The sequence below is a fragment of the Streptococcus sp. VTCC 12886 genome (assembly GCF_049893425.1).
GTDB lineage: Bacteria > Bacillota > Bacilli > Lactobacillales > Streptococcaceae > Streptococcus > Streptococcus suis_AA.
This window is the reverse complement of the sequence record NZ_JBMVJB010000001.1, coordinates 1-57,671: the sequence shown is the minus strand read 5'-3', so window position 1 is coordinate 57,671 and position 57,671 is coordinate 1. Positions and strand designations below refer to the sequence as shown.

The 57,671-nt window shown below is 40.1% G+C and carries 42 protein-coding genes, 4 pseudogenes and 1 riboswitch (1 of these 47 running past the window's edge); of the genes and pseudogenes, 19 read left to right on the top strand and 27 right to left on the bottom strand.

Annotated features, from left to right (window positions below):
• Positions 1-66, top strand: partial view of a formate/nitrite transporter family protein gene (locus ACPC57_RS00230; RefSeq protein ID WP_130554378.1) — the end only. Its footprint begins 735 nt before the window's first position; only the last 66 of its 801 coding nucleotides appear in the window; its start codon lies beyond the left edge, outside the window; the stop codon is at positions 64-66.
• Between the two features lie 34 nt (positions 67-100).
• Here ACPC57_RS00230 and ACPC57_RS00225 read toward each other — a convergent pair whose 3' ends face one another.
• Positions 101-796, bottom strand: a complete 696-nt coding sequence (locus tag ACPC57_RS00225; protein ID WP_172036830.1) for an LrgB family protein — start codon at positions 794-796, stop codon at positions 101-103.
• Positions 789-1,169 (bottom strand): CidA/LrgA family protein, encoded by a 381-nt coding sequence (locus ACPC57_RS00220; protein ID WP_434066059.1) that lies wholly within the window; start codon positions 1,167-1,169, stop codon positions 789-791. Before ACPC57_RS00220 ends, ACPC57_RS00225 begins: the two co-directional genes overlap by 8 nt.
• Before the next feature lie 341 nt (positions 1,170-1,510).
• Between ACPC57_RS00220 and ACPC57_RS00215 the strand changes: the two genes are divergently transcribed.
• From ACPC57_RS00215 to ACPC57_RS00200, 4 genes are all read left to right on the top strand, one after another.
• On the top strand, positions 1,511-1,837 hold the full coding sequence (locus ACPC57_RS00215; RefSeq protein ID WP_434066058.1) for a PadR family transcriptional regulator: 327 nt from the start codon (positions 1,511-1,513) through the stop codon (positions 1,835-1,837).
• The gene (locus ACPC57_RS00210; RefSeq protein WP_434066057.1) at positions 1,824-2,579 is read left to right on the top strand and encodes a DUF1700 domain-containing protein; all 756 of its coding nucleotides are present in this window, start codon (positions 1,824-1,826) and stop codon (positions 2,577-2,579) included. The genes ACPC57_RS00215 and ACPC57_RS00210 overlap by 14 nt, the downstream gene beginning before the upstream one ends.
• The gene (locus ACPC57_RS00205; protein WP_434066056.1) at positions 2,576-3,625 is read left to right on the top strand and encodes a hypothetical protein; all 1,050 of its coding nucleotides are present in this window, start codon (positions 2,576-2,578) and stop codon (positions 3,623-3,625) included. Before ACPC57_RS00210 ends, ACPC57_RS00205 begins: the two co-directional genes overlap by 4 nt.
• A gap of 100 nt (positions 3,626-3,725) precedes the next feature.
• Entirely contained in the window at positions 3,726-4,232 is a 507-nt protein-coding gene (locus tag ACPC57_RS00200; RefSeq protein ID WP_130554381.1) for a phosphatidylglycerophosphatase A family protein, read from the top strand.
• 43 nt (positions 4,233-4,275) lie between these two features.
• Here ACPC57_RS00200 and ACPC57_RS00195 read toward each other — a convergent pair whose 3' ends face one another.
• On the bottom strand, positions 4,276-6,735 hold the full coding sequence (locus ACPC57_RS00195) for a YhgE/Pip family protein (RefSeq protein ID WP_434066055.1): 2,460 nt from the start codon (positions 6,733-6,735) through the stop codon (positions 4,276-4,278).
• A gap of 129 nt (positions 6,736-6,864) precedes the next feature.
• Here ACPC57_RS00195 and ACPC57_RS00190 point away from each other — a divergent pair, with 129 nt between their 5' ends.
• The 4 genes from ACPC57_RS00190 to ACPC57_RS00175 all read left to right on the top strand — a co-directional run bounded on the left by ACPC57_RS00190 (position 6,865) and on the right by ACPC57_RS00175 (position 10,018).
• Positions 6,865-7,398, top strand: a complete 534-nt coding sequence (locus tag ACPC57_RS00190) for a TetR/AcrR family transcriptional regulator (protein WP_434065429.1) — start codon at positions 6,865-6,867, stop codon at positions 7,396-7,398.
• 80 nt (positions 7,399-7,478) lie between these two features.
• Positions 7,479-8,462: an ABC transporter ATP-binding protein gene (locus ACPC57_RS00185; RefSeq protein WP_172036837.1), complete on the top strand. Its 984-nt coding sequence runs from the start codon at positions 7,479-7,481 to the stop codon at positions 8,460-8,462.
• On the top strand, positions 8,455-9,234 hold the full coding sequence (locus ACPC57_RS00180) for an ABC transporter permease (RefSeq protein WP_172036838.1): 780 nt from the start codon (positions 8,455-8,457) through the stop codon (positions 9,232-9,234). The genes ACPC57_RS00185 and ACPC57_RS00180 overlap by 8 nt, the downstream gene beginning before the upstream one ends.
• 1 nt (position 9,235) lies before the next feature.
• Positions 9,236-10,018, top strand: a complete 783-nt coding sequence (locus ACPC57_RS00175; protein WP_217374265.1) for an ABC transporter permease — start codon at positions 9,236-9,238, stop codon at positions 10,016-10,018.
• A 385-nt stretch (positions 10,019-10,403) separates the two neighbouring features.
• Here the strand turns inward: ACPC57_RS00175 and ACPC57_RS00170 are convergent, their stop codons facing one another.
• From ACPC57_RS00170 to ACPC57_RS00160, 3 genes are read right to left on the bottom strand one after another with little or no spacing between them, the layout of a single operon-like run.
• Positions 10,404-11,210: a Cof-type HAD-IIB family hydrolase gene (locus ACPC57_RS00170; RefSeq protein ID WP_277837490.1), complete on the bottom strand. Its 807-nt coding sequence runs from the start codon at positions 11,208-11,210 to the stop codon at positions 10,404-10,406.
• Position 11,211: 1 nt separating this feature from the next.
• Positions 11,212-12,048, bottom strand: a complete 837-nt coding sequence (locus ACPC57_RS00165) for a Cof-type HAD-IIB family hydrolase (RefSeq protein ID WP_289647180.1) — start codon at positions 12,046-12,048, stop codon at positions 11,212-11,214.
• 9 nt (positions 12,049-12,057) lie between these two features.
• Positions 12,058-13,329 carry a CapA family protein gene (locus tag ACPC57_RS00160; RefSeq protein WP_277837492.1) on the bottom strand — a complete coding sequence of 424 codons (1,272 nt, stop codon included), beginning with the start codon at positions 13,327-13,329 and terminating at the stop codon, positions 12,058-12,060.
• Between the two features lie 270 nt (positions 13,330-13,599).
• Here ACPC57_RS00160 and ACPC57_RS00155 point away from each other — a divergent pair, with 270 nt between their 5' ends.
• Complete coding sequence (locus tag ACPC57_RS00155) at positions 13,600-14,790, top strand: chromate transporter (protein WP_172036844.1); 1,191 nt, start codon at positions 13,600-13,602, stop codon at positions 14,788-14,790.
• Between the two features lie 114 nt (positions 14,791-14,904).
• On the opposite strand, the gene ACPC57_RS00150 is transcribed toward ACPC57_RS00155, so the two are convergent.
• The gene (locus ACPC57_RS00150; RefSeq protein WP_171989573.1) at positions 14,905-15,843 is read right to left on the bottom strand and encodes a dihydroorotate oxidase; all 939 of its coding nucleotides are present in this window, start codon (positions 15,841-15,843) and stop codon (positions 14,905-14,907) included.
• A 219-nt stretch (positions 15,844-16,062) separates the two neighbouring features.
• Here ACPC57_RS00150 and gdhA point away from each other — a divergent pair, with 219 nt between their 5' ends.
• Entirely contained in the window at positions 16,063-17,409 is a 1,347-nt protein-coding gene (gdhA, locus tag ACPC57_RS00145; protein ID WP_274504291.1) for an NADP-specific glutamate dehydrogenase, read from the top strand.
• A gap of 88 nt (positions 17,410-17,497) precedes the next feature.
• On the opposite strand, the gene ACPC57_RS00140 is transcribed toward gdhA, so the two are convergent.
• From ACPC57_RS00140 to treR, 11 genes and pseudogenes are all read right to left on the bottom strand, one after another.
• Complete coding sequence (locus ACPC57_RS00140) at positions 17,498-18,073, bottom strand: DUF4352 domain-containing protein (protein ID WP_434066054.1); 576 nt, start codon at positions 18,071-18,073, stop codon at positions 17,498-17,500.
• A gap of 34 nt (positions 18,074-18,107) precedes the next feature.
• Positions 18,108-18,932, bottom strand: a complete 825-nt coding sequence (locus ACPC57_RS00135) for a mechanosensitive ion channel family protein (protein WP_434066053.1) — start codon at positions 18,930-18,932, stop codon at positions 18,108-18,110.
• A 363-nt stretch (positions 18,933-19,295) separates the two neighbouring features.
• Complete coding sequence (locus ACPC57_RS00130; protein WP_337999537.1) at positions 19,296-20,687, bottom strand: alanine/glycine:cation symporter family protein; 1,392 nt, start codon at positions 20,685-20,687, stop codon at positions 19,296-19,298.
• Positions 20,688-20,793: 106 nt separating this feature from the next.
• A riboswitch (glycine riboswitch) is annotated at positions 20,794-20,901 on the bottom strand.
• A 109-nt stretch (positions 20,902-21,010) separates the two neighbouring features.
• A complete protein-coding gene (gene msrB / locus ACPC57_RS00125; protein ID WP_171989545.1) occupies positions 21,011-21,949 on the bottom strand; it encodes a peptide-methionine (R)-S-oxide reductase MsrB in 939 nt (312 codons plus the stop codon).
• Positions 21,950-21,988: 39 nt separating this feature from the next.
• Positions 21,989-23,299, bottom strand: a pseudogene (locus ACPC57_RS00120) (AMP-binding protein).
• Positions 23,300-23,350: 51 nt separating this feature from the next.
• Positions 23,351-23,509: a hypothetical protein gene (locus ACPC57_RS00115; protein ID WP_434066052.1), complete on the bottom strand. Its 159-nt coding sequence runs from the start codon at positions 23,507-23,509 to the stop codon at positions 23,351-23,353.
• A gap of 117 nt (positions 23,510-23,626) precedes the next feature.
• Positions 23,627-23,941 carry a thioredoxin gene (trxA, locus tag ACPC57_RS00110; protein WP_130554392.1) on the bottom strand — a complete coding sequence of 105 codons (315 nt, stop codon included), beginning with the start codon at positions 23,939-23,941 and terminating at the stop codon, positions 23,627-23,629.
• A gap of 260 nt (positions 23,942-24,201) precedes the next feature.
• Positions 24,202-26,535 (bottom strand): endonuclease MutS2, encoded by a 2,334-nt coding sequence (locus ACPC57_RS00105; RefSeq protein ID WP_434066051.1) that lies wholly within the window; start codon positions 26,533-26,535, stop codon positions 24,202-24,204.
• Positions 26,536-26,974: 439 nt separating this feature from the next.
• Positions 26,975-27,523, bottom strand: coding sequence for a CvpA family protein (locus ACPC57_RS00100; RefSeq protein WP_130554394.1), 549 nt, complete (start codon positions 27,521-27,523; stop codon positions 26,975-26,977).
• Positions 27,520-27,837 carry a hypothetical protein gene (locus ACPC57_RS00095; RefSeq protein WP_130554395.1) on the bottom strand — a complete coding sequence of 106 codons (318 nt, stop codon included), beginning with the start codon at positions 27,835-27,837 and terminating at the stop codon, positions 27,520-27,522. Before ACPC57_RS00095 ends, ACPC57_RS00100 begins: the two co-directional genes overlap by 4 nt.
• A gap of 57 nt (positions 27,838-27,894) precedes the next feature.
• Positions 27,895-28,608, bottom strand: coding sequence for a trehalose operon repressor (gene treR / locus ACPC57_RS00090; protein WP_024391755.1), 714 nt, complete (start codon positions 28,606-28,608; stop codon positions 27,895-27,897).
• A 230-nt stretch (positions 28,609-28,838) separates the two neighbouring features.
• On the opposite strand from treR, the pseudogene treP reads away from it, so the two are divergent.
• From treP to ACPC57_RS00075, 3 genes and pseudogenes are all read left to right on the top strand, one after another.
• Positions 28,839-30,839: pseudogene (gene treP, locus ACPC57_RS00085) on the top strand (PTS system trehalose-specific EIIBC component).
• Between the two features lie 78 nt (positions 30,840-30,917).
• Positions 30,918-32,540 (top strand): alpha,alpha-phosphotrehalase, encoded by a 1,623-nt coding sequence (gene treC / locus ACPC57_RS00080; RefSeq protein WP_434066050.1) that lies wholly within the window; start codon positions 30,918-30,920, stop codon positions 32,538-32,540.
• Positions 32,541-32,609: 69 nt separating this feature from the next.
• Entirely contained in the window at positions 32,610-32,885 is a 276-nt protein-coding gene (locus ACPC57_RS00075) for an iron chaperone (protein WP_434066049.1), read from the top strand.
• Positions 32,886-33,082: 197 nt separating this feature from the next.
• Here ACPC57_RS00075 and ACPC57_RS00070 read toward each other — a convergent pair whose 3' ends face one another.
• From ACPC57_RS00070 to ACPC57_RS00060, 3 genes are all read right to left on the bottom strand, one after another.
• Entirely contained in the window at positions 33,083-34,321 is a 1,239-nt protein-coding gene (locus ACPC57_RS00070) for a LysM peptidoglycan-binding domain-containing protein (RefSeq protein ID WP_434066087.1), read from the bottom strand.
• A gap of 434 nt (positions 34,322-34,755) precedes the next feature.
• Positions 34,756-36,474 carry an alkaline phosphatase gene (locus ACPC57_RS00065; protein ID WP_217374280.1) on the bottom strand — a complete coding sequence of 573 codons (1,719 nt, stop codon included), beginning with the start codon at positions 36,472-36,474 and terminating at the stop codon, positions 34,756-34,758.
• A gap of 382 nt (positions 36,475-36,856) precedes the next feature.
• Complete coding sequence (locus ACPC57_RS00060) at positions 36,857-37,840, bottom strand: Gfo/Idh/MocA family protein (protein ID WP_277844529.1); 984 nt, start codon at positions 37,838-37,840, stop codon at positions 36,857-36,859.
• 85 nt (positions 37,841-37,925) lie between these two features.
• Here ACPC57_RS00060 and rnhC point away from each other — a divergent pair, with 85 nt between their 5' ends.
• The 3 genes from rnhC (at position 37,926) to recD2 (ending at position 42,012) form a co-directional block, all read left to right on the top strand.
• On the top strand, positions 37,926-38,816 hold the full coding sequence (gene rnhC, locus ACPC57_RS00055) for a ribonuclease HIII (RefSeq protein WP_434066048.1): 891 nt from the start codon (positions 37,926-37,928) through the stop codon (positions 38,814-38,816).
• Between the two features lie 13 nt (positions 38,817-38,829).
• Positions 38,830-39,459, top strand: coding sequence for a signal peptidase I (gene lepB / locus ACPC57_RS00050; protein ID WP_434066047.1), 630 nt, complete (start codon positions 38,830-38,832; stop codon positions 39,457-39,459).
• Positions 39,460-39,522: 63 nt separating this feature from the next.
• On the top strand, positions 39,523-42,012 hold the full coding sequence (recD2, locus tag ACPC57_RS00045) for an SF1B family DNA helicase RecD2 (protein WP_434066046.1): 2,490 nt from the start codon (positions 39,523-39,525) through the stop codon (positions 42,010-42,012).
• A 154-nt stretch (positions 42,013-42,166) separates the two neighbouring features.
• Here recD2 and dinB read toward each other — a convergent pair whose 3' ends face one another.
• Positions 42,167-43,234, bottom strand: coding sequence for a DNA polymerase IV (gene dinB / locus ACPC57_RS00040; RefSeq protein ID WP_434066045.1), 1,068 nt, complete (start codon positions 43,232-43,234; stop codon positions 42,167-42,169).
• A 237-nt stretch (positions 43,235-43,471) separates the two neighbouring features.
• On the opposite strand from dinB, the gene pflB reads away from it, so the two are divergent.
• Positions 43,472-45,817, top strand: coding sequence for a formate C-acetyltransferase (gene pflB, locus ACPC57_RS00035; protein ID WP_434066044.1), 2,346 nt, complete (start codon positions 43,472-43,474; stop codon positions 45,815-45,817).
• A gap of 167 nt (positions 45,818-45,984) precedes the next feature.
• On the opposite strand, the gene ACPC57_RS00030 is transcribed toward pflB, so the two are convergent.
• Together ACPC57_RS00030 and ACPC57_RS00025 are read right to left on the bottom strand one after the other, a co-directional pair.
• The gene (locus tag ACPC57_RS00030; protein ID WP_434066043.1) at positions 45,985-48,954 is read right to left on the bottom strand and encodes a type I restriction endonuclease subunit R; all 2,970 of its coding nucleotides are present in this window, start codon (positions 48,952-48,954) and stop codon (positions 45,985-45,987) included.
• A gap of 25 nt (positions 48,955-48,979) precedes the next feature.
• A pseudogene (locus ACPC57_RS00025) lies at positions 48,980-49,213 on the bottom strand (cell filamentation protein Fic); the annotation flags it as partial.
• Between the two features lie 306 nt (positions 49,214-49,519).
• On the opposite strand from ACPC57_RS00025, the pseudogene ACPC57_RS00020 reads away from it, so the two are divergent.
• Positions 49,520-49,639 (top strand): annotated as a pseudogene (locus ACPC57_RS00020) (putative holin-like toxin); the annotation flags it as partial.
• 250 nt (positions 49,640-49,889) lie between these two features.
• On the opposite strand, the gene ACPC57_RS00015 reads toward ACPC57_RS00020, so the two are convergent.
• From ACPC57_RS00015 to ACPC57_RS00005, 3 genes are read right to left on the bottom strand one after another with little or no spacing between them, the layout of a single operon-like run.
• Entirely contained in the window at positions 49,890-54,086 is a 4,197-nt protein-coding gene (locus ACPC57_RS00015; protein ID WP_434066042.1) for an NACHT domain-containing protein, read from the bottom strand.
• A gap of 4 nt (positions 54,087-54,090) precedes the next feature.
• Positions 54,091-55,323 carry a restriction endonuclease subunit S gene (locus tag ACPC57_RS00010; protein ID WP_434066041.1) on the bottom strand — a complete coding sequence of 411 codons (1,233 nt, stop codon included), beginning with the start codon at positions 55,321-55,323 and terminating at the stop codon, positions 54,091-54,093.
• Complete coding sequence (locus tag ACPC57_RS00005) at positions 55,316-57,421, bottom strand: type I restriction-modification system subunit M (RefSeq protein ID WP_434066040.1); 2,106 nt, start codon at positions 57,419-57,421, stop codon at positions 55,316-55,318. The genes ACPC57_RS00010 and ACPC57_RS00005 overlap by 8 nt, the downstream gene beginning before the upstream one ends.
• Positions 57,422-57,671 lie beyond the last annotated feature (250 nt).

Genomic DNA, 57,671 nt, shown 5'->3' with positions numbered 1-57,671 from the left:
GGCGGTCTCTTTATCGGACTTCTTTATAGTTGGTTGAATAATCAATCCAAACTTTATGTAGACTAAAAAAACTACGGTTGGAATTCCAATCGTAGTTTTTTTATTGTAAGATAATCTGCGCAACTATAGGACTAATCACCACATACATGATGCCTGTAATCCCAATAGCTAAGCCAGCCATCGCCCCTTGCGTATGCCCATATTTTATCGCTGTACCCGTTCCAATGGCATGTCCTGTTCCTCCCAAAGCAAGACCAACAGCTACCGGGTCTTCAATTTTTAGTAGCTTTAAAAAGACCGGACCAAGAACACTTGTCAGAATCCCTGTTGCAACAACGACTACAAGAGTAACTGTTGCTATTCCTTGCATTTTATCAGTAATACCAACAGCCATAGCAGTGGTGACAGATTTTGGAAAAAGAGAGATTGCTAGAAAAAAATCCATCCCAAACCATTTGGCAATCAGGGCAGTAAAGACAGTATTGACAATACAAGCAGCAAAAATTCCCAATAAAATACTTCGAATGTGATGTTTCATTAGATGGAAAGAACGATATAAAGGAATTCCTAGAGCTACCGTTGAAGGCACAATAAGCATATTTAGATAGGAACCTCCTGCATAATATTCCTTATAGGAAATACCTGTCATTTTTAAAAAGACAATAATCAATCCTGTAGCTACCAACAGTGGGGTAGTGATTGGATGAGGAAATCTCCGATAGATCAGCATTCCAATTAAATATGCTGCAATTGATAACATAATACCAAAAATAGGATTGGAAAAAAGTTCAGTCATGAATTCCCTCCGCATCAATGTAGTCGCCCTCAAACTTCTGCTTCACAAATTGGACAACAAAACCAATTACTAAGATATTTAAAAAAATGGCGCCTAAGATGACGATGATAATAGGAAGTAAATAATCTTTAATTGCATCAAATCTCTCCATAATCCCAACCGCTGCAGGCAAAAAAAGAATGGTCATGTTAGCCAGCAAAAAATTTCCAACCGTATGAATGTGGCGAAGACGAATTAATTTGAACTCTAGGGCTAAGAATAGGAGGATTAAACCAATGATACTTCCCGGAATAGGAAGATGAAAAATAATCGAAATAGCTTCCCCTAAAAATGAAAATACCAGAATAATCATAAACTGAACATATAATTTCATTCCATTCCTCCATTCAACTCCTATGGCCGTTTGTAATACACGAATTATGTCCCCAACATTAACAATTCCTTCATTTCAGATAACCCTCACAGTATGAAATCATAAAAATTGCTATTCCATACATTAAGTTTACTACTCTGAAATTATTTTTCAAGGTGATAAAACGTTTACACCTGAAATCCCTTGAAAATAGTTTGCGGATATTTTTTACATATAAACGCTTGACAAGATTGGTTTACGGGTGTATATTTTATATATATTGAAATTTGATATATAAAAGATAAAAGCATATATCAAAATAATACCCAAGATTGCCAAAATAAGTGAAAGGAGTGACAGACATGCATTTTCCCGTTCCTGCTGTGCTGACAGAATTTCTCATCCTGGCCATTTTAGAGTCAAATGATTCTTATGGTTATGAAATTTGTCAGACCATTAAGCTGATTGCCAACATCAAGGAGTCCGCCCTCTATCCCATCCTAAAGCGATTGGAGCAAAATGACTTTTTAACGACCTACTCCCGTGAATACCAGGGAAGAGTGAGGAAATATTATAGTTTGACCCAATTGGGGCACGAAGAATTGGTCCGATTAAAAGATGACTGGGATACATATACTAACACGATAAACGGCATTATAGAAGGGAGCGTCCGCCATGACAAGAACTGAATACATGGCTCAATTGGAAAAATATTTGAAAAAATTGCCTCATAAAGAATTCCAAGAAGCCATTACTTTTTTCAATGAATATTTTGACGAAGCTGGTCCAGAAAAAGAAACCGCTATCATGGAGGAATTAGGTTCCCCGAAAGAAGCAGCCAGTGAGTTGATTACTAACATATTAAACCGCCATATTCAAGTTGAAGATGTTCAAGAAGTGAATGATGAACCAATCAACTATAGACCACTATACATGGTAGCCGGTCTTGTCCTTGCCCTCTTACTATCTGTATTTTTCCTCTTTATCGAACCCCTCCTTGGCATCGCTGGGATTTTTATCACTTCGATTGCAGGAGCCTTTTACTTAGGAAAAAACTTTCAAGAAGTTAGAAAAGCGAAAAAAGTTATCTGGTTAGCCATGCTGGCCATCGTTACACTTCCAATTGCCATACCCGTTCTCCTTATCTTACTTGGTGCCTTAGTAGCTCTCGTCTTGCTAATAATTGGTTTCATCATGGGAGGATTCGTTCTCGGTGTCGGACTATTTGTCAGTGGAGGCTATCTTATCTGGGAAGGATTTAGTCTACTTTCACATGGCATCGGTGTATTCCTACTAGGATTCGGTAGTGGCTTAACCATGTTAGGCGGAGCGTTATTAGTCTGTCTAGTGACTCTTATTTTTGCCTATTGGTCTTGGAAACTAGTTAAAGCTTTTTTCCAATGGATATTGAAAAGAGGTAAACGAGCATGAAAAAGAAATTACTCATTGCTAGCATTACTGGTTTTGTCTGCTTGATACTCGGTTTGATTATGACAGGGATTGGCTTCTTCTCTGGAGGGGTTGATCAATTAAGTAATGTCGTGAAACCAACCTACAAAGAGCAATCCTACAAGCAATTAGACTCTGTTCTAATCAACGGTGGATGGGAACGATCCATTCGTATCATCGAATCTGAAGACAGTGACTATCACGTTCGGTACCATGATTTTGAAAAAGGATTCCAACTTCCCTTCCAAGTTACAGAAAATGATGGCGAATTGATTCTTGATTCTATTGTTTCTGATTTCAAAATCAGCGGTATCATGCAGTTTCTTGCAGAGAACGTTGCTACTCGCAACTACGAGAATCTAGAGGTTACCATCGAAATCCCAAAAGGGAAAATACTGAAAAAATTAGAATCCGGTACGAATGGTGAACTTTCTATAGAAGGTATCCATATCGAACAAGTTTCACTTTATGGCAGTCCGTCCATTATCCGATCTACTATCGAGAACGGAAGTATTAATACGGACTATGGAAATGTCTACATTGAGGATTCAACCCTTAAAAATCTGACCGCTACTGGTTATGCTAGTAGTTTCCATATCTCAGATAGCCAGCTGGAAAATACAACCTGGGGACAATACGATAGTATAGACACTTCCAATATCACTGTAATTGGTGAAAATAGTTTTACGGGTAATGGGGAATATCCACACACAAATTCACGTATCAATTTATCTGAGAAAAGCCAAAAGGAGGCTCTACTTACTGCAGAACTCTCAATCGATAAACGAAAACTTTTCTATTATGCAGAAAGCGACCTGACGGATGAAGAAATTGAGAGTATAATACAAGAAGATGCCAATTTACAGGAACAATTAAAAGAGATTGGAATCTTCCCTGAGGGCGTTTATAAGGAACAAACAGTTACCATTGGAGACAATAAACAAACTTTTACAAGTGGAAAAAAAGATAGCAAGAATAAATTGACTATCACTTCCACAAATGGAGTCATTCAGCTTGGTAAAGAATAGTCGCCCTAAACACTGGCAGATATCGTCGAGATACATTACTGAATAATATCTGCATTTTTTTACCAAAAAGACTCAATCACACACTAAGGAGGACTCATTTATGTCTACTAAACCTCTTCAGATTTACTCCTATGATCTCTTGAAAGAACGAGGTGTTCAACTTGAGGATATTGCTGACCTAGTCATGCATCTACAAAATAAGTATATCCCACATTTGACACAATCAGAATGCTTAGAAAACGTTGAGGCAGTATTAACGAAGCGAGAGGTACAAAACGCAATTATTACTGGAATCGAATTGGATAAATTAGCTGAACAAGGAGCACTTTCTCAACCCCTTCAGTCTATTCTGATGACAGATGAGGGGTTGTATGGAATTGATGAAATTATGGGATTGTCAATCGTCAATCTTTACGGTACGATTGGCTTTACCAACTATGGATATTTAGACAAATCAAAACCAGGAATCATCGCCAAACTCAATAGCAAGGATGGGGTGCATTGTCATACTTTTCTAGACGATATCGTTTGCGCAATTGCAGCCGCTGCTGCTAGTCGAATCGCACATAACGACCCCGATAAAAGTGCAATTACCAACCAAAATTAACTGAAAAACCAACTGTCCACATTGTGAGCAGTTGGTTTTCTAATTATTCATTATTCTGATTATAAATCAAGAGACCTAATCCCATGAAGCCTACTAAGAAGAGGCTCAGCATCCAAACTTGATGACTACTATTTCCAGCCATAGAAATGGTTTGACGAAGACCTGAAACAGAATACGTCATTGGAAGATAGGGCTGAATGACTTGGAAGAAGCGTGGGCTAAGTTCGATCGGATAGGTACCTGCGCTTGAACCCAGTTGCAATAACAAGATAATTAAACTTGCAAAGGAACCGAACCGATTATTCCAGCCCACCAAGGCTGTAACGAGGACCATAAAGGTCCATGAGGCCAAAAGAATTAATCCCAAGGTTGCCATTGGATGAGCCGGATCAACCCCAATTAACAGAAGAACTCCATATAAAATCAGTGCTGCCAGACTGGCAATTGCGCCATTCAATAACAGTTTCCCTTTAGCCCAATCCCAACGATTTTTGTAGGAACGATTATCAATGTGTTTGACAAAAATAACATTCGTAGATAAGGCTGCAACCATTAGTGCGACAGATACCATATAAGGAGCCATTCCGACACCGTTGGTCTTCACATCATCTTGGTCACTGTGTTCCAAGGTGACTGGTTGAGAAACTGCTTGTGCATTTTTGTCTTCTACAGAGATGACTGATAGTTGTTGACTGGCTGAACTGAGTGAATTTGTTAGGGTTTCACTGCCGACAAGTAGGGTCGAAATACCACTTGTCAAGGTTTGCCCACCACTAGCTAATTGATCCGCACCAGCAATTAATTGCTGACTACCAGAAGCCAGTTGCCCTGAACCACTGACAAGTTGACTAGAGTTAGCAGCTAAGGTTGCCAATCCTGATGTTAACTGGCTACCTCCAGATTGGATACTACTATTGTTAGCAACCAACTGAGCTCCACCCTCTGCTAGTTGGGCAACACCTGCTGTATATGCTGTCACCCCTGACATGAGTTGACTAGCTCCACTTGACAGTTGCGTTTGAAGTTGACTCACACCACTCGTCAAGGCTTGAGTTCCTGGTAGAACTTGCTTGTTCAAAGCTGTGTTGACCTGACTTAAGCCACTTGATAGGTTTTTAATGGCTGTTGTAGCACCTGGTAATGCCTGATTGGCAGCCGTGTTGATCTGACCGACAGCTGATTGCAATTGACCTAACTGCGTTCCAAGACCAGAAAGACTTTGTAGACTAGATAAGGCTTGACTCAGTTGAGATAATTGGCCCAAAATCGTTTGGGCTGCTGCCACTGTTGTAGAAGGCGAATTTTGGAGGGCTCCAACCAATTCAGCTTGCTGATCAGCTGTCAAGCTTTGATAGGTAGCCGTTGCTTGTAAGGCTGCAATGCTGGCTGTTTTATCGGCTTGTGCTGCAGTTAACAATCCTTGAGCTTGAGCACCCATCTCCGTCAAGAGACTAGATAGAGTAGTGGTATTCACTGCAACTCCTCCGATACTTGATAGGCTATCATTTAATTGGTTGATGGCCACTTGCAACTGAGGAAGCCCTGTCAATAAGGACTGTATCTGACTAGACTGTTCGGCAGACAAACTAGTTGAACTAGCGAGTTGCTCCAAGCCTGCCTGCAATTGATTGGCTCCTGTTACCAGTTGTTCAACCTGACTTGCTCCTGATTGCAATTGTCCCACCCCAGCGATGAGCTGAGAGGAATTGGCATTTATTTGTTCCGCACCTGAAGCAAGACTCGCTACCCCATTTGTGTAGGTGGTTAAGCCACTGGAAAGTGTTTGACTTCCTGAAGCAGCCTGATTGACTCCATCTGTATAAGACACAACTCCGGTGGCCAATTGGTTTGCTCCTGTCACGAGTGATTGGCCTGATGAAGATAAGGTAGATAGGCCTGATGATAGAGTCTGACTTCCGGTTTCTAATTGACTAGCTCCATCTGTCAATTGTTGACTTCCATCTGCCGCCTCAACCATACCAGATTGAATCTCTCCCATGCTGTCAAAAACAGCCGAGGTGTATGTTTCAGTAATCGTCTCTGAAACAGATGCTTTCAATTTTTCCATAGCTGATTCACTCATCTTTGAGGCGACAAAGCTGTGACCTTTAGATGTTTGATAGGAAATTGTTAGATGCTCTGGCTGGTCCGTTAAGAGACTAGATGCTTTTTCTGACAAATCTTCTGGTAGGGTAATGACCATATAATAGTCCCCTTCTTCCAAACCTTTTTCTGCATCTTTTTCTGATACAAAGTGGAAATCCAGACTCTTGCTTTCTTTCATATCATCCACCATATCATCACCAATGGTTAAGGTTTTATCTTGAAAGGTTGCAGACTGATCTTGGTTTACAACTGCTACAGGTAGCTGATCCAATCGTCCATAAGGATCCCACATAGAGGTTAGGAAACTAAGATTGTATAAGGCCGGGACACAAGCTATACCAATAATGGTAATCAAGGTCATTGGTCTAGTGAAAAAATTTTTTACTTTTTCTGACATAAAAACTCCTCCTCTTTAGACACCCTGTCTAAAAACTGATAAAATACATTATACAAGTATCATTTTCAAAATCAAGTAGGAAGAATTGTTTTTAGACAATGTGTCTAAAAATGTTCAAAAGGAGAGAATATGGAAACAGATAATCGAAAAGAACGAACTCGTCAAGCCATTTTAGAAGCAATGGTGACTTGCTTAGAAACTCAAGGATTTAATGAGATTACAACCACCCATCTCGCTCAGACAGCAGGAATTAGTCGCTCAAGTTTTTATACCCATTATAAGGATAAGTATGAATTGATTGACTCCTACCAACAAGGCTTATTTCACAAGTTAGAGGCCATATTTGATCGCTATGATGGAAATCGACAGTCCTCTTTCTTAGAAATTTTTGAACTACTCTACCGTGAAAAACTATTATCATCCTTACTGACCCATAATGGTACCCAAGAAATCCAAAATTTCCTCATCAACAAAGTACGATTGCTCATTTCAAATGATTTGGCTGAACGTTTGGGTAAAGAGGATCTATCCTCACTCGAAAAAGAATATCGGAGTATCTACTTTTCCCACGCCTTCTTTGGAATTGTACAAGCATGGATAAAAAACGGGAAGCAAGAATCTCCTCAATATATGACCGATTTCCTTATTAAAATGTTGCCGTAATGCTTCATTTTTCGTTCCAAATCTCCTTAATTGTGTTATACTAAATGTTGCGCAAACGTTTTCAGTGAGGAGATTCAGATATGATTCAAGCAGAGCATCTATCAAAAACTTATTCAGTTATAGATAAAGAAGTCGGTTTAAAAGGATCAATTAAAGCCTTTTTCAAACCAAAGAAAAAATTAATTCCAGCAGTTCAAGACATTTCCTTGCAAGTTGAGAAAGGAGAAATTATTGGATATATTGGCTCAAATGGTTCTGGTAAGTCAACCACAATCAAAATGTTAACTGGAGTCTTATTTCCTGACCAAGGACAAGTCCGCATCAACGGGTTGAACCCACAAGAGCAGCGTAAGGAAGTGAATAAGCAAATTGGCGTCCTCTTTGGGCAAAAATCGCATCTTGATTGGAATTTACCCGTACAGGAATCTTTTATTCTACACGCCAAAATTTATGATGTTCCAGATCAGCTATTTAAAGAGAGATTAACTGTATTGATTGACTTATTGGATTTGTCAGACATCATGAAGCAACCTATCCGTAATCTCTCTTTAGGACAACGAGTTCGCTGTGAATTTGCAGCTATCTTTATTCACCAACCTGCCGTTGTCTTTTTGGACGAACCGACCATCGGCTTGGATGCCAGCGTAAAGGAGACTATTCGCTCCTTTATTCGCTACATGAATCAGCAATATCAAACCACCTTTTTGATTACTTCCCACGATATGAAGGACATTGAGAGTCTCTGTGAGCGGATTTTCATCATTGATAAAGGCAAAAAAGTTTACGATGGTTCTCTGACCATTCTAAAAGAACGGTTTTCCACTATCAAAACCATCCTTTTTTCCACAGAAAAACCAATTGAACAGGACTTACAATTGGAAGGCTTGGAATTTGTTCGTAAAGATGATTTTCACTTTGAAATTCACTACCAAAGTAAATTTTGGACCAGTGCTCAGGTGATTGAGCAAGTCTTCAATCACTTTACTGTGGAAGATGTTACCATGAAAGAATTGGAAATTGAAACCATGGTCCGCCAAATTTATGAGGAGGGTATTCATGCGTAAATATTTCTATATGACCCGCCTGACTATGATGACTGCCATGCAATACAAGGCTTTCTTTCTAGCAACCTTCGTTTCACTGGCAGTGAAGATCTTGGTGGCTCTCTATGTCTGGAAAACTATTTTCTTTACTCAATCTGAAGTCAACGGTTTTACCTTGCAGACTTTTACCACTTATATTATTTTCGCGAATTTACTAGCCAGTTTGAATTCTTTCTCACTGGGTGAAGATTTATCTTATAGTATTTTGAAAGGGAGCATTGCTGGAGAATTTCTCAGACCCTACTCCTTTATCCTAGCCCTCTTTTTCAAAGATTTAGGAAATAAACTGTTGGAACTCTTTAAATTTGGACTAGTATTTATCGGAATCTTGCTTGTTCATCAAGATTTCTATTTGCCTGATGGGAAAACACTACTCCTTTTTCTCGTCAGCTCCATCCTCGGCATGTTTATCGTCCAGCTACTTGATATGGCTTTTGGATTTTTGGCTTTTTTTACAGTCAACGCTTGGGGCGTTATGCTCTTAAGAACCGGTCTCTTCAATCTAGCCTCTGGAGCACTCTTGCCACTCAGCTTTTATCCAAAGGCCGTGGAAAACTTTTTAAAGCTATTGCCCTATAATTATGCTGTTAATGTCCCTATCTCCATTTTACTTGGGCAAGAAAGCGATCTAAGGGCTTTGGGCTTGCAAGTTCTTTGGATACCTTTTCTCGCTATTTTTATTGTAGGCCTTTGGTCTCAAGCCAAACGACGCATTGTCATTTTTGGAGGTTAACATGAAAAAATATATCAGCCTCTACTTGTATAATATCAAAGTCTTCATGATGGCTCAGATGTCATTTCGCGTGGACTTCTTTATCGGGCTCTTCTCCTCTTTGATTGAACAAATTGTCTATCTCATTTTCCTCAACATTCTCTTTGGAAACATTAAGGAAATTGCCGGTTTCAATTACGGCCAAATGCTTTTCATCTATGGAATTGCAACAGTCGGTCGATCTATTCACTTAATTTTCTTTGATAATCTTTGGGTATTTGGTAGTCGCTATATCCGACAGGGAGAATTTGAACGACTCATATTGATGCCTGTCAATCCACTCTTTCAACTCATTTGTGAACGAATTCAGCCACAAGGAATTGGAACGACGCTTATCGGTTCCATTGCCCTCTTTCAAGCTTCCAAAGAACTTGGCCTGGAATGGAGTCTTGGCAAACTAATCTTACTCATTTTTATTACAATTTGTATTGGCCTACTCTATGCAGCAATACAGCTTGGACCTACTGCTCTAGCTTTTTGGATTGTAGAGTCTTTTCCATTAACTATGGGTATTTTTTCCCTCAATCAGATGGCCCAATATCCTCTAAATATCTATCCAAAAATCATTCAAATTCTTCTGATATTTGTCTTTCCTTACGCCTTTACAGCTTATTTCCCAGCACTCTATTTTTTAGATTTATCTATGTGGGGACTGGCCTTGCCACTTGTCCTTATCGTCATATTTAGCATCAATTACAAAATCTTCCGCTACGGCATGACCAAATTCACCAGTGTAGGTGGTTAAAGAAGTCCGGGGGACTTCTTTAAGTTGGAAATAAAAGACAGCGGAGCTGGATGTCTGTAGCTGAAGTCCGGGGGACTTCTTTAAGTTGGAAATAAAGTCAGTGACCGTTGCTTTTTGAGTGTTTTAGTTTGGTTTTAGTCCTAGGCGACAAGCTACAGACAGTACGGCCTTCACCTCAGTTCCTTATCAGACTAGGCGACGCTGATGCAGATAGAGCCCTGTTACTATTTTATTTCAAGGTAACAGGCTGAAAGGCTCCACTGGAGCCTTTCACTCATCAAATCAAGTCAACAACATCTGCTTTTGATTTTTGAAGAGTATAATCTAAATGACGATATCATTACCTACTAAAACAGCTTGACCGCCTTTAAGCAGTCAAGCTGTTTTAGTTTGAGGTCAGCAGTACTTGTTCAACCACTTCTAATACTCCTGATTGATTATTTGAAGGAGCGACAAATTTTGCTGCTCTAATCACTTCCTCTGGACTACCTTCCATCGCATAGGAATATTTAGCATATTCAAGCATTTCTAAATCGTTACCACTATCACCAAAGACCATTACTTCATCAGGAGAAATCCCCCATCGACGGGCAAGAAAGTCTAAAGCGACACCCTTATTCACTCCAGGAGGAATAATATCAATAAAACCAAATCCACTTGACACAGCACGAGCTTGTCCGTGAGTAGCCTGATTCAGTTCCTCCAATAATGCTGAAACTGTCTCTTTAGGTAGATTAAGAGTAATCAGCGTAATCTCATCATCTGGTAACTGCAAGAGGCTTTCCACCTCCTCACAGACAAAATTATGACCTTGAATTAATTGTTTAAAATCATCCTTCACATCTTTTGCATAATAAAGTGCTTTAAAACCACTAACGGAACAAGATTTAAGTAAATCTTTTTGATGTAATATTTCCAGTACTCGCTCAACAACAGGCTTCTCAAAATGTGTATCAAAAATTCTAACACCATTTTCCACAATAACGGCACCCACTTCAGAAACAATAGTCATATGATTTGCCTCTTCCGTAAAAAAAGAACGAATCTGTTGGTATTGGTTTCCAGAAATGGCCGCTACTCTAATCCCCTGTTCTTGTAGTTGTTTAAATATTCTCTTGAATCTTGAACGATCATAATCGTTTTGTGAGTTTAGAAAAGTTCCATCCATATCAAAAGCAACTAAGCGAATCATATTATTCTTCCTTTCCAATATAATTTTCTATTACACGAAAAACACCAGCTTGACTATGGTGGGGAGCCAAGTATTTTGCAACAGCTTTAACATTGTCAGTCGCATTTTCCATAGCATAGGAGTACCCTACGTAGGACAATAATTCGATATCATTGTCTGAATCACCAAATGCCATCACGTGTTCAGGATCAATCCCTAAACTGTTCAAAACTTGCTCCAAGCCCCAAGCCTTATGAATACCATGTGGTAAGATATCAATTGAGCCATAACCGCTTGTTACTGCAACTAATCGACCTTGAAAAGCCTGATTAAACCGCTCAGTTAGTTGATCTACGCGATTTTCAGTCACCCATAGACCGACCTTATAAATCGGATCAGTGGTGGGATAAGTATTGAGATTTTCTAAGTATTTCACTCGATTTTGGAAAGCAGCCATTTGTGCAGGCTCGATTGGTAAATCAGTTCCTGCAAAAGGCATATTTGCTCCTACCTGCATATAAATATTTTCTTCATTTGATAACATCAGACACACGTCAGCCCATTGACCACTGAAAAAATCTAAAATAGCCTTCGTTTCCTCTTGCAGAATAGTACGACGAATAAGTGTTTTACCATTCTGATAGACATGAGCCCCATTATCTGCTACAAAGATTAGTCGGTCTTCAAATCCTTTACAAAGTTGCAGTAATCTAACCATTCCATTGCCGCTAGCAATCACAAAAGGAATATTTTTTTGATTTAACTGATTCAAAATGATAGAAAAACGTTCTTTATCAAAACTTCCCTGACCATCTAAAAATGTTCCATCCATATCTGTTGCGATTAATTCAACCGTCATTTTTTCTCCTTACCAGTTTAAGTTAACAAAATCTTTCATTTCCTGATAGGCTGTATCCACACGCGCCTGTGTCTCAGGGTCCAATTGTCCATAATACTGCCCACCAGCAATCCAATCTTCTAATATATAGGTTTGATAAGTGAATTGTTCATAGCCTTCTGTTGAATAAGTACCCTTTGAAACACGACTAACCCAGGTGGGATGAGCTTGAGCTGCTTGAATACTTGTCTGACCATCCTTTTTCTGAATGGTCACATCCATTAGAACACCTCTCTCAGTCCACTGGGCATTAGGGGTATCTCCCATGGTTTCTATACGCTGATTAGACAGAAAATTTCCCATAGAATAGATAATCAATTTTTTCTGGCCGTCTTTCTCAATAATTTCAGCTGGTTCAACCACATGAGGATGTCCTCCAAAAATGATGTCTGCTCCCCAGTCTACCATTTCCCGATATAGACTCGTCTGTTCTTCCGTTGGTTGCAACTGGTATTCCACACCCGTCTGGGGCATGACAATGGTAATGTCCGCCTCTTTTTCAGCCTGTTCAATCTCTTTTTGCATCTTTTCTTGATTGAAATCTGATAAATATGCATCATATTCCTCTTGACTCAGCAAAGCCTCCATCCCATTGAAACCATATGCATAGGCTAATACTGCAATTCGAATACCATTTACCTCACGAATATAGACTGGAGCAGTTGACCGATTTCCGTCGGAAAAGACTCCAACCGTGTCCACCCCAGCTTGCTGGAAAGCATTAACTGTGGAAATCAGACCTGAAAGATGAGAATCTAGGATATGATTGTGAGCCAAGTCCACCAAGTCATAGCCTGCATCATGAATATTGGTGGCAACGATGCTGGGGGCATTAAAAAGTGGATACCCCGCCAAATCAAAATCTGGCGAAATAGTCCCTTCAAAATCTGCAATAGCAAAATCTGCCTGGTCTATCCAGGGCTTGACATAGGTAAAATTCTCCGAAAAATCATAACTCCCATCAAATTGCTCTGACCCTCGAAGAATTGGTAAATGATACAGTAAATCCCCATGGGCCATAATCCGAACAGTATCTACTGTTGAAGCATGACTTGATGGCGTGACCTTACTAGACTCAGTTTGTTGTTTTTCTGCCGGCTGACTTTTTCCTGATGTGAAATATTCATTTAAAAGTATGATAGACAACAATACTCCGGCTAATGCACAAATGAAGAAAAAGTGTCCTCTTGTCCGTGATACTGCTCGTCTATTTCTGCGACCATAGCTAGTTCTTCTTCCCATATCAATCCTCCTCATATTAAGTCCTTTACTTACTTATTATACGACTTTTTCAACGAAAAATCTAAAACAATAGTGTTCACAGACGATAAAAAAACAACCAATAGAAACATAGCATATCCTATCTATCTCTTAAAAAGGATATAAAAGGAGCAACATAAGTGTTTCAGTAAGTTCTGGACTGTATTCAGTTGTTGCTCCAATCAAATTGTTTCGAATTTTGTGAATAAGTATGATAGACTGAAAGAATAGGAACTGTTACAGGAGAATGATATGAAACAAGCTATTGAGACACGTGAGTTCATAAAAACCGTCGTTATCTGTACTCTTGCATCTTACGGGGGACCAGAAGCCCATTATGGCGTTTTCAGTAAAGAAATGGTTGAAAAAAAGAAGTACATTAGCCAGGAAGAATTGACTGAACTGATTGGCATATTTTCATTGCTCCCAGGACCTTCTAGTACTCAAACGATTACTGCGATAGGATACCGTGTAGGTGGTCCAATAATAGCTCTCACAACACTTGGCATATGGATAATGCCAGCCCTCTTTACGATGAGCCTTTTAGGAATTATTTTAGATTGGTTGACATATCATCAACAATGGCAGTCGTTACTGACCTTTCTTCCTGCAACAGCGATTGCCTTTATTACTTACGCTGCTATTCAACTAACCCGCAAGGTTATTCACTCCAAAAATGATGGGCTTGAGTATCTTCTCTTTTGTTGCTTGGCTTTTCTTTTTATTCCCTGGTCTGTCTGGATGGTACTTGCATTGTTGCTATTCGGTGGTTTCTTAGGAATCCTTCCAAATCTTTTCAAGGTCCGAGATGAAATGAAGCAAGTAACAACGCATAGCAAGCCCAAGTGGTTTTTAGTTGGAATCATCCTTTTACTAGCTGTTTCTTTTGAGTCTGCAACTTTTTTCTGGGGTGGAAATATCTCCTTATTTTCTTCCATATACCGTTATGGTTATTCCGTCATTGGTGGTGGTCAGGTCATGATTCCTCTAATGATCCAAGATTTAGTTAATGGACAACATTTCCTAAACCAAGTTGACTTCTTAGCAGGTTATACATTAGATCAAGCTGTTCCCGGACCCCTTTTTAGTTTTGCTGCATTTGTTACTTCACGCTCATTAACAGGCTCACCTTTTCTTATTCTATTGCTAGGTATGGTTGGAGGAGCACTGATCTTTCTGCCCGGGACATTATTGGTCTTTTTCGCAACTCCACTATGGCAAGAATACCGCAACTTGCACTATGTACGACATTTTCTAAAAGGTGTCTCAATTGTCGTTGCTGCGATCATTACATGGACTGCCTTCAAACAAATGCCACTACTCAATGATTCGCTTAGTATGTGGTTGGTCTTCCTCGCCTCACTGGCTTTTCTTCTTTATAAAAAAATACCTGCTCCACTCATTGTGATGGCAAGCCTATTATTAGGCCTCTTATGGGGATAATTGGTTTCCAACAATAGAAAACAAAAACTGGCAGTATGCTTACTAAGATCAGTTATTGAAACTGTCTACAAGAGTATACTTCCAGTTCTTTTCGTTCTCAATTATGTCATTATGTTAATCATCTAAATGCTGTAACTTCCCTCGGAAGTCTTCAATACTGTGATAGCCTTTTTCAAGCATGATGGCTTGCAATTCAGCTGTGATTCGTTCAAAAGCAACAGGACCTTCTTTATGAAGAGTAGTCCCAATTTGAACCATACTAGCACCACATAAAATATGCTCAAAAGCATCACGTCCCGTCAGAACACCACCTGTTCCAACAATCTGAATTTCAGGTTTCAACCGTTGGTAAAAGGCATGGACATTGGCAAGGGCAGTTGGTTTGATATATTCTCCTCCAATACCCCCAAAACCATTTTTGGGTTTGATAACAACTGATTCATCTTCAATGTAGAGACCGTTACCAATTGAATTGACACAATTGACAAAGGCTAGTGGAAACTGATTAAAGATTGTTGCTGCTTGATCAAAATGAACAATATCAAAGTAAGGTGGCAACTTTATACCAAGCGGTTTTGTAAAATACGTGAATACTTCGCGCAAAATGGCTTCCGTCGTTTCAAAATCATATGCAATTTGTGGTTTTCCGGGAACATTGGGACAAGAGAGGTTTAGTTCTGTTAATCCTTTAAAGTCACTAGCCTCTACTGTTTTTAAAATCTGATGAGTTTCATCTGGCGACATTCCAACTAAGGATAAAACAAATGTGCGTTCTGGTTCCGTTTCCTGCAATTCCAACAAATAATCCAAATAATAATCCAAGCCTTGATTCGGCAAGCCCATCGAATTAATTGAACCAAGTGGCACATTCTGGTACCGAGGTTCTGGATTTCCCGAACGATATTCTAAGGTTGCTGTTTTTGTAACAAACGTTCCTGCTGCAGACTGTTTCACTTCATTCAGCTCTTCCTTGGTCATACACCAAACACCAGCTGCATTCATCAAGCAATTATCAAACTGAAATCCACCTAAACTTGTTGCTGTTGAAACCATATTATCCTCCATATAGGTCATTCTCTCTTGATTATATCATAAGAAAGAAATGGATTTTCTTCATTTACAACTAACGTTCGGATTTTTAAAAATTTATTAAATTTTTTTAAAATTCTTACATTTTTTCTTTACAATTAAAAATCATAATGCTATAATAATTTTCAGATAAATTAAATTGTCAGACAATTTAATAAATAATAAAGAAATTAGGTGATCCACATGACAAATGCAAAAGCATACATCCAAGCGTCATTCGAAGCTGTTAAAGCTCGTAATCCACACGAGACAGAATTCCTTCAAGCTGTAGAAGAGCTCTTCTCTACCCTTGAGCCTGTCTTTGAAGCACATCCGGAATATATTGAAGAAAACATTCTTGCTCGTATCGTTGAGCCAGAACGTGTTATCAGCTTCCGTGTTCCATGGACTGATAAAGATGGAAATGTTCAAGTTAACCGTGGCTACCGTGTACAGTTTAACTCATCTGTAGGCCCATACAAAGGTGGTCTTCGTTTCCACCCAACTGTTACACAATCTATCTTGAAATTCCTTGGTTTTGAACAAATCTTTAAAAACGTTTTGACTGGTCTTCCAATCGGTGGTGGTAAAGGTGGTTCAGACTTTGATCCTAAAGGAAAAACTGACGCTGAAATCATGCGTTTCTGCCAAAGCTTCATGACTGAATTGCAAAAACACATCGGTCCTTCACTTGATGTACCTGCTGGTGATATCGGTGTTGGTGGACGTGAAATTGGTTACTTGTTTGGTCAATACAAACGCCTACGTCAATTTGATGCCGGTGTCTTGACTGGTAAATCTCTTGGCTTTGGTGGTTCATTGATCCGTCCAGAAGCAACTGGTTATGGTTTAGTTTACTTCACTGACAATATGTTGGCAGCAAACGGCAAATCATTCAAAGATCAAACCGTTCTTATCTCAGGTTCTGGTAACGTTGCTCAATACGCAGTTCAAAAAGCTGCTGAACTTGGTGCAAAAGTCATCTCAGTTTCTGATTCAAATGGTTACATCATTGACGAAACTGGTATCGACTTCGACCTCTTGGTAGACATTAAAGAAAAACGCCGCGCTCGTTTGACTGAATATGCTGCTGAAAAACCAACTGCAAAATACTTTGAAGGTTCTGTATGGAACTACGATGGCAAAGCAGACATTGCTCTTCCATGTGCAACTCAAAATGAAATCAACGGCGAGCAAGCTGCTGCCCTTGTGAAAAATGGCGTTTACTGTGTAGCTGAAGGTGCTAACATGCCATCTGACCTAGATGCAATCAAAGTTTACAAAGAAAACGGTGTTCTTTACGGGCTTGCTAAAGCTGCGAACGCTGGTGGTGTTGCCGTATCAGCACTTGAAATGAGCCAAAACAGCCTTCGCTTGTCATGGACTCGTGAAGAAGTTGATGGTCGTCTTAAAGACATCATGGCAAACATCTTCAACACAGCTAAAGAAACTGCAGAAAAATACGACCTTGGTAAAGACTACCTTGCTGGTGCTAACATTGCTGCGTTTGAACAAATTGCAGATGCAATGATTGCTCAAGGTTTGGTATAATCTCCAGCTTATTTGTGATAGCCTCCAACCAATTAAATAACTATAAGCAAAATCCCGAATTGCAAAAATCAATTCGGGATTTTTTCTATTAGATTCCTTCAGAAATCAAATCTGTCCACATAGCCTCTTCATAAACGAGACCAAAACTTGACTCATCATCTACACCATAAATGAGTTTTACATTTATTTTCTCACCTGGTTCTAACTTTTCAACCAAATTGACATCATATGTACTTAAGTCTAATGTATAAGGTATTTGAGTCGTTGGATCGATAAGGTTAAAATAATATTCGTCAAAATACACTCTTTCATCTGTTGCATTCTCAACCTCCACCTCAACAACGTATGCTGAACTATAATAATCATCCACTAAGCTTACGCTGTCATCTTTTTCCATCGATGTCACTGTTACATCCAGACCATCTGAAAAATTAACTTTATCACCTATCTGGTACTCTTTATATGCCAAAGTCTCGTCTAAATAATCTGGATAGGTTGTCCCTTGATTTTGTGATACATTGAGACCTAAAGTCAAAACAACACATATAAACCCTAGTACAAATGTTAGTACCAACCCAACAATTGTTGTCCAAAAAAGTGGTTGCCGGTATAAAGGTTTCTTTCGATAGTACATTTGTCCATCTTCAATAACAAAGTCTTTCAATCTTCTCCTCCTCTTCAGCTTACGCTTGGTTCTCTTATGGCAATTCGATACCTGCTTGCCTTAGTGCATCTTGGTATAAACCCAAAAATTGATGATAGGCTACTGTTTGTTGACCATTTGTTACAAATAAGTTGACACGAAAAACAAATTGTCCTGTTTCCGTCGTTTTCGGCCCTAAAATGCTGACATTGGTAATCTGTTCAAACTTGCTTAACTCACGATTATTGACTTCCTCTATAATACGGTAAACTTGTTCTAGATCTGTATTAAATTTCAATGGGATATCAATTTGTGCACGCATTTCCCCGCGCGATTGATTGCTGACAACTAAAATATTACGATTTGGAATAAAATGTAGGGTTCCATCTGCATCACGCACTTTCGTTGTCCGAATCCCCATGCTAACAATCGTACCAGAAATAGTAATTGGTCCATTTGTCAACTTGACAACATCCCCTACATCAAACTGTCGTTCAATCAAGATGAAGAATCCATTGACTAAGTCTGACAAAAATCCTTGTGCTCCCAGTCCAACAGCAACCCCTGCAATCCCAGCACCTGCCAACAAGCTTGAGACAGGTAAGCCTAGAATACTGAGTACACAGTAAAGCAGAATAAAATAAAGGAGATAGTTTAAACTGCTTTCCACTAATCGACTGATTGTCTTTTGTCGTCCTTGCTCACGGTTTGAAATCTTTAGAGACGGTACAAGCACTTTTTTAACTGAAGCTTTAGCGATTTTCTTCAGAATATAAAATGTAATGAACAGTAAAATAAGAGAAAAAATCTTGTTCAGGCTAGCGGTCACAATCGCCTCAACATTAAACTGAGACAAGTACTTTGTAATAAAATCATTCATGAGATAATTATAGCAGAAAACACCCTAAAAGAACAAAAAGATAGCCGAGTGGCTGACTTAATACGTCAAAAATATTTGAGAATGGGCCTAACAGAATCCATCAAACCTTGGTTGAAATCATTGTGATATCCGTCTCAACACCATGCGGTACTCTGTACGTTCTGCACCTAGATTAACTATCTTTTTGACATCATCAAATCGGAAGCCCACTTTTTCATAGAAGGAAATGGCACGCGCATTCCCCTCCTACCACGATTTCCAAAGAATACTAGCCTTTCCTAGTATCTCACTTTCCGTTTCCAGAGGTCTAATCATCATTCTAACATACGTATATATGTTTTTGAATAATTAAAAAAACGAGACTTAGCTCGATTTTTTAATTAATTTAATAAGTAACTCACTGAAAATAAATGACGGTTTTCGATGAGTAGCTTGGAAATACAAACGTGTCTCCTTGATAATAACTGGTGATAAGGCTAGTAAAGCTATTAAGTTTGGTAGGGCCATGAGACCATTCACAATATCTGCAATCGTCCAAATCAAGTCCAACTTCAGGAAACCACCGAGAGCTACCATTAGTATGAAGACCAACCGATAGGGTAAAATTGATTTTGTTCCGAAAAGAAATTCAATACAGCGCTCACCATAATATGACCAGCCCAGAATCGTTGTAAATGCAAAGAGAACCAAGCTAACAGTCAAGGCAATTGTCCCTGGATTACCAAAAACAGTTGCAAATGCTGCCTGAGTCAGCGGAGCACCCTCAAGTCCTTCCACCGTCCACTGACCAGTCACCAAAATAGATAAACCTGTTAAACTACAGATAATAATGGTATCAATGAAAGTACCGGTCATAGAAATCAAACCTTGCTCAACGGCATTGTCTGATTTGGCTGCAGCAGCGGCAATGGGAGCAGAACCTAAACCAGATTCATTAGAAAATACACCACGAGCAATTCCTCTCTGGATTGCTTCTTTTACTGTTGCCCCAGCAAAACCACCAACAGCTGCAGAAGGAGTCAGTGCTGAACTAACTACTAACTTCAACGCAGGAATCAACTGATCTGCATTTGTTATTAAAATCACAATTGTTGCTAAAATGTAGAGAATGGCCATGAACGGAACAACCTTGGTTGATACTTTGGAAATTGTTTCGATACCACCAAAGATGATGACAGCCACTAGAATGGCCAAGAGGATACTAATCAACTGCGGCGATAAACCAAGGCTTACTTCTAATGAAGAAGTAATTGAATTGACCTGTGAAAATGTCCCAATCCCCAAAAGAGCCACCAGAACTCCAGAAATGGCAAAGAAGATTGCTAGGGGTTTCCATTTCTGTCCCATACCAATGGTGATATAATGCATTGGTCCACCTGCCGCATGACCATCTGCATCCCTAGTTCTGTACTTGATTGCTAAAAATCCTTCCGCATACTTCGTTGCCATACCAAAGAATGCAGCAACCCACATCCAGAAAAGGGCTCCAGGACCACCTGTAGTAATAGCAGTTGCCACCCCGACAATATTTCCTGTCCCGACAGTCGCTGCAAGGGCCGTACACAATGCCGCAAAACTCGACACATCCCCTTGACCAGACTGATCACTTGAGAAAATCAAACGAAAAGCTGTGGGTAGTTTACTTAGTTGAAACAATCCTAAACGAATGGTGAAATAAACACCTGTACCTACTAAAAGCAATAGAAGTGGCGGTCCCCAAACAAAGTTGTTGGTGGCCTTAAATAGTTCTAACATAATTCCTCCGAAAAAATAGGTCTAGATAAAGCTTTTGGAAAAACTAAAAAGAGGCTGAACAATTCAACCTCTAGATGTAATGCGAAAAATATAGGAAAACCCTATATTAATACGCTCTGTCCTTTTACCTGAGAGTTTGAGTAGGATTACTTTTCCATTCAGCAACCCCACCTTGCCCCTTCGGTGCCATGATGGTCTCTCCAGAGTTCCGTCCTGTGAACAGTCAGCAACCCTTCCTATTCACTATCAACCGGTTATTCAGTTTTATCTTGCCTATATTTTAATCCTATTTCAAGAAAAAATCAAGTGAATTTTCAGAAAAATCAAGAAAGAATATCTAAAAATAGTCCATATCCTGCTTCTTCCATTTCCTCTCTCGGTATGAAACGAAGGGCTGCTGAGTTGATACAGTAACGGAGACCGCCTTTATCACGCGGTCCGTCATCAAAGACATGACCTAAATGAGCATGACCAGCCCGACTACGGACTTCAATACGGTTCATGCCATGGGACTTATCTTGGAAATAAGTCGCAACTTCTTTGCTGATTGGTTTGGTAAAGGAGGGCCAGCCGCAACCTGAATCGAATTTGTCCGTCGAGAGAAAGAGCGGTTCGCCAGTCGTAATATCGACGTAGATGCCAGCTTGTTCACTATTCCAAAACTCATTTTCGAAGGGTCTTTCCGTCGCAGCTTCTTGAGTGACTTGATACTGGAGGTCGGTCAAGCTGTCTTTTAAGACTTGCTGGTCTGGCTTTTGGTAGTCTGCAACATCAATCAGAGGGATTTTTGCCTGCCCAAGATCGATATGACAGTACCCTTGGGGATTTTTCTTGAGATAATCCTGATGGTAGTCTTCGGCGGGGATGTAATGCGCGAGTGGCTCCACTTCAACGGCTAGGGGGCGTCCACCAAAGAGCTGGGACTGCTCCGTCATGACCTGCTCGATGGTCGGCAAATCAACCTCATCTGTATAATAGATACCAGTCCGATACTGGCGCCCCTTGTCAGGTCCCTGCTGATTGACAGAGAAGGGATCAATGACACGGAAATAGTAGAGGAGAATTTCCCGCAAATTGATACGAGTCTCATCATAGGCTAGATAGAGCGTCTCTGCGTGGTCTGTTTGTTTGAGGAGTTGATAATTGGTCGTCTCCACCTGTCCATTGGCATAGCCAACGCTGGTGTCAAGAATACCATCGATCTGGGAAAAGTAGCCTTCCATTCCCCAGAAACAACCGCCTGCTAGATAAATTTCTTTCATGTAAACTCCTTCTTATCTGCAAGCGTGGTTTCGTCACTCTTACAGATTTTTTTCTTTCATTTCTGCTTCCATTTTGAGGCATTGAACCTTCATAGTCGCAGTACTTGGAATGACGTCATAAGCCATCAAGATGGGTTCTTTCAATAGTGGTAGGTCTGCAACCATGGCCCACCAAGCTTCCCAGTTCTTCTCAGCATCGTCTGCCAGAGCGATAATCGGCTGCGGTGCACCATTGACATCGCGGATAATCACGACTTCTGATAAAAAGTCCAATTTATCCAGCAATACATCTTCCAAGGCAAGGTTGCTGTCGATATGCTCAATGAGGTCAACCTGACGGTCTTTTAGAAGAAGTGTACCCTCTGGAGTCATGCAGCCGTAGTCACCACTATCCCACCAAGCACCGTACACATTATCTTGGAAGCGGGCATATCCTTTATAGTAGGTCACAGCACTGCCTTTTGACAGGAACTGGATATGGCCGTTTTCTCTAGCTGGGTGAGGATTCCCTTGGGCATCTGTGATGCGTGCTTCTGTGTAACCTTCCAGACCAATCCCCATATCTCGTCCACTAACTGTTCCTAGATTTTCCAAGCGATGGTAACGTAAAATCATTGGACCACATTCACTTTGACCATAAACCTGCATAAAGACTGGATATTGCTCTTTAGAAGCCTCCAAGAAGGTGCGAAGCGTACCAATATTGATAGCATCAAAGGTTGAATGATAATAACGAATGCTACTAAAGACCTCTGGTTTTTCCTTGGCCAATCTTGCCCATTGGACAAAGTTATTAGGATGGGTTTCCAGAGCACTTGGACGATGAAGAGCAAGCGCCCCTTTTCTTGCAGAAGAAAGCGGATAGAGGGGGAATCCAAGCCCAATCGCCGAAGACACGCCGATATTATAGCGTGAATGTACAGGGGAGATATGGAAGGCCAGCAAGCCTCTCTCCGTCATCTTTTCAAAAATAGTTTGTTGTCAAGCTACTCGCCAGCCCATGGTCTGTGCTGTGTGGCAGATTAATTTTGGAACACCTGTCGTTCCCGAAGTATGGGTCATGTATTGAATGACATCTTCTGGCAGGAGATTTTCTTCAAAAGCAACTGTTTCTTGCACTAGGACTTGGGGTAAAAATACCTTTGTGACCAGGTCAGTTCGAGTCATTCCTGGTACACGTTCTTCCGTTTCTTGGTTGTAGACAATGAAAGACTTTTCCAATCGCTCCGCAAACACATCTAAATTCGAAGATGGCAAATGATAGGAAATCATAACAGGAACAGCACCCAATGCCGTTACCGCTACTGCTAACAAATAGGTGTCGAAAGCTGGGCTCTTATACAGAACCACCTTGTCTCCATAGCCAACAATACCTGCCTCTGCAAATTGGGCAGCTCTTTTTTAAATGGCCTCAAAAACGGTTTGATAGGTATTTTCCAATCCTAATTCAGAGAAGGATGCGCAGGGTTGGTCAAAATAAATGGTAACATTTGGAAACTCTTGAGCTGCTGATTTAAACTGACGATAGAGATCTAATGGTTTGTAACTAATAGTTGACAAAGATAAGGTTATTATAATATCTTATGTCAACCTTCACAATCCGTTTTTTTGAACATGCTTTCAGTTGTGAAAAAAACAAGCAGCGAATCTGAGCCCACTACTTGCTTTCATTTTCAATTAGCCAATTTCAGCTAAAATCGCTTTGATTTGCTCCTTCGTATGAACACCAGCAACTTGTTTTACAACTTTTCCATCTTTTTTGAACAGAAGTGTTGGGATAGACATGATACCAAACTGACGAGCTGTGTTTGGATTTTCATCTACATTCATTTTATAAATGCGTAATTCGTCTTCGTCCACTTCACCATCTAATTGTTCCAAGATTGGTGCTTGCATACGACAAGGACCACACCATGGTGCCCAAAAGTCAACAAGGACTACGCCTTCTTGTGTTTCAACTTCAAAGTTTGCATCTGTAACAACTTGAACCATACAATTCTCCGTTTCTTTTTTTGTACTATTATTCTACACCAAATGAAGAGAGAATGCGAATTTTTGCTACGGAGGATAATGTGAGTCATATTTATAGAAAAATAAGTTGTTTAGCTTTATAGTCAACTTGAGCATGACCGCAGTTGCATAAAGAATTAAATGGAATCCACTATTTATCAGTTCCAGTTGAAGTACTGAGATATCCCAATTACTTGGGCAATACTATATCACCTGATATTATTCATCTATACCTTATTTTTTTACTTAAACGTCACAATAGTACAGCCTGATCCACCTGCATTTTGTGGGGCATAGCCGAACTCCTTGACTTGCTTGTTTCGACGAAGGTACTTAGTCACTCCCTCTCGGATAACTCCAGTACCAATACCGTGAACAATATCGACTTGTGCCAGATTGTTGAGAAGGGCTTGGTCGATAAATTCATCCAGCTCCATCATAGCCTCTTCGTAGCGTTTGCCACGGAGATCTAAGCGGGCTTTTGGTCCTCGTACATTGGCACGTTTAACTGTATGAACCTGGCGTTTCTTAGGTTGATCTGCCTTTTCCGCCTTGACTAACTCAAACTCATCTTTGGCCAAGATCATCTTAATCAAGCCAACCTGAGCTTCCCAACGTCCATCTTTAAGCTGATTGGTCAGGGTCCCACGTTGTCCATAAGCTGTAACGATAATGTCATCGCCCACCTTGGCCTCCCGCTGAATTTTAGCTTTCTTCAGAACCTTGTTTTTAGATAGATCCACCACTTCAGGCACCAACTTTTTCAGCTCTGCCTTGGCTTCGATAATCTGGTGGGGCTTAAGACTGGCTGCAGCATGAAGATTTTTAAGAATCTCCTCGCTTTCTGCCAATGCCTTATCCACAATTTCCTTGGCTTCCAAGCGTGCCTTGTTGAGCTCATTTTCCCGCTCACGATTGAGTTCGTCATAGAGCTTGCGAAGGGCTCGGTTCATCTTGTAGTTTTCTTGCTCAACATCACGAATCTTGTCTAGGCGACGACGGCTTTCAACCGTTTGGCTTTCCAATTTTTCAATAATTCGGTTCACATCACTATCTGTATCCGTCCAAGACTGAGCCGACTGGATAATAATATCAGACAGACCTAGACGGCGAGCAATTTCAAAGGCATTGGACCGCCCAGGAACACCCTGCATAAACTTATAAGTTGGCCGTAGGCTATTGGTATCAAATTCCATGCTGGCATTTTCAATACCAGAGGTTTCTATCCCATAGGCCTTGAGCTCAGGATAGTGGGTGGTTGCCATGGTCTTGATCCCCCGCAAACGAAGGTCATCTAAGATTGCCATAGCCAAAGACGCACCCTCTTGCGGATCTGTCCCAGCTCCCAACTCGTCAAATAGAATGAGAGAATCTTTATCAGCTGCTCTTAGAATCTCCACCGTGTGGGTCATGTGACTGGAGAAGGTTGATAAACTCTGCTCAATCGACTGTTCATCCCCAATATCCGCAAAAATTTCTTTGAAGATAGCTACCCGACTACCCTTATCAGCCAAAATAGGCAAACCAGACTGAGCCATCAAATGGGTCAATCCCAAGGTCTTGAGCATGATGGTCTTACCACCTGTGTTGGGACCTGTTATCACGATAGCCGTCAACTGACTACCGAAATACAGGTCATTTGGTACAGGATCAGCAATGAGCGGATGTCGAACATTCAGTAATGCTATGTCTTGTTTTTCTGACAAGATTGGTACAATCGCTTGATGATCACGCGCAAAGACATGTTTAGCACGGACAAAATCAAGATGACCGATGATCCAAGCATTATTTCGGAGAATACCACTATGAGGTCGAAGCATATCTGACATTTCCTGCAAAATTCGATTGAGCTCATGGCGTTCTTCTGCATGCAGATGACTGATTTCTTCGTTCAGGGTCACCACTGCCCGCGGCTCAATATAAACGGTCGAACCCGAAGCAGAAATATCATGGACAACCCCTGCAATTTTATTGCGATAGGTATTTTTGACAGGAAGTACATTGCGTCCATTACGGCTTGCCAAAATGCTATCAGACAGCATGTCCCCCTTAGTCTTCAAAATATCCTGCATGACCTGACGAACCTGGTCTTCGGTTTCACGGATTTTTCTACGAATACGACCCAGCTTTTCTGAAGCAAAATCCTCTACAAACCCCGCATCATTGATGGATTGGAGGGAGCCTTGTAAGTGTGGAAAAAGCTCAATCTTTTCAAAGAGTTTATCCAGCTGGGTAAGACTGACATTTTCTAGATTTTCATAAAAATCCAAGAGAGACTTAGAAACTTCCAATATTTTTTTCACTGCTAGTAACTCAGTGATATTAAGATCGGCATCTAGCTCCAAACGACGCATAGCTGGACCGATGTCACTAGTAGCAGCCAGACTGAAATAGGGATTTTCTACAAAAATCTGCGCTATGTCTGTCAACTCGTTAAAGGCCTGCTGGATACGGTGAACTTCCACCATGGGTTCCAACTGTCGCAATTCTTCAAAGCCCTGTTCCGTCAAGAGATAGGGCTCAATTTTTTGTCTTACCTTGTGAAATTCAAGGGTTTCTATAATCTTATTATTCATATGTTCCTACTTAGTCTTCTCCTTAATTTTATCTCATTATCAAAACAATATAAGATAAAATAGCTGATTATATGGTCTTTTCCACTCTAACATCAAAGTTTTCACAGTCAACTAATACTCAATTACTCAATTAAAATCAAAATCAAAATCAGACTAGCTCCAAAGGCTTGGGGAATATTTGGAGCTATGCGGGGGCGGGAGTTTAAAAGGTCTGGGAGACCTTTTAAAGTGGGAAATATAAGCTGACGGCAGTCAGCTCACATAAATTGAAGTCTGGGGATAGACTGTTTCAGCTCAACAACTAGAAATAAAGACTTGTTGACAAACTCTTTTTAGACTGGTCGAGTTCTTTCCCACTCTCACTCATCAAATCAAGTCAACAACGTCTGCTTTTGATTTTCGAAGAGTATAAATGATGATAAAAAGGATAAGGTCTCCCTTACCCTGTAATATTACTCAACCAGAGAGATTTAAAAAAACTACTAGTGAATGGTGTGTATTGAATCATGAAATTGGCAAAAAAACTACTATGAAGCTTCTCTTGCACCACTGCAAGTGGAATACTAGACAATAGAACCATCACGATCTGCAGGGAAATAAAGGTTACCATAACCGCTACAATGCCACTGATGAGATTGCTCAACTGAGTATCTGGATTAAAACCTTCTAAAAGATGGACAAAAATTCCTATAAAACGTACCAAGGCATAAACAGCTACATAGAGTAGCAAAAATGATAACCCCGCATAAAAAACCTTATCTAAGTCAAAAAGATACTTCTCATCAAAGAAATAGTTATAACTTCCTTGAGTTGCATTTGCAAACGGAACCCAGAGGTATAAAAATTGTGCCAACTTCATGAAATGTGCAGATGCAACCATTAATGAAACAATAGTTCCTAAACCATAGAAAGTTTGTAACACTATACCTCTGCTATATCCGATATAAAAACTCCATACTAGAATGAAAATGATTGCTAGTGTAATCATACTTTTTCCTCAAGTTCATCCAAATCAACCAAGGTCACATTTTCTTTTGAAACTTTATCCTTGGCTTTCAGGCTTGCCAACTCAGCCTCGGTCTTTTCAAAATCTATTTCGCGTGTCAGCTGTACAGATAGTGCGTTAATTGCCAATAAAAGGGCTAGAGTTTCAGAATCCGCAGTAGGCATTTTTTCTTTTAATGCTTGATATTTTTCTTGAACAACTCGTTCAATTTCTTCCATAAAAAGATTATCATGCTCTGTCGTTAAAGTCAGTTGCTTTTCGCCAAAAGTAAATTTATATCGATTTAAATTTGCCATATTTCCCCTCATCTTCCATCTATTATAACGTAAAAACCTATTTTTGGCTAATTCTTACTATAGTGAATGCTTTCTACGAGCAAAATCCACAAAGCGGAATTTATCAATTTTATGCTTGCTTTCAGTATATTGAAATTGTTGTGTATCGCCTAGAAAAACTCTTGATTTTATCAACACCAAGTAATCGTCTTGAGTCTTCATCAATTCACGTTCTTCCCAACTGGTTGGTTCAACCGTAATTTCTTTTTGAGCATAGGATATATCCAATTTTAGTTCTTTTTCTAAATATTGATAGATTGAACCTTTTGCGATTTCTTTATCCATCTTCGGAACAATATCTGAAGAGAGATAATCCGTATCAACTACTGAAACCTTTCCATCTATGGACCTTGTACGTACAATTTTCCATACTTTACTAAATGGTTCAAATCCTGTTAATTGAGATAAATTACTATTTACTGTAATGAGCTCCAAATCAACAACCGCTGTATCTGACTGCAACTGCAAAGCATCCGTCAATTCTTGATACGAAGTTAAGCCAGAAATAGGAAAATTCAATAGTTCCTGTTTTAAAACTAGAGAACCTCTTCCTTGAACTTTTTGAATCATTCCGCGTTCTGTCAGAATAGCCAGTGCTTTTCGAACAGTATCTCGGCTAACTTGATACATTTCTTGCAATTGTTGTTCAGTTGGTAAAGAAGTCTCAGCAGGATAGACATTTGTTCGTATTTTCTCTTTTAAATCATTATATATTTCTTGATATTTTTTCATTTTATTACTCCAACATTAGTCTGTTTTTTATCATACAACTAGAATATTATAACAAATTTTTAAAAAAAATGAGTAAAAACGCTTGCATTGTTTTATGGAATCGTATACAATATTTTTGAAATATATTTGTCCGTACAAATATTGTAAATTTATATAAATAATTTAACCAATTATTTATATATTGGAAAAATTTAGGTGGTGGCAGATCTTGCCACTGAGGAGGAAAAATAATGGGGAAATATCAACATGAAGCCCAGGAACTCTTGAAAGCCATTGGCGGAAAAGAAAATGTCACCGCAGTAACACACTGTGCAACTCGTATGCGTTTTGTTTTAGCTGATGAAAGCAAAGCAGACGTTAAAACAATTGAAAACATTTCTACCGTAAAAGGTACATTTACAAACGCAGGTCAATTCCAAGTTATCATTGGCAACGATGTGCCGGTTTTCTATAATGACTTCACCGCCGTATCTGGTATTGAAGGTGTATCTAAAGAAGCCGCTAAAACAGCTGCTAAGAGTAATCAAAATGCCATTCAACGTGTCATGACGATGCTAGCTGAAATTTTCACACCGATTATTCCAGCTATTATCGTAGGTGGTCTTATCCTTGGTTTCCGTAACGTTCTTGAAGCGGTTGGGATGCCATGGTTAGGACAACAAGTTGCTGATGGAGTTAAGGTATTTGATGCCGATGGAAACCCCGTCTGAAACACCATCACTATGGTATCTCCATTCTGGAACGGTGTTAACCATTTCTTATGGCTACCAGGTGAAGCAATCTTCCACTTTTTACCTGTAGGAATTACCTGGTCTGTTTCTCGTAAAATGGGAACAACTCAAATTCTCGGTATTGTACTGGGTATCTGTTTGGTTTCTCCACAATTGCTCAATGCTTACGCTGTTCCAGGTACTGATGCTGCAACGATTGCTAGTGATTGGGTATGGAATTTTGGTAGTTTTACCATCAACCGTATCGGTTACCAAGCTCAAGTTATTCCAGCCTTGCTTGCGGGTCTAGCACTCTCTTATCTAGAAATTTTCTGGCGTAAACGCATCCCAGAAGTTGTATCAATGATTTTTGTTCCATTTCTTTCATTGATACCTGCTATTATTCTAGCTCATACAATCCTTGGCCCTCTTGGTTGGACACTTGGTCAAGCCTTATCAACGGTTGTTTTGGCTGGTTTAACAGGTCCATTTAAAGCTGTATTTGGTGCAATCTTTGGTGCACTTTACGCTCCGTTTGTTATTACTGGACTCCACCATATGACAAATGCTATCGATACTCAGTTGATTGCTGATGCTGGGGGAACTGGCTTATGGCCAATGATTGCTCTTTCTAACATTGCACAAGGTTCTGCTGTATTGGCATACTATTTTATGAACCGACACAACGAAAAAGAAGCACAAATTTCACTTCCTGCAGCTATTTCTGCCTACCTCGGTGTAACTGAACCTGCTCTCTTTGGTGTAAACGTTAAATATGTATATCCATTCGTGGCTGGTTTGATTGGTTCTGGTTTAGCAGGTCTCATTTCAACTTCGTTGAATATCACTGCCAACGCAATTGGTGTCGGTGGACTTCCAGGTATTTTGGCTATTAAAGCACAATACTGGTTACCATTTACTTTTGCAATGGCTGTTGCGATTGCTATTCCATTTGTATTAACATTCTTCTTCCGTAAAGCAGGTATTTTAACTAAAGCAGAAGACGAAAAACTGCAAGCTGCACAAGAAGCTGCTTCTGTTCCTTCGACTGTTGCTGACACATCAATCCAGCTTATTAGTCCGCTAACTGGTGAAGCAAGAGACTTATCACAAGCTATTGATCCAGTATTTTCATCTGGTGTGATGGGAAAAGGAATTGTAATTGACCCGAGTGAAGGCAAGCTTTTCGCTCCTGTAGACGGGGAGGTCTCTGTACTCTTCCCAACTTTCCACGCGATTGGTATTACAACTTCAACTGGTATTGAACTGCTGATGCACATCGGTATGGATACTGTTGGTTTAGAAGGAAAAGGCTTTACAGCCCATGTCAAACAAGGTGACAAAGTAAAAGCTGGCGACCTTCTAATTGATTTCGACATCGCAGTCATCAAGGCTGCTGGTCTTGTTGCTGAAACACCTATCATTGTGACAAATCAAACTGATTTTGACACTCAAGTTATCGGAAATCTTCCTCGTACAATCACACAAGGCAAGACCATTCTGACAATTACAAAGAATTAATGTTCTAGGAGGGCGCAAGATAGCTTGCACCTCCTATCATTGCTTATCAACCAAGAAAAACAGGAAAGAGAGAGCGAAATGACAATAGACAAGCGTAAAGTAGTTTATCAAATCTACCCAAAATCTTACAAGGATACAACTGGAAATGGTGTTGGGGATCTACGGGGGATTATCGAAAAACTTCCTTATCTAAAAGAGCTAGGCATTGATATGATTTGGCTCAACCCTTTCTATCCAAGTCCACAACGAGATAACGGCTATGATATATCAGACTATACCGCAGTAAACCCTGATTTTGGTACAATGGAGGACTTTGAAGAGATGGTAGCCGTTGGTCAGAAATTAGGAATTGAATTCATGCTAGACATGGTCCTTAACCACTGCTCGACAGACCACGAATGGTTCCAAAAAGCCTTGGCTGGAGACAAATACTACCAGGATTTCTTTATCTTGAGAGACCAACCCACTGACTGGGTTTCCAAGTTTGGTGGAAGTGCATGGGCTCCTTTCGGAGAAACTGGGAAATACTATCTACACCTTTATGATGTAACGCAAGCTGATCTTAATTGGCGGAATCCATCTGTTCGTGAAGAGCTATTCAAGGTTGTCAACTTCTGGAAAAATAAGGGTGTTAAAGGATTCCGCTTTGATGTTATCAATGTCATCGGAAAGGACGAAGTCTTAGAAGACTGTCCTATTGATGATGGAAAACCAGCCTACACAGACCGCCCCATCACCCACGACTATCTCAAAATGATGAACAATGCAACCTTCGGTAGTGAAGAAGGGTTTATCACAGTCGGTGAAATGTCAGCGACTACCATTGACAACTGTATATTATATACAGCACCTGAGCGTAAAGAGTTGTCCATGGCCTTCAACTTCCACCACCTGAAAGTGGATTACAAAGATGGTCAAAAGTGGACCATTAAGGACTTTGACTTTGAGGAACTCAAACGCCTCTTCCACACTTGGGGCGAAGAGATGTCAGTCGGAAATGGCTGGAACGCACTTTTCTACAACAATCACGATCAACCCCGCGCCCTCAATCGCTTTGTGGATATAGAAAACTTCCGCAATGAAGGAGCGACGATGTTAGTTGCATCCATCCATCTTTCTCGGGGAACTCCTTACATCTATATGGGAGAAGAAATCGGCATGATTGACCCTGATTACAATAGTATGGATGATTATGTTGACGTAGAATCTATCAATGCCTACCAAATGCTTCTGGATCAAGGCAAGAGTCCGGAACAAGCCTTTAAAATTATTCAAGCAAAATCCCGTGATAATTCTCGCACACCTATGCAATGGGATGCTAGCGAAAATGCCGGATTTTCAACAGCTACACCTTGGCTAAAAGCTGGCAAATCCTACCCAACGATAAACGTTGAAAATGAAAAAAATGGCCCGATCTTCACCTTCTACCAAGAGTTGATTCGACTCAGAAAAAAACTTCCTATCATTTCCGAAGGTGATTACCGAGCTGCCTATCATGAAAGTAACAAGGTTTATGCCTTCGAGCGCTTGTTAAATGGCGAACAATTGCTTGTCCTAAATAATTTCTTTCCGGAAGAGGTTGAAATAGAACTGCTAGACAACTACGCACAGGGACATATCCTGATTAGCAATTACCCTGATAGTAAGCTAGGCAAAACAATAACTCTCAAACCTTATCAAGCAACAGCAATTTGGGGGTGATAAAAGATTAAGGAGGGGCAATGCTCCTCTCTAGTTTTAGCATGATAGAAATGAAGAAGAGGAAGCCTCATGCTCCAATTTTTTTTGATCAATTTTAAGAACCCAATCTTAAAATTCAAATTAGAACCAATCTTTGAACAGATTCAGAAAGAATTTCAAAATCTAACAGTAGAATTGAAATGGAACCAGCCTATGTTTATCATGAATGGAACCTTTATTATCGGTTTCTCGGTTGCCAAGAACCACATTTCCATTGCTCCTGAAGCAGTCACTATGGCTATCTTCACAAACGATATCAAGGCAGCAAGCTACGAAGCAACCAATAACCTCTTCAAAATAATGTAAAACCAAGAAGTTGATTGGCAACTCCTCCGAAACATGATTTTTTTAATATGTATGATAAGAAGGGCTACACTAAGTTTTGGAGATAGGATTGTTTTCTGCAAAAAAATATAAAACCAACTTTTCTTGAAAGTATTAATCTAATTGCTTACATTCAAAAAGCCAAGCTCGCTTTGAGTTTGGCTTTTGCTATTACAATTTTACTGATTAAAGGATACATGAACATGATCATAGTGGTTTTCCGTAATACTTCCACGATCTGGCATTAAGTTCCATGTATATGCTGGTCCATAAATACTAGCATAAGGTGAGTAGAATCGTTGTTTCCAAATGATATAACTAATATTTTTCGATGCTACATTAACCACAGCATATGCAGCGACCTGATCACCCAAAGCCGAACTTTGAGGAACCATAAAGTCAATTGCCAATCCTTTACCATGATCCCCTGTGTCACCCGCACGGTAGCCTGAAAATGACGTGATTCCAAAGGCATTAGCTACTTCAGCTCGAAATGCTGCAACCTGAGGTTGGAGTCCAACATCATATGAACTAGTAGTACTTGATGAAGTTGTTGAAACCGTAGCAACTGTTGTTGCAGTTGACGCGACTGGTGTAGGAGTCACAGGGGCTGCCTCTACAGAGTTCACCTCTGCGACCGGTGCTTCCTCTACTGGGGTTTCTACAGGGACTTCTGTGACCGGTGCTTCCTCCACTGGAGTTTCAACTGAGACTTCTGTGATTGGTGCTTCCTCTACTGGGGTTTCTAAAGGGACTTCTGTGACCGGTGCTTCTTCTACCGGGGTTTCTTCCAATGGGGTTTCTAAAGGGACTTCTGTGACCGGTGCTTCCTCTACTGGAGTTTCAACTGAGACTTCTGTAACTGGAACTTCTTCTACTGGGGTTTCTTCCAATGGGGTTTCTAAAGGGACTTCTGTGACCGGTGCTTCCTCTACTGGAGTTTCAACTGAACCTTCTGTAATTGAAGCAGATGAACTAGGCGCATCCGTTGACTCCAGTGGGATAACTGTATCATTTACTGTAATTTCATTAGCTGCAATATCGACTGTTGCTTGCACAGTATTTTCAGCAGCTTCTTCTTGTACAGGTGCCTGAATTTCAATTTGCGTTACTTGATGATTTTGATCAACCGTAGTAGTCAAAACTGTATCAGGGAAAATCAAATTCACATCTGCAATTTGGTTAACCTGAGCTAAAATATCCAAATCAATATTCATAGCCTCGGCAATCGCACTTAAGGTATCACCATACTTTACGGTATAGGTTAATTTTCCGCCTTTATCTTCGATTTCTTGACTAATCTCACTTACACTACGGGGAGTCCAATCCAATGCAAAAACATTTGGAGCTGTAATCCCAGTAGCAAATAATGAAAGGGCCAATGATGATGTGTAAAGCACCTTCTTATTGGCTTTCATAACAGGTGTTTTTCTCTTGCGACGCATATATTGTGATTTTGATAACTTCTTACGTTTCATTTTTCATTCCTTTTCCAATTTAATGGTTCTATCTTATATAAATCAAAGCTAAAAAACAAGGTTAAAACCAGTCTTTTAACAAAATGTTTTCACTCTGTAATCTAGAAAAGGATTCTGTCACGAAATTGTCATACGAACTTAAGAAACGAAGAGATTTTGGAAAAGGATAGAACTCAACCTGACTAGGAGTGTTCCCTCACTTCCTAGTATCTAGGTTCGGACTTTCTCTGGTCACATGTAAATTTCAAAGTGATTAGCTGAAACAATTCCTCTAAAGCTGTTTAATTCTCCCAGACTAGTAAAGCTAATCAACCACTGCACAAAATGTTGATCCCAAGTCTGACTAGTAGCCTGTGCTTGAGCCTAAGCTAAAATTATTCATTTCCAGAAGCAGGAGGAATTAGGCCAACACCAACAGGTTTCTTGGTTTCTGTTTCCATCTGGTCTTTCGGACCTGCTACCTCTCCATTAAAGCCCATGGCTTCTCCCAAGCGAACTGCGACATCCGTATCATCAAATTCCCCGTCAAACATATAGGCCCCGGAACCCATAGCATAGACTGGTACCTTTTCACCCGCATGGGCAGTCGTTGTCCAAGCTAACCCTGCTTTTTTATCTAAAATATGGGTAGCTGTAATGGAAACTGGATCATAGCCACCATACTGGACATTTTGTTCTTCACTTGCCTTCTTACTTTCTTCAAAAGCAGTTTTGAGTTCCTGGTATTCCTCTTGCGAGCAAATCAAGCGATTGCTCTCCTGTTGCTCCTTATAGGCTTCAACTGCTGCTTCTGTACCAGTTTCTGCTGGGGCATTAGGATCAAGAACTAGACCGAAGAATGCTGTAATCTGAGATGCAAATTCTTCAAATGAAATATTTGGATTGGTCTCAAGAGCACTTTTTACCTTCTCTTGGAAAGCAACTTGTGAACCTTTTTGATTTGTTAAGAGGTCAAAATAGGTCTCATACCCAGTTGAACCATTTCCTATGGTGAAACCACCTGTAGAATGGTCTGCAGTTACCACAATCAAGGTATCGTCTGGATGTTCATCGTAAAAATCCACTGCAGACTGGATTGCTTCTTGAAACTGAATGACCTCTTCCATTGTGGTCACTCCGTCATTGGCATGCTCAGCCCAGTCTATTTTCCCTGATTCTGCCATCATAAAGAAACCTTCTGGATTATTTGACAGTACTTCAATACCTTTGTCCACTACATCTTTCAAGGTCTGGCTATCACTGTTTTGGTCAATAGCATATGTCATGGCACCATCATCCTGCAAGTCCTCAGCTACCATATACACTTTCTTTGAATCTGCTGTAATTTGCTCAGCTTCTTGTTTGGTATCTGCGATAGTATAGCCACGTTCTTCTAAAATGGTATATAGATCTTTTTGATCTTTTTCCTTCCCTGTTCGATGCTTGAGGGAACCACCACCAAAAAAATCAAAGTCTGTCTCTGCCATTTGTAAGCCAATATCATAATATGAATTACGTGATTCTACATTAGCATAAAATGCAGCAGGTGTTGCATGGTTTAAAGTCACGGAGGAAATGATACCAACAGCTTTACCTGCTCGTTTAGCTTTTTCTGCCACTGAATCTGCAGATTGACTAAAGTCTCCAGAAAGCCCCACCGTATCCGTTTGAGTTTTTATTCCTGTCCCAAATGCAGTCGCTGTAGAGGCTGAGTCTGGAATAAAAGAGTGGCAGTCGAATTGAGTCTTCATACCAACAACTGGCATCTCTGTAAAATTCATCCTGTCTGGGTAAATTTCTCCCTTATTGGTCTGGGTATAGCCTAGATAATTCTCTGCAGCTGTTACCGGAGTAACCCCCATCCCATCTCCGATGAAAAGAAAAACATACTTGGCCTGATTTTCATTTACCTTGGAATAATCCTCCGTTTTAGCCCTACTAGTATCATAAAGAGCTACTGTTTTTCCATTCGCTGTCTGCTCAGCTAAAGCTGCATCATTAACAGCTTCAGTATCTAATTTAACACTTGCTTGGTTACTGCAAGCTGCTAAAAGAAGCACTGAAGTAGCAAACAAGATCGTTGCACATTGAAGATAGGTAGATTTCTTTTTCATTTAAAACTCCTTGGTATTATTCAGACTTAAGTCCAAAATTAGTCTAACCCATTTTCATCAAATTCCAATGAAAATTACGTAAAATATCTAAGTATAGATTGTAATTTCTTTGTAAATTCTTATCAATGGTCGTTTACAAATTATTCACTAAAGAAGTAAGAATCCTACAATTCACAAAAACGCATAAAATCATGTTGCCTGCAACATCGATTTTATGCGTTTGATAATATGATTACTACACAAGATTTCTGTGTATTTGTATATTTCTAGATTTCCCTCTCCATTTTCTGAAAAAGTAATACCAGCTAATGGCTTATCAGAAACTATTTATGAGGCTCCCTGTTTACTGGCCTGACCCAAAATAACACATTCGAATTCGTTACTACACCTCTTCAGGGTAAGCCAAACCCCATTCTTTACGGAGTTGGGTCATAATGTCCATGACATCTTGGGTGTAGGCTAGGTGCATGGTATTTTCGATGCCTGCGACAGCTTTTTCCATATCCGCCACTTCATAAGAAAGAGCCTTGGCTGTCTCGCCCGCTTCGATTACCTCTTGACTACCGTCTTCAGTATAGGTAATGACTGCTTTCTGACCACGAGGATACTCGTAGAGTTCGATATAGCCCTTGTCGTAGGCAATCGTTCCACGTTTTGGCTGTTTGGCATGGAGGGTCAGGGCGATGGTCGCCATCTCTCCTGCATCATTGCTGAGCAAAATCCCTACCTGCTCGTCCACACCTGTCGGAGCCAATTTGACCTGTGATAGGACTTGATTTGGCTTTTCCGTCATAAACCAACGGACAAATGACAGTGCGTAGACACCAATATCCAAGAGGGCGCCTCCTGCCAAGTTTTTATTGAAAAAGCGGTTGGTCATGTCGTATTCCTTGTAGCTGCCAAAGTTCATCTGAATCATCTTCAAATCTCCAAGCTTGCCACTGGCAACAACTTCGCTCAACTGACGATAGATTGGCATGTGGAAAATAGTCATGGCTTCTGCCAGGATAACCTGATTTTCTTCTGCCAGTTGAATGGCTTCTGCTAATTCTTCTGAATTAAGCGTAATAGATTTTTCACAGAGGACATGCTTCCCAGCCTTCAAGGCCTTTCTCAAATAATTGATATGGGTATTGTGAGGCGTAGAAATATAGATAATGTCTACTTCAGGATCCTCAAACACATCATCGATTTCCTGATAAACTTTCTCGATGCCATATTTTTGCGCAAATTCCACACCCTTGCCATAGGTACGGTTAGCCACCGAATAAAGATTTCCTCCCATAGCCTGCAAGGCCTGAACCAATTCGTTGGCAATGACACCTGTTCCCAGAGTCGCCCATTTATACTGCATTTTTTCAGTCATTACACATTCTCTCTTTCTTTTCCCATTATAGTAAATTCTACCTTTTTCTGCACACTCTAACTAGCATTTGTGTTACAATAAGAACATGAATACCATTGTACTAAAGGCATCTGTCCAGCAAAAACAGGCCATGATGGCTCACTATGACCGCTATCGGCAGGCCAGTAAAAATCCCTACATAGAAGCATTTTTCAAACTGACCGGTGCTAGCCTGTCCATCTACACTTCTGGAAAAATCGTTTTTCAGGGGGAAATGGCGGAGCAGGAAGCAAGGCTCTGGGGCTATGAGCCAGAAAGCTCTGAACAGACAACCAATCCTGGTCAAAACCTGCCCATGATTGGTACAGATGAGGTTGGAAACGGGTCTTATTTTGGAGGTTTGGCAGTCGTTGCTAGTTTTGTCCGCCCAGAAGACCATGCTTTTCTCAAGTCGCTAGGTGTGGATGATTCTAAGAAAATGACAGACCAAAAAATCTGCCAAATCGCTCCTCTCTTAAAAGAGAAAATCCCCCACCAAGCTCTGCTATTGTCACCGAAAAAATACAACGAAGTCATTGAGCAAGGCTATAATGCAGTATCTGTCAAGGTTGCCCTGCACAATCAAGCGATTTTCCTACTCTTGCAAAAGGGAATAAAGCCTGAGAAGATTGTCATTGACGCTTTTACATCCAGTCAAAATTATCAAAAGTACTTGAAGAAGGAAGCCAATCAATTTCCCAACCCCGTCACACTAGAAGAAAAGGCTGAGGGTAAGTATCTGGCTGTGGCAGTATCTTCTATCATTGCAAGAAGTATGTTTTTAGAAAATCTTGCCCAGCTTGGTCAACTAGTTGGAATGCAACTACCGTCTGGAGCGGGCAGTAAATCCGACCAAGTCGCAGCAAGCATCTTAAAACAATATGGCATGGCTGGTCTCAATGAGACTGCCAAACTTCACTTTGCTAATACGCAAAAAGCACAAAAATTATTGAAATAAGGAAAACAAATTCATGGGAATTAAAAAAGGTACCAATCGTTCCCCATTCATGAAATTCATTGCCGAATGGGGATTCTTTATCTTATTTATCGTAGCTGTGTTCGCCAGTCGATACTATATCTGGAATCCAGTTTCAGTTGACGGGCATTCCATGGACCCGACACTTCAACACCAAGAAAAATTGATTATGCTGAAAACAACATCAATCGACCGTTTCGATATTGTTGTTGCTAGCGAGACAGACAGTAATGGTGACGAAAAATTAATTGTCAAACGTGTTATCGGCATGCCAGGTGACACCATCCGCTACGAAAACGATGTCCTCTATGTTAACGACCAAAAAGTGGACGAGCCTTACTTAGATGAATATCTAGACGCATTCCAGAAAGATAAACTTCAAGAAGTCTATTCTTACAACAAACAATTCCAGGCCGTTGCGCAATCTGCTGAGGCCTTTACACAGGATGCCAATGGTTACGTAGATTTCACTATAACGGTCCCAGAAGGTCAGTACTTCTTGATGGGGGATGATCGTCTCGTTTCACTAGATAGCCGTAGTGTGGGAACATTCTCCCGTGAAAATATCAAAGGGGAAGTCGTCTTTCGGATGTGGCCATTCAACCGAATCGGGACTGTTGATTAATACAAACAAGTTTGGAGCAATCCGTTCCAAACTTCTTTTTCATTATTATTGGAACTAAACTCTATGAACGAAGTGTATGTTACCGGTACTATTGACCGGATTATTTTTGAAAATCCTAGTAATTTTTATAAAATCCTTCTCCTTGAAATCGAGGAAACTGACGCTGACTATGACGACTACGAAATTATTGTGACCGGAACGATTGCCGATGTCATTGAAGGAGAAGACTATCGTTTCTATGGCAATCTGGTTACCCATCCCAAGTATGGTCAGCAGCTGCAAATTTCGCGTTACGAACGCAGCAAGCCCACTTCTGCCGGACTTGTCAAATATTTCTCCAGTGATCATTTCAAGGGAATTGGACGCAAAACGGCTGAAAAAATCGTTGAGCTCTATGGCGAAGATACCATTGATAAGATTTTAGCTGAACCTGAAAAACTGACCCAAATCACAGGCCTATCCAGCAAGAACAGGCAGGCATTTGTCGAAAAACTCCGCCTCAATTATGGAACCGAAATGATCTTGGCAAAACTAGCCGAGTATGGCATTCCCAATAAATTGGCCTTTCAAATCCAAGACCAGTATAAGGAAAAAACACTTCAGATTATTGAAGAAAATCCCTATCAACTGGTCGAAGATGTCCAGGGGCTCGGCTTTACCATTGCCGATAGGATTGCGGAAAACCTGGGAATTGCCAGTGATTCACCCCAACGCTTTCGGGCTGGTATGCTCTTTAGTCTCATTCATCGCTCCATGGAAACAGGCGATACCTATGTGGAGGCCAGAGACTTACTGGAAGCAACCCTTGAACTGCTGGAAAAATCCCGCCATACAGAGCTGGACCCCGCTGCTGTTGCCAAAGAATTGACGGGACTGATTGCAGACAACAAGGTACAGCAAGAAGGCACAAAGATTTTTGACAACAGCCTCTACTTTGCCGAACATGGCATCCATAAAAACCTGACCCGCCTGATGGGAAAAAATGGTTTCAAACCCTTCCCACGCGCAGACGTTGAGGCTGCTATAGCAGAGCTAGAAACTATGTCTTCCCTTACCTACGATGACATTCAAAAAGAAGCCATCGTCCAAGCCATTACCAATCCGCTTTTCATTCTGACAGGCGGACCAGGGACTGGAAAAACAACGGTTATTAACGGTATTATCGCGGTCTACGCCATCTTGCATAAGATTGACCTAACTGGCAACCGAGAAGAATGCCCTGTCCTCCTAGCCGCTCCAACTGGACGAGCAGCCAGACGAATGAATGAATTGACAGGTCTGCCTTCCGCCACCATCCACCGCCACCTCGGTCTGGTAGAAGGACAAGAAGAATCCTACCGTGATGATTATTTGGATGCCGACTTTATCATCGTGGATGAGTTTTCTATGGTAGATACTTGGTTGGCAAACCAGCTCTTCCAGAACATTTCCTCCCAAACCCAAGTTCTGATTGTCGGCGATGCGGAGCAATTACCTTCTGTCAGTCCCGGCCAAGTCCTAGCTGACCTCTTAAAAATTGACAAGCTACCCAGCATCACTCTGGAACGCATCTACCGCCAATCCGATGATTCAACTATTGTTACCCTAGCCAGCCAGATTCGCCAAGGGGCCCTGCCGAGCGATTTCCGTGAGAAAAAGGCTGACCGCTCCTATTTTGAAGCTCAAAACGAACAAATTCCAGCTCTGATTGAACGCATTGTCGGCGCAGCCATCAAGTCAGGCATCCCTGCAAACGAAGTCCAAATCCTCGCTCCCATGTACCGTGGGGCCGCAGGCATTGACCAACTCAACACCATGACCCAGGCCCTGCTCAATCCTCTAAAAGACGGAGAACTCGAGTTCCTCCACAATGAGCAGGCCTTCCGCCAAGGCGACCGGGTCATCCATTTGGTCAACGATGCCGAGGCCAATGTCTTCAATGGTGATTTGGGCTACATTACCGACCTTCTACCTGCCAAGTACACAGACTCCAAGCAGGATGAGATTACCATCAACTTCGATGGTAGCGAGGTCACCTATCCCCACAATGAGTGGTACAAGATTACCCTGGCCTATGCCATGTCCATCCACAAGTCCCAAGGTAGTGAGTTTCAGGTCGTTATCCTTCCCATCACCCGCACCAGCCACCGCATGCTCCAGCGCAACCTGGTCTACACCGCTATCACCCGTTCCAAGAGCAAGCTCATTCTTCTAGGCGAAATCTCCGCCTTTGACTACGCCGTCAAAAATGCTGGCACCCTTCGCAAAACCTATCTGGTCCCACGTTTCCAAGGGGAAATGGCAAAGCAGGACAGCAAGGAAAGCTTGACTGAAAACAACGAAAGCAAAACAGCCACAGCCAAGCAAAGCCAGCCACCTGCTCAATCGGATAAGCCAAAACAAACAGAGCCAGTAACAGAATTCAGCCAGCAACTGTCCCTTCTTGACCAAGACCAGCCAGAAAAAGCAAGTGCCCAACCTAGAGAATATATTCTAACGGTGGACAACCTGCTAACCATTGACCCCATGATTGGCATAGATCAGGCAGATATTGAAGAGTTTTTTAAAGTATAAAAACCAGCAAGTCAGTAGATTTGCTGGTTTTACTCTAATATGTTCTTTCAGTTTGCGGTTAGAACTCGTTCCAACTATCTGGGAGACCTTTTGAAGGGAGAGAAATTGATAACAAACTCTTCTGTAATTGAGTCCTTTCTCACTCCCACAGAACTCAAGCCTGAAAGTTTGTGACTGTCACTCCTAACAAGCGGATACCTTTTTCAACTTGTCCAATCTCTTCAATCAACTGACGAACCTCTTTTTCAATGATATCTAACTGGTCGGTGTATTCATCAAGACTATGGCGTTTAGTCAGTGTAGAAAAATCACCATAACGCACCTTTAACACAATTGTTCGACCCTTCTTTTCATTACGCTCCAAGCTACCAGTAACCCGTTGACAAAGACTGGTTAACTCTTTCAGTACGTCCTCATCTCGATAAAGTAATTTCCGATAGGTTTTTTCCTTACCAATAGACTTGCGCACTCGATCCGCCTTAACAGGTGAATTGGAAATTCCTCTCGCCTTACGATAGAGGTCAAACCCGAAACGACCGAATGTATCAATCAAAACCATCTCTGGTACATCTAACAGATCCTGCCCTGTGTAGACCCCCATATCATGTAGTCGTTTTACAGTTTTCTTGCCAACACCATGAAATTTTTCAATCGGCAAGGATGCCAATATCCCCACAGCCTCTTCTGGTAAAATCAAGGTCAATCCATGTGGTTTTTCCATATCCGAAGCAATCTTTGCCAAAAATTTGTTATAGGAAACACCAGCTGAAGCTGTCAGATGCAACTCATTCCATATGTCGTATTGGATGAGTTTGGCGATTTTAACTGCCGAGCTAAGGCCTAACTTGTTTTCCGTCACATCTAGATAGGCCTCATCAATTGACATCGGCTCCACCAAATCAGTATAGCGATGAAAGATTTCTCGAACCTGTCGCCCAACTTCTTGGTATTTTTCATAATGACCAGAGATAAAAATAGCCTGCGGACAACGTTCAAAGGCTTCTTTTGAGGACATAGCCGAGTGAATCCCAAAGGCACGCGCCTCATAATTACAGGTCGACACAACGCCTCTACCACCAGATAGTCTTGGATCAGCTCCAATAACAACAGGCTTTCCTTTCAACTCAGGATTGTCCCTTACCTCAATAGCAGCAAAAAAAGCATCCATGTCTACATGAATAATTTTTCTAGATAAATCATTGATTAAGGGAAATACTAACATGGTTACTCCTTTACAATTTAGATTATACCGCAATCAGCTGCTAATGAAAAGAAAGCTACTCTGAACAGATTATCCAAATGACTCCATTTAAACGTCTTGCACGTACCTATTTCTACATGAAAAAGATTGAAAGAATTTTCACAAACTTTCACAACGCTTAACCTTGAAGTAAGTGCTTTCAAATGCTATAATAGTACCATACCGGTGTTAACCGAAATGTTCAAAAGGAGAACCCTCATGTCAACAAAAGTAAAAACAAAAAATGTTGCTGAAGACATTTTCGCCCAAGCCTGGGAAGGCTTCAAAGGTACAGATTGGCAAGAAAAAGCAAGTGTAACTCGCTTCGTTCAAGCCAACTACACTCCATATGATGGAGATGAAAGCTTCCTTGCAGGCCCAACTGAGCGTACACTTCATATCAAGAAAATTATTGAAGAAACAAAAGCTGTTTACGAGGAAACTCGTTTCCCAATGGATATCGACCGTGCGACTTCTATCGCTGATATTCCAGCAGGTTTCATCGATAAAGAAAACGAACTCATCTTTGGTCTCCAAAATGATGAGCTCTTCAAACTTAATTTCATGCCACGTGGTGGTATTCGTATGGCTGAAACAACTTTGATCGAAAACGGCTATACTCCAGACCCACTCCTTCATGAAATCTATACAAAACACGCTACAACTGTAAACGATGGTATCTTCCGTGCTTACACAGCTGACATTCGCCGTGCTCGCCACTCACACCACGTTTCAGGTCTTCCAGATGCTTATTCACGTGGTCGTATCATCGGTATGTACGCTCGTTTGGCACTTTACGGTGCAGACTACTTGATGGAAGAAAAAGTAGCTGACTGGAATGCGATTACTGAAATCGATGAAGAGTCAATCCGCCTTCGTGAAGAAGTCAACCTTCAGTACCAAGCTTTGCAACAAGTTGTGCGTTTAGGTGACTTATACGGTGTTGACGTTCGCAAACCTGCAATGAACACGAAAGAAGCTATCCAATGGACAAACATTGCTTTCATGGCTGTATGTCGTGTTATCAATGGTGCTGCTACTTCACTTGGTCGTGTGCCAATCGTACTTGACATCTACGCTGAACGTGACTTGGCTCGTGGTACATTTACTGAGGCTGAAATCCAAGAATTTGTTGATGATTTCGTATTGAAACTTCGTACAGTGAAATTTGCTCGTACAAAAGCCTTCGACGAAATCTACTCTGGTGACCCAACATTCTTGACAACATCTATGGCAGGTATGGGTAACGATGGTCGTCACCGTGTTACTAAGATGGACTACCGTTTCTTGAACACTCTTGACAACATCGGTAACTCTCCAGAGCCAAACTTGACAGTTCTTTGGTCAGACAAACTTCCATATTCATTCCGTCGTTACTGTATGGCAATGAGCCACAAACACTCTTCTATCCAATATGAAGGTGTAACAACAATGGCGAAAGATGGTTATGGTGAAATGTCTTGTATCTCTTGCTGTGTATCTCCACTTGATCCAGAAAGCGAAGACCAACGCCACAACATCCAATACTTTGGTGCTCGCGTAAACGTCCTTAAAGCCCTTCTTTCAAGCTGGAACAACGGTTACGATGACGTTCACAAAGATTACAAAGTATTCGACGGTGTTGAACCAAATACATCTGAAGTATTTGACTACGACCAAGTGGTTAAGAACTTTGAAATCGCCCTTGACTGGTTGACTGATACATATGTTGATGCCATGAATATCATCCACTACATGACAGATAAATACAACTACGAAGCAGTTCAAATGGCATTCTTGCCAACTCACCTTCGTGCGAACATGGGCTTCGGTATCTGTGGTTTCGCAAACACTGTTGACTCATTGTCAGCAATCAAATATGCACAAGTTAAACCAATCCGTGATGAAGATGGATTTATCTACGACTACGAAGTAACAGGCGACTTCCCACGTTACGGTGAAGACGATGACCGCGTAGATGATATTGCGAAATGGCTCATGGAAGCATTCTTCACTCGTTTGAACAAACATAAATTGTACAAGAATGCTGAAGCTACTGTGTCTATCTTGACAATCACTTCAAACGTTGCTTACTCTAAACAAACTGGTAACTCTCCAGTTCACCGTGGTGTATTCCTCAATGAAGATGGTTCTGTGAACACTTCTAAGGTAGAATTCTTCCCACCAGGTGCTAACCCAACTTCTAAAGCTCGTGGTGGTTGGTTGCAAAACTTGAACACCCTTTCTAAACTCAACTTCAAACATGCCAACGACGGTATCTCATTGACTACTCAAGTTTCTCCAAAAGCGCTTGGTAAAACATTCGATGAGCAAGTAAACAACTTGGTAACAATCCTTGATGGTTACCTTGAACAAGGTGGTCAACACGTTAACTTGAACGTTATGGACTTGAACGACGTTTATGAAAAAATCATGGCTGGTGAAGATGTTATCGTTCGTATCTCTGGATACTGCGTAAACACTAAATACCTCACTAAAGAGCAAAAAACTGAATTGACTCAACGTGTCTTCCACGAAGTTCTTTCAATGGACGACCACGCTGCTGAAGTTTCAGGTCAAGCTTAATCAAGCAAACACAAAAGGACTTACACATGTAGGTCCTTTTTACTATGCCGAAAAATCTTCGGCTCTAAGTGCTGTGGAAGGATAGTAAATCTTCGGAAGGATGCACTGCAGATTTTCGGAAGGATACAGAACCAGTTCATAAAAAAATCCCTATTAAACAGGGATCATCATTTGTCATCCTTCAAACTTCTATAAACATCGTCTATAAAAAGCTTGGCAATTCTCTTTTTAAAATCATCGTTATTAAGCAGGACTCCAAAAAAATCTTGATTTTGTATATAACCCTCAGTCAAAGCATTGTCAATCTCATCCTCAAAAGAAAACTCGAAATCTTCACGAGAATTTACCTTAGCAGACTGCTTGAGTTTCTCATTTTTCTTCATGAGTTCACGAATAGAAACTGCCCCGCTAACACCGATTTGAGGATCAATCGTCAAATCAAGTTGCTCATTGATTTCATCAATAATCTCTGAAAGACGTTTTTCCTGTTCTTCATCAATAGGTCCGATCTTAGGTTTATTAAGCGAAAGAGTATATTCTCCTTCCAAGTCAGCTACGGTATGGACACCTGTTTGCTTGTGCTTCATGTAGTCAACCACAATCTTATCCGCAATGGTAAAATCCGTCCCACCAAGCCGAACTTCAATCATCTTAACCAATTCTTGTAGATAATTATAACGCTCATGCAGAACCTCATTTTGATAGGCAGTAGCTTGAATCAGGAAAGTATACATTCGAAGAAAACCTCGGAAAACTTTTTTGATTTCCAACTGCTCCTTCGCATCAAACTCCCGAACACGACTGCAACCTTTATTCAACAACGCTGTCATCTTCTGCTTATCCCGACTAGAACGTTTCTCTTGATAAAGGAATTGATTAAACTCATGGATAACATCACTGTCAAGAATACCATATTCGTCTATCTTACGCACCAAGTCAAATACATCACTTGGCGTAATAGTTTCTGATAAAATCGTTTCCTTATAGTAAGGAGCAAAAGCCTTGTTTATATCCTCATAGGTATTTTTAAAGTCTAGTACAAAAGTTTTCTTATTGTAGCCTCCCACAGTACGATTGAGGCGAGATAGAGTTTGTACAGCTGCTACATCTCGCAACTTTTTATCTACATACATAGCCACCAATTTCGGTTGGTCAAAACCTGTTTGGTATTTATTGGCCACAATCAAGACCTGATAATCATCTGTATCAAATCTCTCTTTAAGCTTGTCTTCCGCAATTCCGTTCATCAAAGCCTCAGTATAATCCTGATCATCCATACTCACCTTACCTGAAAAAGCAACTAAAGCTCCAATACTGGTGATATGATGCTCTTTGAAATAACGTTTAAAAGACTTTTGATACTTGACTGCTGCTTCACGACCAGATGTAACAATCATAGCTTTACCTTGACCGCCCAACTCAGCCATAATGTCATGACTGATGAAATGGTCCATGATGATTTCAACTTTCTGGTCAATATTTTCATCAGATAATTCGATAAACTTGGCAATCTTTCTCTTGGCAAGACCTGTCTTAAACTGAGGATCCTCCTCAACAGCCTTGTTCAATTTGTAGTAAGTCTTGTAAGTAGTATAGTTATTCAAGACATCCAGAATAAAGCCTTCCTGGATAGCCTGTTTCATAGAGTAGACATCAAAAGGAGCTTTTGAACCATCTGGCAAGGTTTTTCCAAACAACTGGAGGGTTGTCGCTTTAGGCGTAGCTGTAAAAGCGATGATCGAAATGTTGCCTTGCTTTCCTGTCCGAGCGATTTCTTGTTCGATGGCATCCGCCACTGAAACCTCCTGCACCTCATCCATCGTCCCATCTTCAATATCTGTTTCTGTCAAAACTTGACTGACAGCACTCATATAGGAGCCCGTCGTCGAACTGTGGGCTTCATCAATCAGAATGGCAAATCTTTTCTGGGCAGTTGGACCAGCTGTCATCCAATCTGACTTATTGATTTGGGCAAATTTATGAATGGTTGTTGCGATAATCTTGGTATTTCCAGCCAAGGCATCCGCCAAGTCACTGGAAGTCGCCTTTTCATCCATCACCTTGATAACCCCAGGCTGATGCTGGATAGCCTGAACAGCGTCCTGTAGCTGCCTGTCCACAACAATCCTGTCTGTCACAATCAAGACCGCATCCACAACATTTCGGTCTTCGTGGTCATGCAGACTGACCAAACTATGTGCCAACCAAGCAATCGTATTAGTCTTGCCAGACCCTGCCGAGTGTTGAATCAGGTAATTACTATCGGTGTGATTGACCTTCATATCCTCTAGGACACGGTTTACTGCCCGTCTTTGCTGGTAACGAGGGAAAATCAGCGTTTTCTTGCATTTTTTATCCCGATCAACCTTCAAAAAGATAAAGCGTTCAATCAACTGGAGGATACTGTCTTTAGCCAGCACTTCCTTCCAAAAATAGGCTGTATCTGGACCAGATTCATTGTGCGGATTTCCAGCCCCTTGGTCAACTCCTTCACCTTTCCCCATATTGAAGGGAAGGAAATAGGTATCTTGCCCCTTGATTTCGGTCGTCATGTAGACTTCTAAGGTATCTACCGCGAAAGAAGCCAAAACGCCCGCATTAAACTTAAACAAGCGATTTTTGCTATCTCGCTTTTTCAACTGACGAATAGCATCATCTACCAATTGACCACTGGAATTAAGCTTCAACTCAATCGCAAACAAAGCTAGGCCATTCAGAAAGAGAACCAAGTCTACACGTTCCTGATCCTTGTAGACAACCTCTTCCATAACTGTAAAACGATTTTGCTCATACCGCTTAACTGCCTTGGCATTAAAGGAAGTGGCAGGCTTGGGATAGACCAGTTTCAATTGTTTATTTTCAATGTAAACCCCCGACTTCAAGGCAAAGAGAAGACCTCCCTTGATAATTTCTTGGTTAATCAAGTTGAGAATAACCTCTTTGTCCAACTTCTTCAAGAGATAGTCCATCTCGTCTTCTTGGGTTGCTCGCAGAAACTCCCACAAGATGTCTGTATCCATTGCCAAGCGTTGATTATAATTGCTCTGCGGTCTGTGAGTAAAACCATTTTCTGTTTCTAAATCCTTGATAATCCACTGCTGAAAATCATAACGTTCTGTAAGGTCAAAATGAGCCATAGGTATTCCTTATTCTTCCTTGTACTTACTCTACATCATCGAGGGAGAGAATAGACAAATACATATCCAATCTCCCTTTCAAATAACGAGCAAACAAATCTTCCATTGCTGACAGGCTTCCCTTAGCATAGAAGTCATCAAAGGCCTGATATTAGGCTAATCGATCTGAAACTTTAATATCAATAGGAGGAGAGCCAGCCTTCATCAGCTCCAAGTTGACCAAGAGTCGTCCAGTTCGACCATTGCCATCGACAATAGGACATCTCTCCTCCTAACCAAAACAGTCCTTTTTCCTAACACTATTATAGCACAGTTCGGAAGGATAGACGACAAGCGGAAGGCGGGGTAGCAGTTTTTCGGAAGGATAGGGATTGCATAATAGTTTTTATAGAATAACCAGTCATCAAAAATTCACCTATTTTCTATGTAGGTATGCTATAATTTTTTATGCAGAAGAGTTTCTCAAATGGGTGGGTAGGTTTTGTGTTTCTAAACCTCTCAAAGACGGTGGCTCTAATTTCTGAAAGGTAGGTGGTGCCTATGGGCAACTCATCAAAATCTAACAGAAAGGAGCAGATTGTTGTCAGTTTACGAGACGATGCAACTGATCCTGGGATTCGGTAGTTTCCAACTATCCCTTATTGGCTTAGTGATTATCATCGTAAAAATGAGCAATAAAAAATAACCGTCTAAACTTTGACCGGTTGACGATTATTTTTTAGTAATTATAAAACTAGTCACCGTCTTAAACGGTTCTGCATTGGGTAGTTGTGAGTGCAACTACCCTTTTCTATTCTCATTATAACCTAACTAGAAAAAACAGTCAAACGAGATCCTATTTGGCGGTTAGAGCTCCGAACTAAACTGGTGCTTATTCTAATACAGTTCGGAAGGAAAGAGGAGAAAGGAAGATATTTAACTTATATACAGACTAATCAATCCTTAACTGTCCTTTGCTCATCCAAATATATTTGACTACTCATACTATCTTTATCCTCCCAAAAAATACCTTCCCATCGACTGTAATATTGTTCCCTTGGTGTTTGAGTGAAATATTGCTTCTCTCCAACGAAATCCCAGATAATGCTCAATCCATTTTCTTTTAAAAATCTATCAAGATAATCTTTTCTAATGACTAATCCGTTAATCACACCAGTCAGTTCTCCATCAAAAACGACTAAGTCGTTGCCATCATAATAATAACCATCGTGCTCTTTCTGAGTTAAATTCAGTTTACTTACGATTGTAGTACTTGGAATATCGAATGAAACTGTTTCTTTTTTCGATAAATCGTATTCTTCCTCCCATAAAAAATGGATGCGAGCTGGCTGTAACTTAGCAATTTTCTTTTTGATATTTACGACAACATCTTCTTCTATCTCTACAATTTCAAATTCGTCATCTGAACACTTAAAATCTATCTTTTTCCGTTGCTCAATTCTCTGTTTACCAGTGTCTACATAGTAATCACACCCAATATTATTAGCCTCTGTTACACTTGGTGACCAAGCAAACTCCCGATTAAAAAATTGATAGTAAGAAGGGGCGCCATCAGAAATATTATTTCTCAAAAACTTTTTTTCTTGGATGTTTTGTATAAAGTCCGCAAACTCTGAGTTCTCAATAAAATAGGCCTCTATTTTTCTCCAAATCCTTTGTTCTCCTTCAATATAACCAAATAAATTTTCTTCACTTTCCTCAGGTTTATATTTTAATTCTTTGTGTTGGTGTAATAACACCCACTCAATTCCATTATCATCTTTATAATGCAAAGGCTTATTAAATAAACTCGGTTTTTGATTAATCCATTCATCAATCTCTTCATTGTTATTCGATTCTTGTTCAAGAAATTCTAACTCATAATCAATACTAAACTTCGGAAGAATGTGCAATGGTGATAAAGTGTGATAATTCAAAGTAGGATCGAAGTCTCTTACATAGGGTTCCCAAGGTCCTTTAAAACTAGTGTCTTCTTCATCATCCCATTTTTTGAGATTATAAGCGTCAGAGACCCTAGCCAAAATATTATAGAAGGTTATCCATTGGTATTTTTTCCCAATTCTTTCAACCGTCTGACCTCCACTTCTATCTAGCGGATGGCGCATCCCCATATCATATTCTGACAAATATTTATTTGATGTATATCCTAATTCATCACGAATAAATTGCATAGCGTAATGATATAAATTTTCAACATCTATATTCTCAAATTGAGTCAATACTGCTTGGAAAGTGTATCTTCCAAAATCGCCATACATTCCGACTCCTTCTGGTCTCATGGAAGAATCTATCCGATCAAATCCATCTATATTTGAACCTGCTTCATAATCTCTATAAGTCTCAGTCGGTACTACTGGAATCGGTTCTGATTTATAAGGAGGTATTATTTTTGAATAATCCATTATAGTTTTCTTGGTAGGAAATTCAAATAAAAATCTCTCAATAATTAATCTTGCATAATCTCTTAGCAAAATATCTGGATAGATAAATTCCTTATCAAATACACTCAAATAAACATATTCTGCCAAGGATTGAAATTCTCTATCAAACAGATTAACTTTTTTGGTACTGGCTCCAAATATTACTCCATATAGTCTCTGAATAATATAAGGATCATTCACATCTTCAAACTTTCTTAACAGAAATTCACTTAATTCAAAATCATACTTTAATATTTCTATCATAGCCTTTGAAGTTTCATCTCTCAATTTTCTGTTAGAAGACGATAATAACCATGTGAATAAAGTGAGGATTAGCTTGGTTTTTTCTTTTGACAGTCCATTAATCCTATCTCCATTGTCATATAAAGAAATTAACTGATAGACCCTCTCATCTTCATAAGTTAATCGATTAATAAACGGCAACCAAAATCCATCGCGTTCGCTTAGTTTTTTAGTAAACAATATTTCGTGTAAAAATTCTGCATTCAGCGGAGATTTTTCTTTAGAACAATTTTCAATAAGAACTCGTAAAACTGAATCAATATCAGTGGGGTAATGATTTGCAATACTTCTAAAAAGTTCTCTACTCAACGTATCAACTGGACGCCAAGAAAAACTCTTTATGTATCTATTTGCTAAATCATAACAATCATGCTTATCAGTGACTTTTTCAATAATATTAATACAGTCTTCACCAAATTTTTGAAAGCAAAAACAACAGACAAAAAGAAAAGTATCGATATCATAGCCGTTTTGGATTTCCCCCTTTTCAATCTTCAATAACTCTTTTTCAGAGTACTTTCTGATTGCTTCTTTATCAAAATAGAGTTCCATGACAACTTTTGCTTTTAAATAGTCTTCTAATAAGTTATATCCAAAAGAATAAACCTCTCTGTCTTTAGATAAATATTCGATTACGAGACCTGATTTGACGAGATTTGAAATAAAGAATGGCTTTTTTGAAATACCGTAATTCGACCAAAAATTTAACCGCAACAAATCTTTTTTACTTATACTATTTGTTATATTTTGTAGTTGATATTGAGCAATCTCCAAAAGTAAATCCATTAAAATTGCTCCAGAATCTGGAATTTCCAAAATTTGTTGAATTTCCTCATCAACTTTAGCAATAATTCTTTCAAACATTTGAAAAAGATTTAACTCTTCTCCATTATATGTCTTACAAAAAAGAGTTAAATAAAGGGGATTCGTCATTTCATAGTTCAGAAAGTCAGATGTTGAAAATGGAATCCCATGGAAGTTTAAAAATTCTCTCGTTGCTTCAATAGACTTATCTTGAAAACCAACATGTATAACACTTAAAATCCGACCATCTTGTAACTTCTTGTTCATATTTTCTTCAAAAACAAGGTTTTCATAACCTGCTCTAACAGATAGAATGATTTTAATATGTACTCGTTTTTCAATTTCAGAAAGAATTTTTGCAAGTCCATTCTTCCATACAGCTCGATTTGGAGTTTCGTTGATTGCATCAATTAAAATATAAATATTTTTATTCTCAACTTCTCCAAGAATATCTAATATATCTAAAAAATTACGAAGTCCGCCTCGGAAATCTAGTCTTTCCATAATTTGTGAAGAAATATCATTACTAGCTGAATAATGGTGCCCCAACAAAAGAAGGGAAAGACCTTCGTTATCCATTATCTCCTTTGTGGCTGTTGCAAGCAGCTGTGTTTTCCCCATACCCGCTTCGCCATTAACAACAAGAATTTTTTCTGTAATTAGTGCATATTCCTCTCTCGAGCAACCAAAAAAGTCAATAATCTCTAATAACCTATCAACTTCACGAATCTTATTGTAGAATCTATTCCGCTCATCTTTAGAAAGACTTTCATCTGACTCTATGTCAGTTTCTAAGCTCTTTTTCATTACAGCAAGTTCTTCCAACTCAGATTTTAATGTTTGATTTACTTTAGAATTCCACTCCAGACACTCGTCGACACTATCAACCGTTATGTCTTTTAAGCCGTTTATACAATTCTTTATTTTTGAAATTATATCCTCATTTCTTATGTAGTAAAGAGTATCTAATTCACTAATTATGTCCGATTTTTTACTATTAATTTTATCAATAGCACTTTGATTTTTTGTAAATAGTTGGATTTTTTCATCTGTTCCTGTTACTACATTAAACTTTGGGTTGTATCTAGTTCCTAGTGAATCAAACGATAATTGATTGTATTCCCTAAACCTTTCTTTTGTGATAGTTTGATTTCCAAAAAAGAACGATTGTAAATCAGGATAATCAATAATAGTCGCAAGAATCTCATTATTACTAATAACCACAATCTCAATATCGTGTTCATTTAGGCTATTTTCTATTTTTTTGAAACTTTTACTATCCAATGACAAATCTTTGTTGCAATAAAGATAAAAAGCATCAAGTGAATGGGAATATTTTTCAATAGTTTTTTCTACAGATTTTTGAATGTGACTATAATCAACTCCATTTTGAAAGAATTTTGATTGAAAAGCAATATATCTATCCAGTTTATGACTGTAAATAGGGTTCGCCTCAGTACCTGGATGATTGGGACTTGAAACCAATACAGATGTTGCATCCAAAAACTGCCTTTTAAACAGTATCCTGGTCAGTTGCTCAAAAGTATCCCTTGGATTAGAATGAATGGCTTCAAAATTACTCCAAGAAATATTATTCTTCGTCATACATCTAAATCCTCCTTTTCCCTGTCACATAATCATAAATCAGTGTTTGGCGTTGTTTGTTGATATTTTCGATTTGTTCTTTTTTAATGGCAATCATTTGATTGATTTGCTCTGACTTTTTATCTAAAAAGTCAGCGATTGGGGTTTGTTCACCTAATGGAGGAACCACCAGTTTAATTTTCTCAATGACTCCCATTCCAATATTTTGTTGCGTTCCAAAAGACCATTTGTTTTGAATTTGTTTAGTAAACGCATCTGACAACATAAAGTAATATATAAACTTTTGGTTTGCCAAATCGCTCCTAGTCCTTACCAATGCAAGAGGAGACCAAATATCAAAAATTTCATCAGTGTTTACTATGCCAACATTACCAGTTGTTGCTCCTGATTTGACAATGAAAATATCATTTTTTTGAGGACTTACTTTCCGACTAAAGATTTTGTGAGCAGTCTCAGATATATATCCCCTTTTGTAACGAAAATCTAAAATACCATTTTTCACGGATTCTGCAGACAAAAACGGTATTCCTTCATCATAAAGGGTTGGGGTTTCGTGAGGTCCGTCCGTAACAGGAGTAGAAACTAGATATTTTATCGGCTTCACTCCCCACCCCTCTGGTATCTGTCCTATCCAGTTAACACCTGAGTCTTTTAGGGCAACGGTTTTATCCAGTCCTTTTGTGACGGTTTCGTAAATCAGGCTTTGGCGGTAGTCTTCCAAGGTCTTAATTTGCTCTTCCAGAAGGCTTTTGACCTTATCCAGTTGAGCGACTTTTTTATCGAGGAAATCAGCGATTTGGGTTTGTTCATCTAATGGAGGCATCACAAAATGATGATTTTGTAAATCAGTTTGTGTCATACTTGGCAAAGCAGTATTGGTCGAATATAACCCAAAAGGAATTTGCAAAGCTACATAATAAATAAATTTTGCATGAATACCAGATTTTGGGACACCATAAAACATTGTATCGACTGTCCAAAATTTTCCTTCTATGTAAAGCGGTTTGTCTATAGTCCCTTTTCTTCCTAATAAAATTGCAGTTCCATCATGTAAATATTTTCTTGCGTATGCAAACTGACCTCCAGAACCAATTACTGGATAACCTGTTTCATCAGTTTCTATATCTTTGTAGTCTTTTCCATTATTTATCTCTAAACAATCTTTTAGTCTGACAATCTCCCACTCCTCTGGTACTTCCCCAATCCACTCGATACCACTATCTTTCATCCTAGTCATGTTTGAGGTCCTCCAAGAGTGCTTGTAGTTGGTCTTCTAGGTCATAGAATTTTTTGAGCAGGTCTTCTGCCTTTTCTGGAGCTTGATATTGGTAAAAATAGCGGGTAAAGGGGATTTCTGCTCCCAGCTTGTTTTCCTCCCACCAGTAGTGAGCATCTGGCACATGGGGATAGACTTCCCGTTCAAAATAAGTCTCCACTTCTTCCGAGAGCTTGACAATCTCAGAATCCTTAGTAGTCTTGTCATAGACGATACCGTCCGCAATCTCACCCAGCTTGTCTTTCTTCTTAGTTGTGATAACCTCGGCAGTCTTGTCCATCTCACTCATAGCAAGGGCTATGGCATTGAGATTGGCTGTGGTCAGCTTGACTTCTGACAAAAGGTCTTTCAGTACGGCTGTAAAGGTCTCAAAGTTTGGATAGGTAGCTTCCGACAGACCTTGACGGAGGGCCTGGAGGATTTCCTCTTGCTTTTTCCGACCGTCTTCTAGTTTTTGTAGTTCCTTATCTTGCTTGGCTGTGCGTGGCTCCATTTCCAGCAATTCTTGGTACTTGTACTCATCAAAGAGCTTCGCAAAAAACTGGACCGACTGGACACTTTCCAGACTTTTCTCTGTAATTTCTCCACGGCGTTGTAGAGGCTGCATGACCAGGTATTCTTTATAAAGAAATTCCTTGCTGTCAAAGATTTTCACACGGTCGTTTTCCGCAAAGTCATGGTACCACTTGAGGATGTCCTTGATATTGTCCTGTGATAACTCACGGCGTTTTTGTCCCAGCGACTTTCGCAAGGGAACAAATTCATTGGTCGCATCGATAAACTGTACCTTCCCCTGTCTTTCTGGACTCTTATCCTTATTATAAAGCCAGATGTAAATGCCGATTCCAGTATTGTAGAAAAATTGACCCGGTAGAGCGACAATGGCCTCCAACAAATCATTTTCTAAGATATACCGCCGGATTTGGCTTTCCCCAGATGTCGTTCCACCTGAGAACAGAGGCGAACCGTTTGAAATGATAGCAGCTCTGCCATTTTCCTCCAACTTCGCCAAAGCATGTAGATGGAAGAGCAACTGTGCATCGCCTGTCGTGGGCGTATTGACGAAACGACCTTCCCTGCCGTCTGTCGACTCAAAGAGTGCCTGATCAGCCTTGACCGCTTGCTCTACTCCGTCATCCGCATCCTTACCTCCCCAAGACTGACCAAAAGGTGGATTGGCAATAACAAAGTTCATCTTCTTATCGTGAAATGGGTCTGAATCCTTGAGCGTATCCGTCTTGACAAAGTAATCCGACTCTTCCTGACGAATCAGCATATCCGCCTTGCCAATACCATAGGTTTCATCTAGGTACTCCTGACCAAACAAGCGAACGTTGACCTTGGGATTGAGCTGTTGAATATAGCTTTTGGCAGTTGCCAGCATACCGCCTGTACCTGCCGCCATATCTAAAACCTTAATCTCTTTATTGTCAACAAAAAGCTCTTCATCTGCCTCCATCAAGAGCAGGTTGACCATAAGAGCGATGACTTCCCTCGGTGTATAATGAGAACCCGCCTCCTCGTTTTCAGAAAAGCGGCGGATAATATCCTCAAACATATAGCCCATCCGCATAGAGTCAACGGTGCTAGGGGACAAATCAAGTTCCGAGAATTTCTTCACTACTGTAAAGAGACGCCCTTTACTTGCCAAGGTATCCACCTGCTCCTTAAATTTCAAATTCTCGATAATATCCTTAACTCGTTTGGAATACCCATCTAGGTAATCCAAAAAATTATCCTTGATGGCATCGGGTTCGTTCAACAAGTTCTTAAGTGTATGCTTGCTGGTATTGTAATATTTATAACCCGTGATAGACTCAAAGATTTTCTCTGGCGTTGAAGGATTTGATTGGTACTGAGCCAATACTTTTTCTTTAGTAGGCAATAAAGCCGCCTCCAAGCGAGCCAATACAAACATGGGAATAATGACATCACGGTATTTATCCGCTCGGTAAGCACCTCGTAAAGTATTGGCAATTGACCAGACCAAGCTGACATCCTTGCTGATGTTGACATCATTTGCTTGAAACAGAGGGAGTTTCCTTCTTATATCGACCATAATTTCTCCTAGAATAATCAAAAATATACTACTATTGTACCAAAAAATAGGACCCCACATTCAAATGCAGGGTCACTTTCATTCTAATAATATTTTTGGGCTCTTTGTCAACTGTAGTGGGTAGATGAAAAGCTAACACCTAGAGAGGACGAACTTCGTCCTCTCTTTCTTTATGTTCAAAGCAATCAAAACCCGTTTTTTAAAGTTTTCAAAGTTCCTGAAACCAAAGGCATTTCTCTTAATGACTTTG

Excerpts from the sequence above, each read along its gene's own strand:
- ACPC57_RS00225 (WP_172036830.1), bottom strand. The coding sequence starts at position 796 with ATGACTGAACTTTTTTCCAATCCTATTTTTGGTATTATGTTATCAATT.
- ACPC57_RS00220 (WP_434066059.1), bottom strand. The coding sequence starts at position 1,169 with ATGAAATTATATGTTCAGTTTATGATTATTCTGGTATTTTCATTTTTA.
- ACPC57_RS00215 (WP_434066058.1), top strand. The coding sequence starts at position 1,511 with ATGCATTTTCCCGTTCCTGCTGTGCTGACAGAATTTCTCATCCTGGCC.
- ACPC57_RS00210 (WP_434066057.1), top strand. The coding sequence starts at position 1,824 with ATGACAAGAACTGAATACATGGCTCAATTGGAAAAATATTTGAAAAAA.
- ACPC57_RS00205 (WP_434066056.1), top strand. The coding sequence starts at position 2,576 with ATGAAAAAGAAATTACTCATTGCTAGCATTACTGGTTTTGTCTGCTTG.
- ACPC57_RS00200 (WP_130554381.1), top strand. The coding sequence starts at position 3,726 with ATGTCTACTAAACCTCTTCAGATTTACTCCTATGATCTCTTGAAAGAA.
- ACPC57_RS00195 (WP_434066055.1), bottom strand. The coding sequence starts at position 6,735 with ATGTCAGAAAAAGTAAAAAATTTTTTCACTAGACCAATGACCTTGATT.
- ACPC57_RS00190 (WP_434065429.1), top strand. The coding sequence starts at position 6,865 with ATGGAAACAGATAATCGAAAAGAACGAACTCGTCAAGCCATTTTAGAA.
- ACPC57_RS00185 (WP_172036837.1), top strand. The coding sequence starts at position 7,479 with ATGATTCAAGCAGAGCATCTATCAAAAACTTATTCAGTTATAGATAAA.
- ACPC57_RS00180 (WP_172036838.1), top strand. The coding sequence starts at position 8,455 with ATGCGTAAATATTTCTATATGACCCGCCTGACTATGATGACTGCCATG.
- ACPC57_RS00175 (WP_217374265.1), top strand. The coding sequence starts at position 9,236 with ATGAAAAAATATATCAGCCTCTACTTGTATAATATCAAAGTCTTCATG.
- ACPC57_RS00170 (WP_277837490.1), bottom strand. The coding sequence starts at position 11,210 with ATGATTCGCTTAGTTGCTTTTGATATGGATGGAACTTTTCTAAACTCA.
- ACPC57_RS00165 (WP_289647180.1), bottom strand. The coding sequence starts at position 12,048 with ATGACGGTTGAATTAATCGCAACAGATATGGATGGAACATTTTTAGAT.
- ACPC57_RS00160 (WP_277837492.1), bottom strand. The coding sequence starts at position 13,329 with ATGGGAAGAAGAACTAGCTATGGTCGCAGAAATAGACGAGCAGTATCA.
- ACPC57_RS00155 (WP_172036844.1), top strand. The coding sequence starts at position 13,600 with ATGAAACAAGCTATTGAGACACGTGAGTTCATAAAAACCGTCGTTATC.
- ACPC57_RS00150 (WP_171989573.1), bottom strand. The coding sequence starts at position 15,843 with ATGGTTTCAACAGCAACAAGTTTAGGTGGATTTCAGTTTGATAATTGC.
- gdhA (WP_274504291.1), top strand. The coding sequence starts at position 16,063 with ATGACAAATGCAAAAGCATACATCCAAGCGTCATTCGAAGCTGTTAAA.
- ACPC57_RS00135 (WP_434066053.1), bottom strand. The coding sequence starts at position 18,932 with ATGAATGATTTTATTACAAAGTACTTGTCTCAGTTTAATGTTGAGGCG.
- ACPC57_RS00130 (WP_337999537.1), bottom strand. The coding sequence starts at position 20,687 with ATGTTAGAACTATTTAAGGCCACCAACAACTTTGTTTGGGGACCGCCA.
- msrB (WP_171989545.1), bottom strand. The coding sequence starts at position 21,949 with ATGAAAGAAATTTATCTAGCAGGCGGTTGTTTCTGGGGAATGGAAGGC.
- trxA (WP_130554392.1), bottom strand. The coding sequence starts at position 23,941 with ATGGTTCAAGTTGTTACAGATGCAAACTTTGAAGTTGAAACACAAGAA.
- ACPC57_RS00105 (WP_434066051.1), bottom strand. The coding sequence starts at position 26,535 with ATGAATAATAAGATTATAGAAACCCTTGAATTTCACAAGGTAAGACAA.
- ACPC57_RS00100 (WP_130554394.1), bottom strand. The coding sequence starts at position 27,523 with ATGATTACACTAGCAATCATTTTCATTCTAGTATGGAGTTTTTATATC.
- ACPC57_RS00095 (WP_130554395.1), bottom strand. The coding sequence starts at position 27,837 with ATGGCAAATTTAAATCGATATAAATTTACTTTTGGCGAAAAGCAACTG.
- treR (WP_024391755.1), bottom strand. The coding sequence starts at position 28,608 with ATGAAAAAATATCAAGAAATATATAATGATTTAAAAGAGAAAATACGA.
- treC (WP_434066050.1), top strand. The coding sequence starts at position 30,918 with ATGACAATAGACAAGCGTAAAGTAGTTTATCAAATCTACCCAAAATCT.
- ACPC57_RS00075 (WP_434066049.1), top strand. The coding sequence starts at position 32,610 with ATGCTCCAATTTTTTTTGATCAATTTTAAGAACCCAATCTTAAAATTC.
- ACPC57_RS00070 (WP_434066087.1), bottom strand. The coding sequence starts at position 34,321 with ATGAAAGCCAATAAGAAGGTGCTTTACACATCATCATTGGCCCTTTCA.
- ACPC57_RS00065 (WP_217374280.1), bottom strand. The coding sequence starts at position 36,474 with ATGAAAAAGAAATCTACCTATCTTCAATGTGCAACGATCTTGTTTGCT.
- ACPC57_RS00060 (WP_277844529.1), bottom strand. The coding sequence starts at position 37,840 with ATGACTGAAAAAATGCAGTATAAATGGGCGACTCTGGGAACAGGTGTC.
- rnhC (WP_434066048.1), top strand. The coding sequence starts at position 37,926 with ATGAATACCATTGTACTAAAGGCATCTGTCCAGCAAAAACAGGCCATG.
- lepB (WP_434066047.1), top strand. The coding sequence starts at position 38,830 with ATGGGAATTAAAAAAGGTACCAATCGTTCCCCATTCATGAAATTCATT.
- recD2 (WP_434066046.1), top strand. The coding sequence starts at position 39,523 with ATGAACGAAGTGTATGTTACCGGTACTATTGACCGGATTATTTTTGAA.
- dinB (WP_434066045.1), bottom strand. The coding sequence starts at position 43,234 with ATGTTAGTATTTCCCTTAATCAATGATTTATCTAGAAAAATTATTCAT.
- pflB (WP_434066044.1), top strand. The coding sequence starts at position 43,472 with ATGTCAACAAAAGTAAAAACAAAAAATGTTGCTGAAGACATTTTCGCC.
- ACPC57_RS00030 (WP_434066043.1), bottom strand. The coding sequence starts at position 48,954 with ATGGCTCATTTTGACCTTACAGAACGTTATGATTTTCAGCAGTGGATT.
- ACPC57_RS00015 (WP_434066042.1), bottom strand. The coding sequence starts at position 54,086 with ATGACGAAGAATAATATTTCTTGGAGTAATTTTGAAGCCATTCATTCT.
- ACPC57_RS00010 (WP_434066041.1), bottom strand. The coding sequence starts at position 55,323 with ATGACTAGGATGAAAGATAGTGGTATCGAGTGGATTGGGGAAGTACCA.
- ACPC57_RS00005 (WP_434066040.1), bottom strand. The coding sequence starts at position 57,421 with ATGGTCGATATAAGAAGGAAACTCCCTCTGTTTCAAGCAAATGATGTC.